This window comes from Dickeya oryzae (genome assembly GCF_009372235.1).
In the GTDB taxonomy this organism is placed as follows: Bacteria; Pseudomonadota; Gammaproteobacteria; order Enterobacterales; family Enterobacteriaceae; genus Dickeya; species Dickeya oryzae.
Map to the genome: position 1 here is coordinate 1 of NZ_ML762922.1, position 57671 is coordinate 57671.

Annotated in this window: 56 protein-coding genes, 2 tRNA genes, 1 pseudogene and 1 other annotated feature (1 of these 60 running past the window's edge); of the genes and pseudogenes, 24 read left to right on the forward strand and 35 right to left on the reverse strand. The window is 52.3% G+C overall.

Annotated elements, in window-relative coordinates:
- Positions 1-466: 466 nt before the first annotated feature.
- The 3 genes from clpB to rluD all read right to left on the reverse strand — a co-directional run bounded on the left by clpB (position 467) and on the right by rluD (position 4897).
- Positions 467-3040, reverse strand: a complete 2574-nt coding sequence (gene clpB, locus FAZ14_RS07355; RefSeq protein WP_016942112.1) for an ATP-dependent chaperone ClpB — start codon at positions 3038-3040, stop codon at positions 467-469.
- A 134-nt stretch (positions 3041-3174) separates the two neighbouring features.
- On the reverse strand, positions 3175-3900 hold the full coding sequence (gene yfiH / locus FAZ14_RS07360; RefSeq protein WP_038925628.1) for a purine nucleoside phosphorylase YfiH: 726 nt from the start codon (positions 3898-3900) through the stop codon (positions 3175-3177).
- A gap of 19 nt (positions 3901-3919) precedes the next feature.
- The gene (gene rluD / locus FAZ14_RS07365) at positions 3920-4897 is read right to left on the reverse strand and encodes a 23S rRNA pseudouridine(1911/1915/1917) synthase RluD (protein WP_016942114.1); all 978 of its coding nucleotides are present in this window, start codon (positions 4895-4897) and stop codon (positions 3920-3922) included.
- A gap of 133 nt (positions 4898-5030) precedes the next feature.
- Here rluD and bamD point away from each other — a divergent pair, with 133 nt between their 5' ends.
- The 3 genes from bamD (at position 5031) to pheA (ending at position 7904) form a co-directional block, all read left to right on the forward strand.
- Entirely contained in the window at positions 5031-5762 is a 732-nt protein-coding gene (gene bamD / locus FAZ14_RS07370) for an outer membrane protein assembly factor BamD (protein WP_012885807.1), read from the forward strand.
- A gap of 287 nt (positions 5763-6049) precedes the next feature.
- Complete coding sequence (raiA, locus tag FAZ14_RS07375; RefSeq protein WP_012885808.1) at positions 6050-6385, forward strand: ribosome-associated translation inhibitor RaiA; 336 nt, start codon at positions 6050-6052, stop codon at positions 6383-6385.
- A 212-nt stretch (positions 6386-6597) separates the two neighbouring features.
- Positions 6598-6724, forward strand: a sequence feature (Phe leader region).
- A 22-nt stretch (positions 6725-6746) separates the two neighbouring features.
- Positions 6747-7904, forward strand: coding sequence for a bifunctional chorismate mutase/prephenate dehydratase (gene pheA, locus FAZ14_RS07380; protein WP_029456424.1), 1158 nt, complete (start codon positions 6747-6749; stop codon positions 7902-7904).
- An 89-nt stretch (positions 7905-7993) separates the two neighbouring features.
- Here pheA and tyrA read toward each other — a convergent pair whose 3' ends face one another.
- The gene (gene tyrA, locus FAZ14_RS07385; RefSeq protein WP_016942116.1) at positions 7994-9115 is read right to left on the reverse strand and encodes a bifunctional chorismate mutase/prephenate dehydrogenase; all 1122 of its coding nucleotides are present in this window, start codon (positions 9113-9115) and stop codon (positions 7994-7996) included.
- Positions 9116-9128: 13 nt separating this feature from the next.
- Positions 9129-10193, reverse strand: coding sequence for a 3-deoxy-7-phosphoheptulonate synthase (locus tag FAZ14_RS07390; protein WP_016942117.1), 1065 nt, complete (start codon positions 10191-10193; stop codon positions 9129-9131).
- Between the two features lie 370 nt (positions 10194-10563).
- Here FAZ14_RS07390 and FAZ14_RS20275 point away from each other — a divergent pair, with 370 nt between their 5' ends.
- On the forward strand, positions 10564-11169 hold the full coding sequence (locus FAZ14_RS20275; RefSeq protein ID WP_235914494.1) for a DUF2799 domain-containing protein: 606 nt from the start codon (positions 10564-10566) through the stop codon (positions 11167-11169).
- 131 nt (positions 11170-11300) lie between these two features.
- On the opposite strand, the gene rplS is transcribed toward FAZ14_RS20275, so the two are convergent.
- From rplS to ffh, 5 genes are all read right to left on the reverse strand, one after another.
- Positions 11301-11648, reverse strand: a complete 348-nt coding sequence (gene rplS / locus FAZ14_RS07400; RefSeq protein ID WP_012768745.1) for a 50S ribosomal protein L19 — start codon at positions 11646-11648, stop codon at positions 11301-11303.
- Between the two features lie 70 nt (positions 11649-11718).
- Complete coding sequence (gene trmD, locus FAZ14_RS07405; protein WP_016942119.1) at positions 11719-12468, reverse strand: tRNA (guanosine(37)-N1)-methyltransferase TrmD; 750 nt, start codon at positions 12466-12468, stop codon at positions 11719-11721.
- A 38-nt stretch (positions 12469-12506) separates the two neighbouring features.
- On the reverse strand, positions 12507-13055 hold the full coding sequence (gene rimM, locus FAZ14_RS07410; RefSeq protein ID WP_016942120.1) for a ribosome maturation factor RimM: 549 nt from the start codon (positions 13053-13055) through the stop codon (positions 12507-12509).
- Between the two features lie 18 nt (positions 13056-13073).
- On the reverse strand, positions 13074-13322 hold the full coding sequence (rpsP, locus tag FAZ14_RS07415) for a 30S ribosomal protein S16 (RefSeq protein WP_012885817.1): 249 nt from the start codon (positions 13320-13322) through the stop codon (positions 13074-13076).
- Positions 13323-13480: 158 nt separating this feature from the next.
- Positions 13481-14842 (reverse strand): signal recognition particle protein, encoded by a 1362-nt coding sequence (gene ffh, locus FAZ14_RS07420; protein ID WP_038905329.1) that lies wholly within the window; start codon positions 14840-14842, stop codon positions 13481-13483.
- A gap of 172 nt (positions 14843-15014) precedes the next feature.
- Between ffh and FAZ14_RS07425 the strand changes: the two genes are divergently transcribed.
- Both FAZ14_RS07425 and FAZ14_RS07430 read left to right on the forward strand, forming a co-directional pair.
- Positions 15015-15809, forward strand: coding sequence for a cytochrome C assembly family protein (locus tag FAZ14_RS07425; protein ID WP_153508298.1), 795 nt, complete (start codon positions 15015-15017; stop codon positions 15807-15809).
- Positions 15810-16150: 341 nt separating this feature from the next.
- Positions 16151-16392 (forward strand): annotated as a pseudogene (locus tag FAZ14_RS07430) (transposase); the annotation flags it as partial.
- Positions 16393-16549: 157 nt separating this feature from the next.
- Here FAZ14_RS07430 and FAZ14_RS07435 read toward each other — a convergent pair.
- From FAZ14_RS07435 to syd, 4 genes are all read right to left on the reverse strand, one after another.
- On the reverse strand, positions 16550-17002 hold the full coding sequence (locus FAZ14_RS07435) for a flavodoxin (RefSeq protein WP_016942123.1): 453 nt from the start codon (positions 17000-17002) through the stop codon (positions 16550-16552).
- Between the two features lie 18 nt (positions 17003-17020).
- A complete protein-coding gene (truC, locus tag FAZ14_RS07440) occupies positions 17021-17806 on the reverse strand; it encodes a tRNA pseudouridine(65) synthase TruC (protein WP_016942124.1) in 786 nt (261 codons plus the stop codon).
- A 2-nt stretch (positions 17807-17808) separates the two neighbouring features.
- The gene (locus tag FAZ14_RS07445) at positions 17809-18129 is read right to left on the reverse strand and encodes a YqcC family protein (RefSeq protein WP_153508299.1); all 321 of its coding nucleotides are present in this window, start codon (positions 18127-18129) and stop codon (positions 17809-17811) included.
- A gap of 688 nt (positions 18130-18817) precedes the next feature.
- On the reverse strand, positions 18818-19366 hold the full coding sequence (gene syd, locus FAZ14_RS07450) for a SecY-interacting protein (RefSeq protein WP_016942127.1): 549 nt from the start codon (positions 19364-19366) through the stop codon (positions 18818-18820).
- A 400-nt stretch (positions 19367-19766) separates the two neighbouring features.
- On the opposite strand from syd, the gene ppnN reads away from it, so the two are divergent.
- Both ppnN and xni read left to right on the forward strand, forming a co-directional pair.
- Positions 19767-21131, forward strand: coding sequence for a nucleotide 5'-monophosphate nucleosidase PpnN (gene ppnN / locus FAZ14_RS07455; RefSeq protein WP_016942128.1), 1365 nt, complete (start codon positions 19767-19769; stop codon positions 21129-21131).
- A gap of 61 nt (positions 21132-21192) precedes the next feature.
- A complete protein-coding gene (gene xni, locus FAZ14_RS07460) occupies positions 21193-21954 on the forward strand; it encodes a flap endonuclease Xni (protein WP_153508300.1) in 762 nt (253 codons plus the stop codon).
- A 103-nt stretch (positions 21955-22057) separates the two neighbouring features.
- On the opposite strand, the gene rlmM is transcribed toward xni, so the two are convergent.
- From rlmM to FAZ14_RS07480, 4 genes are all read right to left on the reverse strand, one after another.
- Positions 22058-23158: a 23S rRNA (cytidine(2498)-2'-O)-methyltransferase RlmM gene (rlmM, locus tag FAZ14_RS07465; RefSeq protein WP_153508301.1), complete on the reverse strand. Its 1101-nt coding sequence runs from the start codon at positions 23156-23158 to the stop codon at positions 22058-22060.
- A gap of 1 nt (position 23159) precedes the next feature.
- The gene (locus FAZ14_RS07470) at positions 23160-23546 is read right to left on the reverse strand and encodes a DUF423 domain-containing protein (protein WP_016942131.1); all 387 of its coding nucleotides are present in this window, start codon (positions 23544-23546) and stop codon (positions 23160-23162) included.
- An 83-nt stretch (positions 23547-23629) separates the two neighbouring features.
- Positions 23630-24556 carry a transcriptional regulator GcvA gene (locus FAZ14_RS07475; protein ID WP_012883647.1) on the reverse strand — a complete coding sequence of 309 codons (927 nt, stop codon included), beginning with the start codon at positions 24554-24556 and terminating at the stop codon, positions 23630-23632.
- A gap of 351 nt (positions 24557-24907) precedes the next feature.
- Positions 24908-25129, reverse strand: coding sequence for a YgdI/YgdR family lipoprotein (locus tag FAZ14_RS07480; protein ID WP_038925466.1), 222 nt, complete (start codon positions 25127-25129; stop codon positions 24908-24910).
- A 171-nt stretch (positions 25130-25300) separates the two neighbouring features.
- Between FAZ14_RS07480 and csdA the strand changes: the two genes are divergently transcribed.
- Both csdA and csdE read left to right on the forward strand, forming a co-directional pair.
- Entirely contained in the window at positions 25301-26506 is a 1206-nt protein-coding gene (csdA, locus tag FAZ14_RS07485) for a cysteine desulfurase CsdA (RefSeq protein WP_016942133.1), read from the forward strand.
- A gap of 3 nt (positions 26507-26509) precedes the next feature.
- Positions 26510-26953: a cysteine desulfurase sulfur acceptor subunit CsdE gene (csdE, locus tag FAZ14_RS07490; RefSeq protein ID WP_016942134.1), complete on the forward strand. Its 444-nt coding sequence runs from the start codon at positions 26510-26512 to the stop codon at positions 26951-26953.
- On the opposite strand, the gene tcdA is transcribed toward csdE, so the two are convergent.
- Positions 26941-27768, reverse strand: coding sequence for a tRNA cyclic N6-threonylcarbamoyladenosine(37) synthase TcdA (gene tcdA, locus FAZ14_RS07495; protein WP_016942135.1), 828 nt, complete (start codon positions 27766-27768; stop codon positions 26941-26943). The two genes, csdE and tcdA, sit on opposite strands and share 13 nt — an antisense overlap.
- A 313-nt stretch (positions 27769-28081) precedes the next feature.
- On the opposite strand from tcdA, the gene FAZ14_RS07500 reads away from it, so the two are divergent.
- Genes FAZ14_RS07500 through FAZ14_RS07510 form a run of 3 tightly spaced genes read left to right on the forward strand, consistent with a single transcriptional unit; the run spans position 28082 to position 30040 of the window.
- Entirely contained in the window at positions 28082-28528 is a 447-nt protein-coding gene (locus FAZ14_RS07500; protein WP_023639080.1) for a GNAT family N-acetyltransferase, read from the forward strand.
- A gap of 19 nt (positions 28529-28547) precedes the next feature.
- The gene (locus FAZ14_RS07505; protein ID WP_038903582.1) at positions 28548-29561 is read left to right on the forward strand and encodes a D-2-hydroxyacid dehydrogenase family protein; all 1014 of its coding nucleotides are present in this window, start codon (positions 28548-28550) and stop codon (positions 29559-29561) included.
- The gene (locus FAZ14_RS07510) at positions 29561-30040 is read left to right on the forward strand and encodes a GNAT family N-acetyltransferase (RefSeq protein ID WP_153508302.1); all 480 of its coding nucleotides are present in this window, start codon (positions 29561-29563) and stop codon (positions 30038-30040) included. Before FAZ14_RS07505 ends, FAZ14_RS07510 begins: the two co-directional genes overlap by 1 nt.
- Positions 30041-30077: 37 nt before the next feature.
- On the opposite strand, the gene mltA is transcribed toward FAZ14_RS07510, so the two are convergent.
- Entirely contained in the window at positions 30078-31238 is a 1161-nt protein-coding gene (mltA, locus tag FAZ14_RS07515; RefSeq protein ID WP_153508303.1) for a murein transglycosylase A, read from the reverse strand.
- A 212-nt stretch (positions 31239-31450) separates the two neighbouring features.
- On the opposite strand from mltA, the gene FAZ14_RS07520 reads away from it, so the two are divergent.
- Positions 31451-31527: transfer RNA gene (locus FAZ14_RS07520), tRNA-Met, on the forward strand.
- Between the two features lie 39 nt (positions 31528-31566).
- Positions 31567-31643: transfer RNA gene (locus tag FAZ14_RS07525), tRNA-Met, on the forward strand.
- Between the two features lie 63 nt (positions 31644-31706).
- Here FAZ14_RS07525 and amiC read toward each other — a convergent pair.
- Positions 31707-32945, reverse strand: a complete 1239-nt coding sequence (gene amiC, locus FAZ14_RS07530) for an N-acetylmuramoyl-L-alanine amidase AmiC (protein ID WP_153508304.1) — start codon at positions 32943-32945, stop codon at positions 31707-31709.
- 223 nt (positions 32946-33168) lie between these two features.
- Here amiC and argA point away from each other — a divergent pair, with 223 nt between their 5' ends.
- Entirely contained in the window at positions 33169-34494 is a 1326-nt protein-coding gene (argA, locus tag FAZ14_RS07535; protein ID WP_019844334.1) for an amino-acid N-acetyltransferase, read from the forward strand.
- A 98-nt stretch (positions 34495-34592) separates the two neighbouring features.
- Here the strand turns inward: argA and ptrA are convergent, their stop codons facing one another.
- The 9 genes from ptrA to rppH form a co-directional block, all read right to left on the reverse strand.
- A complete protein-coding gene (gene ptrA, locus FAZ14_RS07540) occupies positions 34593-37490 on the reverse strand; it encodes a pitrilysin (RefSeq protein WP_153508305.1) in 2898 nt (965 codons plus the stop codon).
- 41 nt (positions 37491-37531) lie between these two features.
- Positions 37532-37918: a prepilin-type N-terminal cleavage/methylation domain-containing protein gene (locus FAZ14_RS07545; protein WP_153508306.1), complete on the reverse strand. Its 387-nt coding sequence runs from the start codon at positions 37916-37918 to the stop codon at positions 37532-37534.
- Entirely contained in the window at positions 37902-38306 is a 405-nt protein-coding gene (locus FAZ14_RS07550) for a YgdB family protein (RefSeq protein WP_016942144.1), read from the reverse strand. The genes FAZ14_RS07545 and FAZ14_RS07550 overlap by 17 nt, the downstream gene beginning before the upstream one ends.
- A 112-nt stretch (positions 38307-38418) precedes the next feature.
- A complete protein-coding gene (locus tag FAZ14_RS07555) occupies positions 38419-39012 on the reverse strand; it encodes a prepilin peptidase-dependent protein (RefSeq protein WP_153508307.1) in 594 nt (197 codons plus the stop codon).
- Positions 39006-39497, reverse strand: coding sequence for a prepilin peptidase-dependent protein (locus FAZ14_RS07560; protein ID WP_016942146.1), 492 nt, complete (start codon positions 39495-39497; stop codon positions 39006-39008). The genes FAZ14_RS07555 and FAZ14_RS07560 overlap by 7 nt, the downstream gene beginning before the upstream one ends.
- 268 nt (positions 39498-39765) lie before the next feature.
- Positions 39766-40560 (reverse strand): thymidylate synthase, encoded by a 795-nt coding sequence (gene thyA, locus FAZ14_RS07565; RefSeq protein WP_016942147.1) that lies wholly within the window; start codon positions 40558-40560, stop codon positions 39766-39768.
- A gap of 34 nt (positions 40561-40594) precedes the next feature.
- Positions 40595-41455, reverse strand: a complete 861-nt coding sequence (gene lgt / locus FAZ14_RS07570; RefSeq protein WP_038925475.1) for a prolipoprotein diacylglyceryl transferase — start codon at positions 41453-41455, stop codon at positions 40595-40597.
- A 223-nt stretch (positions 41456-41678) separates the two neighbouring features.
- Positions 41679-43925 carry a phosphoenolpyruvate--protein phosphotransferase gene (gene ptsP, locus FAZ14_RS07575; protein ID WP_038906250.1) on the reverse strand — a complete coding sequence of 749 codons (2247 nt, stop codon included), beginning with the start codon at positions 43923-43925 and terminating at the stop codon, positions 41679-41681.
- A 14-nt stretch (positions 43926-43939) separates the two neighbouring features.
- Positions 43940-44467: an RNA pyrophosphohydrolase gene (gene rppH, locus FAZ14_RS07580; RefSeq protein WP_012883628.1), complete on the reverse strand. Its 528-nt coding sequence runs from the start codon at positions 44465-44467 to the stop codon at positions 43940-43942.
- A gap of 772 nt (positions 44468-45239) precedes the next feature.
- Here rppH and mutH point away from each other — a divergent pair.
- The 4 genes from mutH to FAZ14_RS07600 all read left to right on the forward strand — a co-directional run bounded on the left by mutH (position 45240) and on the right by FAZ14_RS07600 (position 48421).
- Positions 45240-45926: a DNA mismatch repair endonuclease MutH gene (gene mutH / locus FAZ14_RS07585; protein WP_153508308.1), complete on the forward strand. Its 687-nt coding sequence runs from the start codon at positions 45240-45242 to the stop codon at positions 45924-45926.
- 165 nt (positions 45927-46091) lie between these two features.
- Complete coding sequence (locus FAZ14_RS07590) at positions 46092-46808, forward strand: TerC family protein (protein ID WP_016942152.1); 717 nt, start codon at positions 46092-46094, stop codon at positions 46806-46808.
- Between the two features lie 153 nt (positions 46809-46961).
- Positions 46962-47180, forward strand: coding sequence for a YgdI/YgdR family lipoprotein (locus tag FAZ14_RS07595; protein ID WP_016942153.1), 219 nt, complete (start codon positions 46962-46964; stop codon positions 47178-47180).
- A 200-nt stretch (positions 47181-47380) separates the two neighbouring features.
- Entirely contained in the window at positions 47381-48421 is a 1041-nt protein-coding gene (locus FAZ14_RS07600) for an NADP(H)-dependent aldo-keto reductase (protein ID WP_038925477.1), read from the forward strand.
- Positions 48422-48577: 156 nt separating this feature from the next.
- On the opposite strand, the gene FAZ14_RS07605 is transcribed toward FAZ14_RS07600, so the two are convergent.
- From FAZ14_RS07605 to trmB, 4 genes are all read right to left on the reverse strand, one after another.
- Positions 48578-48718, reverse strand: coding sequence for a hypothetical protein (locus FAZ14_RS07605; RefSeq protein ID WP_153508309.1), 141 nt, complete (start codon positions 48716-48718; stop codon positions 48578-48580).
- A gap of 646 nt (positions 48719-49364) precedes the next feature.
- The gene (locus tag FAZ14_RS07610; protein ID WP_153508310.1) at positions 49365-50081 is read right to left on the reverse strand and encodes a YggN family protein; all 717 of its coding nucleotides are present in this window, start codon (positions 50079-50081) and stop codon (positions 49365-49367) included.
- A gap of 123 nt (positions 50082-50204) precedes the next feature.
- Positions 50205-50549 carry a YggL family protein gene (locus FAZ14_RS07615; RefSeq protein ID WP_016942156.1) on the reverse strand — a complete coding sequence of 115 codons (345 nt, stop codon included), beginning with the start codon at positions 50547-50549 and terminating at the stop codon, positions 50205-50207.
- Positions 50549-51268 carry a tRNA (guanosine(46)-N7)-methyltransferase TrmB gene (trmB, locus tag FAZ14_RS07620; RefSeq protein WP_012883619.1) on the reverse strand — a complete coding sequence of 240 codons (720 nt, stop codon included), beginning with the start codon at positions 51266-51268 and terminating at the stop codon, positions 50549-50551. The genes FAZ14_RS07615 and trmB overlap by 1 nt, the downstream gene beginning before the upstream one ends.
- Before the next feature lie 158 nt (positions 51269-51426).
- On the opposite strand from trmB, the gene mutY reads away from it, so the two are divergent.
- The 4 genes from mutY (at position 51427) to ansP (ending at position 55832) form a co-directional block, all read left to right on the forward strand.
- Positions 51427-52512 carry an A/G-specific adenine glycosylase gene (gene mutY, locus FAZ14_RS07625; protein ID WP_038925630.1) on the forward strand — a complete coding sequence of 362 codons (1086 nt, stop codon included), beginning with the start codon at positions 51427-51429 and terminating at the stop codon, positions 52510-52512.
- A 2-nt stretch (positions 52513-52514) separates the two neighbouring features.
- On the forward strand, positions 52515-52787 hold the full coding sequence (locus tag FAZ14_RS07630; protein WP_016942159.1) for an oxidative damage protection protein: 273 nt from the start codon (positions 52515-52517) through the stop codon (positions 52785-52787).
- A 54-nt stretch (positions 52788-52841) separates the two neighbouring features.
- Positions 52842-53924, forward strand: a complete 1083-nt coding sequence (gene mltC, locus FAZ14_RS07635) for a membrane-bound lytic murein transglycosylase MltC (protein WP_012883616.1) — start codon at positions 52842-52844, stop codon at positions 53922-53924.
- Between the two features lie 450 nt (positions 53925-54374).
- Entirely contained in the window at positions 54375-55832 is a 1458-nt protein-coding gene (ansP, locus tag FAZ14_RS07640) for an L-asparagine permease (protein WP_153508311.1), read from the forward strand.
- A 74-nt stretch (positions 55833-55906) separates the two neighbouring features.
- Here the strand turns inward: ansP and FAZ14_RS07645 are convergent, their stop codons facing one another.
- Positions 55907-57671, reverse strand: the 3' portion of a protein-coding gene (locus FAZ14_RS07645; protein ID WP_153508312.1) for an ornithine decarboxylase. It continues 389 nt past the right edge of the window; 1765 of the gene's 2154 nt are visible here — the last part of the coding sequence; its start codon lies off the right edge, out of view — the gene reads right to left on this strand; the stop codon is at positions 55907-55909.

Genomic DNA, 57671 nt, shown 5'->3' on the forward strand with positions numbered 1-57671 from the left:
GAAAACGGTGCTCAAAGAATTTACTGTTTATTCGTAATGAATTAACTGTTGTCACTCTTCAAGACTTTCACTAAATATTTTAGTGAAGTGTCCTGCGAGTGCCCACACAGATTGTCTGATTGATTGTTAAAGAGCAGTGCGACCGGCCTGAGCCTGCTGTCGCGAGGTGGCGTATACTACGCTTTCCTCATGAAGTGTCAACGATTATTTTCGTTTCCGCTTCCTGACACCGCGCTGCGTTGCCGCTGTTGCCGTGTCAGTGGAGGCGCATTATAGGGAGTTATTCCGGCCTGACAAGCGTAATTTTCACAAAAAAAAACCGACAGCTCACTTTTTAACCCAAAACACCATTATCAGAATGTTTTTTGAACATACTGGTGATAAAAAACCCGAACCCCAGCAGTAAACCGGTGTTCGGGTTTAAAAGACACGACACTTCTATTCGTGATCAACGACTCGTGAATAACTACTGTCGGGCAACAATGGTGTCGTTTTCTACATCCAACGTCACTGCTTTCCCAGGTACTAAAGCCCCAGACAGTATTTGCTGTGCCAACGGATTTTCAATCATCTGCTGAATAGCCCTTTTCAGCGGACGAGCACCGTAGACAGGGTCAAACCCTGACTTGCCAAGTAATTCCAGCGCAGCATCAGAGATAGACACGGTATAACCTCGCTCTTCCATGCGTTTATAAAGACGCTGCAATTGGATCTGAGCAATAGACGTAATATGAGCTTGTCCCAATGGATGGAACACCACGACCTCATCAATACGGTTGATGAACTCAGGGCGGAAATGATGGCTGACAACGCCTAACACCATGTCACGCATCTGGCCATAATTCATTTCGCCGAATCGTTCCTGAATAAGGTCTGACCCGAGGTTAGACGTCATGATCACCACCGTATTACGGAAGTCCACCGTGCGACCTTGCCCATCAGTCAAGCGCCCATCATCCAGCACCTGAAGCAGAATGTTGAACACATCAGGATGCGCTTTTTCCACTTCATCCAGCAAGATAACGGAATAAGGCCGGCGACGTACCGCTTCAGTCAGATATCCACCCTCTTCATAACCAACGTATCCAGGAGGCGCACCGACCAGCCGAGAAACCGAATGCTTTTCCATAAACTCGGACATATCAATACGCACCATCGCGTCATCACTATCGAACAAGAATGACGCCAGTGTTTTGCATAACTCGGTTTTACCCACACCGGTCGGGCCGAGAAATAAAAATGAACCAATAGGACGATTGGGGTCCGACAACCCGGCACGGCTACGGCGAATCGAGTTAGCGACAGCCTCTACCGCTTCATTCTGCCCAATGACCCGCTGGTGTAGCTCTTGCTCCATACGCAGCAATTTTTCTCGTTCACTTTCCAGCATCCGTGAAACCGGAATCCCCGTCCAGCGGGCCAGAACCTCAGCAATCTCGGCATCAGTTACGCGATTGCGCAGCAGATGCATGGTTTTACCTTCAACCTGCGTGGCTGCCGCCAGCTGTTTTTCCAGTTCAGGGATTTTGCCGTACTGCAGTTCTGACATTCTCCCTAAATCCCCCTGGCGTCTTGCCTGCTCCAGGGAAATCTTGGCTTGTTCCAGTGCTGCTTTAATATTTTGCGTACCAGTCAGCGACGCTTTTTCCGCTTTCCACTCTTCTTCCAGTTTCGAGTATTCGCGCTCTTTCTGCTCCAGTTCGGTATTGAGGATCTCCAAACGTTTCAGACTGGCTTCATCCGACTCTTTCTTTAAGGCCTGTTGTTCCAGTTTTAACTGAATAATTCGGCGATCAAGACGATCCAACGGCTCTGGTTTCGAGTCAATCTGCATGCGGATACTGGAAGCGGCCTCATCAATCAGGTCGATAGCTTTATCAGGCAATTTTCTATCTGAGATATACCGATGCGACAGCATAGCCGCTGCAACAATCGCGGGGTCGGTGATTTGCACGTGATGGTGCAGCTCATACCGTTCTTTCAGACCACGCAGAATGGCGATCGTGTCTTCAACCGTCGGCTCAGCGACGAACACCTTCTGGAAACGACGTTCGAGTGCAGCATCTTTTTCAATAAACTGGCGGTACTCATCCAGTGTGGTAGCACCGACACAGTGCAGTTCGCCACGCGCTAATGCTGGCTTCAGCATGTTACCTGCATCCATCGCACCATCAGCCTTACCAGCACCGACCATGGTGTGCAGTTCGTCGATGAAGAGAATGACACTACCTTCCTGTTTAGACAGGTCATTCAGTACGCCTTTCAGGCGTTCTTCAAACTCACCACGGTATTTTGCCCCGGCAACCAGTGCCCCCATATCAAGTGACAGCACACGTTTATTTTTCAAACCTTCGGGGACTTCACCATTAACGATACGCTGCGCCAGTCCCTCGACAATCGCCGTTTTACCGACACCGGGTTCACCAATTAAAACCGGGTTGTTCTTGGTTCTGCGTTGTAGCACCTGAATGGTACGGCGAATTTCCTCATCACGGCCAATCACCGGATCCAACTTGCCTTGCTCAGCGCGTTCGGTAAGGTCGATCGTGAATTTTTTCAGCGCCTGACGTTGATCTTCAGCGCTCTGTTCGTTGACTTGCTGCCCACCACGAACCTGCTCGATTGCATGAGTCACGTTCTGTTGTGTCGCTCCGGCGTTCTTTAAGAGATCGCCAAGTGTCCCGCGCGATTCAAATACCGCCAACACAAATAATTCTGAAGAAATGAAAGTGTCGCCCTTTTTCTGCGCCAGCTTGTCGCAGATATTGAGCGTCCGTACCAGCTCACTGGACGGTTGAACATCGCCACCGGTGCCTTCCACCTGTGGTAAACGACTAATTGCCTGCTCTATTTCATTTTTAAGGCGATTAACGTTCGCACCGGCGGCCGTCAGCAACGGGCCGACAGTCCCCCCTTCCTGATTAAGAAGGGCGCTCATCAAATGCAATGGTTCAATGAATTGATGGTCTCGTCCGAGGGCGAGAGATTGGGCATCAGCGAGGGCAAGCTGGAATTTGTTGGTAAGACGATCCAGACGCATAACTCCTCCCATACATACTGGTCAAAATTGCTACTGGAGATTAAATGAGGTCATTCCTCAAAAATTCAAGATTATTTTGCCAGTAATAATAGAAGGAAAAACGTTAATCCTCCGGATCGTCTTAATTCAATAGGTTATATCAGCCAAATCAAAGTTGCCATACGTCCGGTCATACCATCGCGTCGATAGGAGAAAAATCTACCCGAATCGCTGACCGTACAGTACTCGCCACCAAACACCTGGGTGACACCCGCAGCCTCTAAACGCAAACGAGCCAGCTGATAAATATCGGCAAGGAATTTACCATTGCGGGGAACGAAAGCGCAATCGGCGATGGGATCAACTTGCAGAAAAGCCTCACGAACCTCCCCCCCGACTTCAAATTGCTGCGGACCAATAGCAGGCCCCATCCACGCCAGAATATCTGCCGGGCGAGCATGAAAATGGCGTAGCGTCTCTTCGAGTACACCAGCCTGTAAACCCCTCCAGCCTGCATGTGCAGCTGCAACTTCATCGCCATTAGCTGAACAAAACAGAACCGGTAGACAGTCTGCCGTCATTACTGCACATACCCGATCCTGACGGGTAGTATAAGCGGCATCCCCTGTCAGTGAATCAGATGACACCTGATCAAGATTAATCACTTGAGTGCCATGCACCTGCTGTAGCCAATGTGGCATGACAGGCAATCCGGCGGTGGCGAGCAGACGCTGTCGGTTGTCCTGAACGTGCAGCGGAGAATCTCCCACATGATTCCCCAGATTGAGTGAATCATAGGGTGCACTACTGACCCCACCTAACCGTGTGGTGCTGCAGGCCCGCACCCGAACCGGGGCAGGCCAGTCCGGTATTAACATCATGCTGTCAAACGACATGCCATCACCAGTCAAGTTGATCTTTGAACGCTTCGGTATCCACTTTCAATGCGGCGATCAGATCTACCATATCCTGCGGCAACGGCGCATGCCACTCCATCTGAATACCGCTGATAGGATGATAAAGCCGCAACATGGTGGCATGCAGCGCCTGACGATCAAAATTGCGCAGCGTCTCGATAAATTCATCGGACGCTCCTTTAGGCAGACGCGGACGACCGCCATACAACGGGTCTCCCACCAAGGGATGATTGATGTGTGCCATGTGGACACGGATCTGGTGGGTTCTTCCTGTCTCCAACCGCAACCGCAACCGCGTATGCGCACGGAAATGTTCCATAATGCGATAGTGAGTGACGGCGGGTTTCCCCATCGGATGCACCGCCATATGGGTACGCTTGGTCGAATGGCGTGCGATTGGCTCATCGACTGTACCGCCTGCTGTCATCGTACCGATGGCTACGGCTTCGTATTCACGGGTGATTTCACGCGCCTGCAGCGATTCAACCAATCTGGTCTGTGCTGGCACCGTCTTCGCTACCACCATCAGTCCAGTGGTATCTTTGTCTAAGCGGTGAACAATACCGGCACGTGGCACATCCGCAATCTGCGGATAATGATGTAACAACGCATTCAGCACCGTACCATCCGGGTTGCCAGCCCCCGGGTGTACGACCAGGTCACGCGGTTTGTTGATCACCAGGATATCGTCGTCTTCGTACACAATATCCAGCGAAATCGGCTGGGCTTCCCAGCGCGCGTCTTCCTCAATAAGGGCATCAATGGCAACGGACTCTCCACCAAGCACTTTCTCTTTTGGTCTATCGACCATATTGCCGTTAATCTGTACCCGCTGTTCCAAAATCCATGTTTTTATGCGAGAACGCGAATAATCAGGGAACAATTCGGCCAAAGCCTGATCTAAACGTTGTCCAAGTTGAGATTCGGCCACCGTCGCGGTGAGTTGTACTTGTTGGGACATAGTATGCTGCTTCTTATTAACGTTGGGTTTTAACGGCGATGCCGTTTAAAATAATGTACCATTGTAGCTGGTCTTAATCGGGAGCTTAACGGACAGTTTCCCGGAAAAACACTCTGAGGATAATCAAATCGTCATGACGCGTATGAAATACCTGGTGGCTGCTGCCACGTTGAGCCTGACGCTGGCTGGTTGCTCCAATTCCAAAGATGCGGTTCCCGACCGTCCACCTTCAGAACTGTATGCCACCGCCCAGGAAAAACTGCAGGACGGCAACTTTAAAGCAGCCATCACTCAGTTGGAAGCGTTGGATAACCGTTATCCATTCGGCCCTTACTCCCAGCAGGTCCAGCTAGACCTGATTTACGCCTATTACAAATCCGCCGAGTTGCCGTTGGCTCAGGCGTCGATTGATCGTTTCATTCGCCTTAACCCAACGCATCCAAACGTGGACTATGTCCTCTACATGCGTGGGCTGACCAACATGGCGCAGGATGACAGCGCGCTGCAGGGTTTCTTTGGTGTTGATCGTTCAGACCGTGATCCTCAGTATGCCCGTGCGGCATTTAAGGCGTTCAATCAGTTACTCCAGGGGTACCCGAACAGCCAGTACGCAACGGACACCAGTAAACGCCTGGCATTCCTGAAAGAACGGTTGGCCAAGTATGAACTCTCTGTCGCACAGTATTACACGAAACGCGGCGCCTATGTTGCGGTGGTTAACCGTGTAGAGCAAATGCTGAAGGACTATCCAGACACGCAGGCGACGCGCACTGCGCTACCGCTGATGGAAAATGCCTATCGGGAATTGCGACTGACTGCAGAAGCCGACAAGGTGGCCCGGATTATTGCCGCCAATCCTGCCTGAAGGAACACCTGAATCTGCATTATCACGGCAACTCAGGTTGCCGTTTTTTTACCGTCGTATCGATGAATTTCGCCAATTTACCTGCAAAAATCACTCAATACATCCAATAGATAATGGCACACGCCTGATGAAGCGACAAGCCCGCCGCACCGATTCCCCAAAGCCGCTCACAAATCAATTCATATGACGGAAAAGTGACCAAAAAAAGTGATCAAAATCACCCACTTTGTATCGTCTAGGGGTATGCTGAAATCACCAAGACGGAAAAGGCAGAGAGGTAAGTTTTTATGACTATCAACATTACCAGCAAACAGATGGATATTACCCCCGCAATACGTCAGCATGTCGAAGACCGTCTCACCAAACTGGATAAGTGGCAGGCCCAGTTGATCAATCCGCACATAATCCTGTCCAAAGAGCCTCAGGGTTTTGTGGCTGATGCGACCATTAGCACGCCAAATGGCCCACTGGTGGCCAGCGCCAAACATGAAGATATGTATGCTGCTATCAATGAATTGATCGCCAAACTGGAGCGGCAGCTAAACAAAGTCCAGCATAAAGGCGAAGCTCGCCGGGCAGACGCTGGCATCAAAGATGTAAACTTACAGGCTTCGGCGGAATAACAGGAACGGGTCGAGGAACTACCGTATCCTTGTGTTGAGTGACAGATTCTCTCCGTTGTCTGAAACGCGCCGTAAGGCGCGTTTTTTTATGCTGGCAACGTCGGTACTGCTGAACGGCTCGTGGCATTGTTCATCGCTCCTTGTGATTTTGTGTTGACAGGATGAAAAGGCAACAGTTACCTTAAACAGCATTCCCTATAAGGATATAGTCACATGACGCCAAAACTGTTTTTCTTCGTATTCTTCTTTACTCTCCCCAACGCGGGGGCCGATTTGTCGTGTGAGTAAGAATACGAAGACGAACAAAAAAAGCCTCCTCACCCAGGAGGCTTTTTTATTGGACAGCAAACAGGTACACACCATGACCGATAACCCATTACTGGCGCTGCGCGAACGTATTACCGCGCTGGATACACAACTACTCGACCTGTTAGCGCAACGGCGAGAACTCGCGCTCGATGTGGCGAGGGCCAAACAGCATTCTCATCGCCCCATTCGCGACAAAGAACGTGAGCGGGATTTACTGTCCCGGTTAGTTGATGAGGGGAAGAAACGGCAGCTCGACGGCCATTATATTACCCGTCTGTTCCAGTTGATTATCGAGGACTCCGTTCTGACGCAGCAGGCGCTGCTGCAGCAGCATCTGAACGCAGGCGAATCTCACTCTGCCCGCATCGCTTTTCTCGGCCCCAAAGGCTCCTATTCCCATTTAGCCGCGCGCCAGTATGCGGCACACCACTTTGACCAGATCGTGGAATGTGGCTGTCAACGTTTTCAGGACATCGTCAACCTGGTGGAAACCGGGCAGGCAGATTACGCCGTGCTGCCGATAGAGAACACCAGCTCCGGCTCAATCAACGATGTTTACGACCTGCTGCAACATACCGGGTTATCCATCGTCGGCGAACTGAGCACCCCCATTGACCATTGTGTGTTAGTAGCAGTAGATACGCAGTTGGATCAAATCCAGACTGTTTATAGCCACCCACAACCTTTCCAGCAGTGCAGTCATTTTATTAACCGGTTTCCACACTGGAAAATCGAGTATTGTGAAAGCACTGCGGCGGCCATGGCAAAAGTCGCTGAGCTCAATTCCCCACATGCCGCGGCGCTGGGCAGCGAGGCAGGTGGAATGCTTTATCAATTGCAGGTGTTAGAGCATAACCTGGCTAATCAGGCGCAAAACATCACCCGATTCATCGTTCTGGCTCGCAAGCCTATTGAAGTCACCGAGCAAGTTCCCGCCAAAACCACCCTGATCATGGCGACTGGCCAACAATCCGGTGCACTGGTGGAGGCACTGTTGGTGCTACGTGAACATGGTATTGTGATGACCAAACTCGAGTCACGCCCCATAAATGGCAACCCGTGGGAAGAGATGTTTTATATTGATGTGCAGGCGAATCTGCGTAACGACACAACCCGTAAGGCCCTACAGGGACTGGCGGCGATTACACGTTCACTCAAGGTTCTGGGCTGCTACCCCAGTGAAAATGTAGTGCCAGTAGAGCCGTCATAATCGGCATGATGCCCGGCATACACTGCGACTTTATCAGCAAAAAAACCACCATCTCAGGATGGTGGTTTTTTATGAAGGCCTATTACTGACTACTGGCGAATATCGTTCGCCTGGCGCAACAGAGTACGACTTTCCGCCATGAACCGCCGGGAATAATCGCCGAACCAGTGTTCAACCTTCTCAAAACTGCGGACAAACGCCTCTTTATCCCCCGCTTCCAGCAACGAAATCGCTTCACCAAAACGCTGGTAGTAGCGTTTGATCAACGCAAGATTATTGCCTGAAGACATGATGATGTCGGCGTAGAGTTGCGGGTCTTGTGCAAACAAGCGCCCCACCATCGCCAGTTCAAGGCGATATATCGGCGAAGAGAGCGCCAGCAATTGTTCCAGTTGCACATTTTCTTCTGCCAGATGAAGCCCATAGGCAAAGGTCGCGAAATGGCGCAACGCCTGAATGAACGCCATGTTCTGGTCATGCTCCACTGCACTGGTGCGATGCAACCGGGCTCCCCATACCTGGATTTGCTCCAGTAACCATTGATAGGCTTCAGGTTGACGCCCATCGCAATACACCACAACCTGTTTAGCCAGGCTACCTGTATCTGGACCAAACATGGGGTGCAATCCCAGAACCGGACCATGATGTGCCGCCAACATCGCCTGCAGAGGCCCATTTTTAACCGAAGCCAGATCAACCAGAATACAGTCATCGGGTAGTCGGGGAAGACGAGCAATAACCTGCTCAGTTACATGGATCGGAACGCTCACAATAACCATGCCAGCATCGGCCAGCAGGGCTTGTGCCTGTGGCCAATCCTCTTGTTCCAGAATACGAACCTGATAGCCAGACAGCGTCAGCATTCTGTCAAACAGACGCCCCATCTGCCCACGTCCCCCGACGATCACAATCGGTCGTAGCGACGGGGAAAGTGTTTTAAACCCTTTGTCATTCTCACTGGCATAGGACTCTCGCATCACCCGACGCAGAACATCCTCGATCAAATCAGGAGGAACACCTAACGCTTCGGCTTCCTTACGTCGTGAACTCAGCATTGCTGCTTCCCGATCAGGCGCATAAATTGGCAAACCATAACGACTTTTCACCTCGCCGACTTCCGCCACCAGGCGCAACCGGCGCGATAACAACGCCAATAATGCTTTATCTACCTCATCTATCTGATCACGCAATGCGGTCAGTTCAGCGACCATCTTGTTCTTCTCCTTACTGATTGGCGCTTATCGCACCCAGTTCCTTATGAACCGAGCGCAACAATGTTTCTGTGCTTTCCCAACTGATGCAGGCATCGGTCACCGACACACCATAGCGCATGTTCGCTCGCGGTTGCTCGGATGACTGACTACCTTCATGGATATGACTTTCCAGCATCAGTCCAATGATAGAACGATTGCCCGATTTGAGCTGTTCAATCACAGACTCGACTACCAACGGCTGCCGACGGTAGTCTTTGTTGGAGTTACCGTGGCTACAATCTATCATCAGCGCCGGATTCAGTCCTGCATCGCGCATCTGTTTTTCACATTCAGCGACGTCTTCTGCACTGTAATTCGGCGTTTTACCGCCACGCAGGATTACATGCCCATCAGGGTTCCCGTGTGTTTGCAGCAGACACACCTGCCCACTCTGGTTGATACCCACAAAACGGTGCGGCATTGAAGCGGCTTTCATCGCATTGATAGCCGTCCCCAGACTACCGTCTGTACCGTTCTTGAACCCTACAGGCATAGACAGCCCGGAAGCCATTTCGCGATGGGTCTGGGATTCGGTGGTTCTGGCACCAATCGCCGACCAGCTAAACAGATCACCCAGGTATTGCGGGCTATTGGGATCCAATGCCTCGGTCGCCAGCGGTAACCCCATGTTGACCAGTTTCAACAACAGGTCACGGGCGATATGTAACCCCGCTTCCATATCAAAGGAACCATCCATGTAAGGATCATTGATAAGCCCCTTCCAGCCAACGGTAGTACGAGGTTTTTCAAAATAGACACGCATAACGATATACAACCGATCGCTCAATTCGGCTGATAAAGACTGCAGACGACGGGCATACTCCAGTGCGGCATCCGTATCATGAATAGAACAGGGACCACACACCACCAGCAGACGCTTATCATTACCATGAATAATGTCAGCGATGGTTTTACGCGCTTGCGCTATCGCCAGCTGTTCCGGCTCGTTAAGCGGGAATTTGGCTTTCAATTCGTCAGGCGTGATGAGAATCTGTTCGGCGCTGATATGGATATTATTGAGCGTGTCTTTTTGCATGATGGTGATCCTGTTTATTCCTTTGGTATGAAGGGAGCGGTCGTCATTATCAGTAACAGGTTCACACCTTAGCACACCACCCGTAAACATCACAAGCCATAAGTGTAAAGCTAAAGTTACTGGTGGAAAATCGTACCTGCATCACAGATGCTGGCTGTGTGGATTAAAAGAATATGTTGCTACTACAGCAAAACAGGAAAGAAGTCACGTACCCGCCCCGCTATCTTTTTACAAATCCCCGCCAAAAATACAAAAAAACCAATAAATATTAATACATTAAAGGATGAGCATACTATTTTTCACCAATAACGATAAATGAATACAATCTGATTATTGGACATCTCGTCACCATTCCCCAGGTTGAAACCAGTTGGCATACACAAACCACAACCGTAAAGTATTTTATACACAACTCATTCTCTACGCTATCAACATCCCCTACTCGCTTTCAACATCACGGTTGAAGGGGGAGTTCAGGCGTTCAATCTGGCAGCAAAAAGCCATGAATAGCCGTTCTCTATCTGAAATCATTAAAGGAAAAACAGGGAATTGCGTAATATTAGGGGTATTCATCTATCCAGCAGCAAATGGTACAGGTTCAATCATGAGAAACGGTATGGTACTCGTGGGGTTATTGCTTCTTGTCGGCTGTCAGCCTCCACCATCAACGTCACCGACTAAAAACGGGCATAGCGCCTGGTATGAGGCTGGGTATAACGACGCCAGCAGTGGACTTATCGTCAAAGATGACGAAACACTGTCAGAATGGTTTGGTAACCCAGATGTTGATCGCCACGCTTATCTGGATGGATATCAGGCTGGTCAGCGCGCATGGTGCAATAGCAGTAACATTGAGACCTGGGGACGAGCGGGAAAACCCTTTCCGCCCAGTTGTGATGGAGCCAATGACGCTGAAACGTTAAAAAAAGTGTGGCAGCGTGCGGCAGATGCTCTCCCAAGCCATTCATCCCGCTAGCGCTTTTATCATACAGACCGGCTGGAAACGCACTGTACATACCATAAAGGTACACACACCATAAGGTATAAAAGAAAAAGGGGTGGCAGATGCCACCCCTTATCGCTTTCGGATGTTGCGAAAGCGGATGCTTAGTTAAGACGCTCTTTGATACGAGCAGACTTACCAGCACGCTCACGCAGGTAGTACAGTTTGGCTTTACGCACAGCACCACGACGTTTAACGGTAATGCTATCCACTACCGGAGAGTGCGTCTGGAATACGCGCTCTACACCTTCGCCGTTAGAAATCTTGCGAACAGTGAATGCAGAATGCAGACCGCGGTTACGAATTGCGATAACCACGCCCTCGAATGCCTGCAGACGTTTTTTAGAACCTTCAACGACCCATACCTTAACTTCCACGGTGTCACCCGGACGGAATGCAGGTACGTCTTGCTTCATCTGCTCTTGTTCAAGCTGCTTGATAATATTGCTCATAATATGTCTCTTACCCTAGGTAAACTGATATTTGGGTTCGCCCGGCACTGCCGCAACGTCCCCCTAATACTCATTGTTGTTCAGACTGATATTCCTGTTGAAACTCAGTCAACAACGTTGCTTGCTCGTCAGTCAGAGCTAGGCTTTTCAGAAGTTCAGGTCTTCTAAGCCAGGTTCGGCCCAGCGACTGCTTCAAACGCCAGCGGCGTATTTCAGCATGATTGCCCGACAGCAACACCGCCGGTACATCCATACCTTCCAACACTTCAGGACGGGTATAATGGGGACAATCCAGCAATCCATCAGCGAAAGAATCTTCTTGTGCTGATGCCTCATGACCCAGAACGCCGGGAATAAACCTGGCGACCGAATCAATCAGCGTCATTGCTGGCAGTTCGCCACCACTGAGAACGTAGTCACCGATTGACCATTCTTCGTCAATTTCGGTTTGAATGACTCGCTCATCAATGCCCTCGTACCTTCCACAAACCAGGATTATCTTCCGGTGTGCGGCGAGTTGACGTACGCCTTGCTGATCCAGTTTGCGACCCTGCGGTGACAGATAAATCACCCGGGCTCCTTCGCCTGCCGCTGCTTTCGCTGCATGAATGGCATCCCGCAAAGGTTGCACCATCATCAACATACCGGGGCCGCCGCCATAAGGGCGATCGTCCACAGTACGGTGTCGATCGTAAGTGAAGTCTCGAGGACTCCAGTACTGTACGCTCAGCAGGCCATTTTTAACTGCCCGGCCAGTGACTCCATAATCAGTAATGGCGCGGAACATCTCAGGAAACAGGCTAATCACCCCAATCCACATAGTACCGTTCCACTCATTGACTGCAGACTCTATAGAGTTCAAAAACCAGGATCCCAGTCTACTTCAATACGATGCGTAGACAGGTCAACATGCTTGATAACCTGTTCAGTCAGAAACGGAATCAACCGTTCCTTAACCCCGTAAGCATCTTTCAGGTTGGCTCTCACGACCAAAACGTCATTAGAACCGGTTTCCATCATATCGATGACTTTTCCCAGTTCGTAGCCACCTACGGTGACAACGTCGCAACCAATAAGATCCTTCCAGTAATAATCACCTTCATCCAGGTCAGGCAATTGAGCCGAATCCACGACAATTTCGCAATTGGTCAATAAATTCGCCGCTTCCCGATCGTCAATATCTTTAATCTTGATGACCAGGTCCTGATTATGGTGCCGCCAGCTCTCGATCTCGATCGGTTGCCACAGCCCTTTATTCCGGATAAACCAAGGTTGATAATCAAAAATGCTTTCGGCGTCTTCGGTGGATGAAAACACTCTGAGCCAACCTTTAATGCCGTACGTCGACCCCAATTTTCCCAACACAACCGGGTTGACCGGGGCTTTCGGGCTGAGTTGCTTGCTCATTACCACCACCGCAACAGATTATGCTGCTTTTTTCGCGTCTTTGATCAGCGCGGAAACGCGATCAGAAACGGTAGCGCCCTGGCCAACCCAGTGCTCGATACGGTCAAGGTCCAGACGCAGAGCTTCTGCTTTACCGGTAGCGATCGGGTTGAAGAAACCTACGCGCTCAATGAAACGACCGTCGCGCGCATTGCGGCTATCGGTCACAACGACTTGATAGAACGGGCGTTTTTTAGCGCCGCCACGTGCCAAACGAATTGTTACCATAACATCCTCTTTAGTTAATAAAACAACCGGGCCCCATCGAGGAACGGGGCCCAGTGTCATATAAAAAGCCCGAAGATTTTACTCATTTTGGTGCAAAAAGCAATCTAAAACCATGCGCTCACACCACCGACTTTTCTTTCGGGGTCATTCATTACGTCTTAGCGGCCCGGAAAACCTGGCGGCATCATTCCTTTCATGCCACGCATCATCTTGGCCAGACCGCCGTTCTTCATCTTTTTCATCATGCGTTGCATATCGTCAAACTGTTTCAGCAACCGGTTAACGTCCTGCACCTGCATACCAGACCCCATTGCAATGCGGCGCTTGCGCGACCCTTTGATGATTTCTGGTTTAGCGCGCTCCTGTAGCGTCATGGAGTTGATGATAGCCTCCATACGCACCAGCACTTTGTCATCCATCTGCGATTTAACGTTATCTGGAATCTGCCCCATGCCCGGCAACTTGCTCATCATGCTGGCCATGCCACCCATGTTGCGCATCTGCTTGAGTTGATCCAGAAAATCGGTCAGGTCAAAGCCATCGCCCTTTTTCAGTTTCTTGGCCAGCTTTTCTGCCTGAGAGCGATCAACCTTGCTTTCTAGCTCCTCGATCAACGAGAGTACGTCGCCCATCCCCAGAATACGGGAGGCGATACGATCGGGGTAAAAAGGCTCCAGTGCGTCGGTCTTCTCGCCCACACCTAAGAACTTGATAGGCTTGCCAGTGATATGACGGATGGAGAGCGCCGCACCGCCGCGAGCATCACCATCGATCTTGGTCAAAATCACCCCAGTCAACGGCAACGCTTCATTAAAGGCTTTCGCGGTATTCGCAGCATCCTGCCCCGTCATCGCGTCAACAACGAATAGCGTTTCTACCGGGTTGATCGACGCGTGCACCTGCTTGATTTCGTCCATCATCGCGTCATCGACATGCAGACGACCGGCGGTATCCACTAACAGCACATCATAGAACTTCAGTTTGGCATGCTGTAGGGCATGATTAACGATATCAACGGGTTTTTCATTCGCATCAGAAGGAAAGAAATCAACACCAACAGTCTGTGCCAATGTTTCCAACTGTTTGATAGCTGCCGGGCGATATACGTCCGCCGAGACAACCAGAACTTTCTTTTTCTGCTTTTCACGCAGGAATTTACCCAGTTTAGCAACACTGGTGGTTTTACCTGCCCCTTGCAGACCAGCCATTAACACGACAGCCGGTGGTTGGGCCGCCAAATTGAGCGCCTGGTTGACTTCGCCCATGGCCGCCACCAGCTCGTTTTGCACAATTTTGACGAACTCTTGACCCGGCGTCAGGCTCTTATTGACCTCATGGCCCACTGCTTGTTCTTTGACACGGTTAATGAAGTCACGCACCACTGGCAGCGCCACATCCGCTTCCAGCAAAGCCATACGGACTTCACGCAACGTATCCTTGATATTGTCTTCCGTCAGCCGCCCACGGCCGCTGATATTGCGCAGAGTGCGCGATAGTCGATCGGTTAAATTTTCAAACATATCTCATGCTCAATGTGAAACTGGCCGCTACCGCGACGCGAATGGCGATAAGTATAACACGAAAGCCAGACCAATCTGCGTGCAACGGCACGGATAACTGGTTGGTGGCGGTGCCGACTACGGCTATACTGACCTTTCATTTTACTTAGTTGATAGCGAATAACCCATTGCTATGTCTGTCTTCGCCATTGTAGCTTTAGCGACCTATTTCCTCAGTCTGGGATTGATTATTCCGAGCCTGGTGCGGAAAAACGGAGCCTACCGCCGTCTGGCCGTCATCTCCGCCACGATCGCCCTGATCTGCCATGCAGTGGCCTTGTATCAGCGTATTTTCAACGTACAGGTTGGGCAAAACCTGAGCCTGCTCAATATGGGCTCACTAATAAGCCTGATTATCTGCACCGTGATGACTATCGTAGCGTCACGTAATCGCGGCTGGTTTTTGTTACCCATCGTCTACACCTTTGCCTTCATCAATCTGGCCTTTGCCAGTTTCATGCCTGGTGAATTTATTACCCATCTCGAAGCACAACCAGGCCTGATGGTACATATCGGTCTGGCGCTGTTTGCGTATGCCACGCTGATGATTGCCGCATTGTATGCATTACAACTGGCACTGCTGGACTATATGCTGAAAACCAAGAGGCTGGGATTTACCACTGATATGCCACCGTTGCTGGGTATCGAGCGAAAAATGTTCCACATTACCCAGATCGGCGTCATTCTGTTGACGCTCACGTTGTGTACCGGGCTTATCTACATGAATGATCTGCTCAGCAATAAAGAGAACCTGCATAAAGCGCTGTTCTCCTTGCTGGCATGGTTTATCTATATTCTGCTGCTTTGGGGTCACTACCACGAAGGTTGGCGCGGACGCAGGGTTGTGTGGTTCAATCTTATTGGCGCATTACTCCTGACTCTTTCCTACTTTGGCAGCCGGGTCATCCAGAACTTTCTGGCACACTGACGCTCGTGACCTGCTGAAGGCGGTGGGCAGACGGGGGTAAAAAAGTAACCTGGCCTGATGCCGATTCAGTTAAGACAAAAACGATCGGTTAAGCGATTCGGCAGTTCTGTATGAATCCGTAATCTCTCAGGGATTACGGATTTTTTATGCTTCTCAGTCAAAATTGGGCACGTTCCATCAATTTACTAATCAGGAGTTCGCAGCCCTTCAGACCTTCTTTGATAAAAGTTTTTACTCCCCCATACTGCTACATACTTGGCTGTCGACAGGAACGGAAAGACACTGGTGGAATTACCGTTATCATATCCACAGGCGAAAAGAAAATGACAGCGCACACCGGATACCCTGACGGCCAAAGCTGGCATATACACTGGGAAAATATCAACACACTTTTGAGTTATTCGCCCGACATCCGTAGGGCTATCTACACGACGAATGTGATTGAATCGCTGAACAGTGTCATCCGCCAGGCAATAAATAAACGCAACATGTCCTCAACGAACCACTCAGTACAAAAGTGATCTATCTGGCGATGAGCTATTTTATTATCGAGTTCAGTGAACGCCTAAACGGTGACCTTTAATACAGTGGCAGCTGTGCAGAATATTTGCAGGGTCTAATACATCAGGAGCTTTAAAAAAAGCGGCCGCAATATTATCCGTTGCAGCCTCCGTTAAAAGCTTAACTAACAAGCATTAGGCCTGATAGCCCCGTTTTCACAACCTGAATACAGACAGCCATTACGCCGTCAACATCGCCGCCCAGGACTCTACCCATGGGCAGGAAACTACTTCCGGCTCCGGATGCTCAGCCGCGTCAATCTCCAGCAACTCGCCAACACGTTTTGCCCCCATCTCCTGTAACAGTGCCTCAAACTGATGCCCACCACCACAGAAGGTATCGTAGCTGCTATCGCCCAATGCGATCAGCCCATAATGCAGGTCTGGCTGATACCCCACTTTTTCGCGCAACGCCTCGTACAACGGCAGGATAGACTCAGGTAAGTCCCCTTGTCCGGTGGTAGAGGTCACAACCAGTACCGTTTGCTGACTGTAAGCCAGCCAGTCATCCACTGAAGCATCCTCGAAAATTTTCACCTCATGTCCATGAGCTTTGAGAATGCCTTCCGCTTCTTCCGCAACCAGCAACGCATTACCGTATACGGTACCAACAAAAATACCGACTTGCGCCATGACGCTGACTCCCCTTTTTTACGCTGACGTCAGGCTGCTATCCTGACCCGATGCCAACGGAAACTCAACCCTTTCAACATCAGGGAGATGGCCTTGCCAGCCAAACTGCGTCATTACACCTTGCCATGCCTCATCCCAGCGTGCAGTGATAACCAGCGGCGCGTTGGTAACCGGATGGATGAGCGATAACTGGCTGGCATGCAGCATCAAGCGGGCACAGCCAAAGTGCGATGCCATGCCACGATTCTGACGCAGGTCGCCGTGGGTCGTATCCCCAATGATGGGATGACGCAAATGCGCCATATGTCGCCTCAGTTGATGCTTACGACCGGTTTTAGGCGTTAACTCCAGCAGGCTGTAACGAGCCGTATCGTAACGACCGATAGCCACAGGCAATTCAGCATGAGCCAGCACCCGATAATGGCTAACGGCAGGCTGTGGCGCTTTATCCAGGTCGGCGAACTTATCAGCGATGCGGTCCAGCTCCTCCGTCAAAGCATAATCAATGACGCCATCTTCCATCACGTAGCCACGTACCACCGCGTGATACATTTTCTCCATCTGATGTTGCTCAAACTGCTGCGCCAGCAGGCGCGCTACATCCGACGATAACGCCATTAACAACACACCGGAGGTTGGGCGATCGAGGCGGTGTACGGTAAACACATGCTGACCAATCTGGTCGCGCACCGTTTGCATCACCACCACTTTTTCTTTGCGATCCAACCAGCTGCGATGCACCAGCCAACCTGATGGTTTATTTACCGCTATCAGATGCTCATCCTGATAAACAATCTCCAGCATCCTTATTCCTCAAACAAAGTGTCAAGCACACGCAGTTGCGTCAGCAATTCACCTACTTCCACCGAGTGGCCATCGAACGCCACCTCGAAATAAGGCAGAATCGCGAGCCGCGTTGGCAACAGTGCGTTACTATCGAGCAATGCGTGCATACGCGGTAAAAAAACCCACTGCAGCCACTGCTCCGCCGCCATCGTATCGATACAGAACGGCTCCTGGCTGGCAAATGCGGTTTCGTCAGGCGCAGAAGACTGCCATAGCGGGCTCGCTTTCAGCGCACGCTCAATAGCAAACAGCGATTGTCGAATCTGAATCTCTACACTCATGGGCCGGGGTCTCATCAGGCACAATAACAGGGCCGCAAAGCATAGCATCGTTACCGTATTCTGGCACTCCGATCCCCGACATCAGCGCAACCACGGCAAGCGAGATAATAAAAAGCGATAAACCCCACAACGAAAAGAGGGAACCGATTTCTCGGTTCCCTCTGGTTCGTTTGCAGCAATCCCGCTACCTTGTTGCTTCCCTGCTCGTCCTTGAAAACTTGTCCTTTATGGTCGTCCTAACCCACAATCCTTGCTGGCGATCCCTCTTTCATCCGTGACGTTCGCTCCTTCACAATCATCCGTGATCCCATTCCTTTAGGCTCCTGCCCCACCGGCATTCCCAGGCCGGCTCTCATTCTCCTTCCTGGAGGTGTCCCTTATTTCATCCTGAAAAAAGAGTCTGGCTGTAACAACGGTTACGCGTCCTGCCCTCCTGGCATAGTCGACATAACCTGTTACCGTGTTACGAAACTGAATAATAAGATGTATTAATTAAAGCGAATCAGCAAGCCACCCAAATGCCACAATAGCTATACAAAAAGTGCGGCTTGATGCCGAGCGCTATTAATTCATTAATTAATAATACAAAAATCGAATGGACATCTTAGTTTAATATTAAAGATAAGAGATAGCTTACACATAATGTAAGAGATCTCTTACACGCCGAAAAGCGAAACACGATTCAGTATTATGGAATCAGTGGCAACAGCTTATACAAAAAATCAGTCAGATTGGATGACAACACCCGACGCTGGCGTGTACCAAATTCTTCCAGCACCACTTCACCACTCAGGTTACATAAAGAGATTAGCGACATTTCAGCATCCGTTGTCCCCAAAAATAACGTAGGTGACAATTTTAGTCGTTTTTGTGTCAAAAGGTGACCAATCAGATTCTCCTGCAAACGAATGACATCATCCTCGCTCCAGGCCTGAAGCAGCGTGCAATCCAGCGCCTCAAAGCGTGCCGTCATGTCACCCGCGAATTGGCTGGTGTAAAATGCATGAATATCCGGGTGTAACTGAATCTCCAGTGCCTTCTCAACGCCATCCAATTGCACACGTGTGGCTGGCGTCTGTGGTAACCAGTGCACCTGGTTTTCCAATGTTGTGACAATACAGGGCGAAGCCACGCCGTACAGCTCATCGCTCGCTGGTGGGTGCCCGGTTTCTCGTTGCCATAGCTCGACATAATGCCGGGTGAACACGCTCAGCGCCTGTGATACCTGCTGCTCCATCTTGCCTCTCACTCTGTACCGGTTAACTGCTACTGACACGCATTTTATCCTGATTATGGTGTCCGACGTCGACAGAATACGCATCAAAGTGCGTAACGCTACGCAACTTTACTGTTGAAGCACGAGCACACCTTGGCAAAAGACTATGCGACACGTTAAGGTGAGGTATCAGAGAAACATACCACACAAACGCATTGAACCCGCGTTTGTATCCCGGTTATCTCGTATCGGCATCGTATTGTATCTGCACGATATTGCATCACCCCGATATTGAATCAACCCGGTATTGTCTCAATACATAAGCCTGATAACTGTATGGTTTATGAGTGTATGGATTTATCAATGAACGACAACAATGTCTTGAACAACTGTAGCCGCACACTGCGTTTCAGGGAGTAGTATGATCACACACATCAGCCCGTTAGGGTCCATGGATTTATTGTCGCAGTTGGAAGTCGACATGCTGAAAAGCACCGCCAGCAGCGATCTTTACCGGTTATTCCGCAACTGTTCCCTCGCTGTACTGAATTCTGGCAGTCAAACGGACAACAGCAAGGAGTTGCTCTCCCGCTACGAAGATTTCGACATCAACGTGCTGCGCCGTGAGCGTGGTGTCAAACTGGAGCTGGTCAATCCCCCCGAAGAGGCGTTTGTTGACGGGCAAATTATCCGCTCGTTGCAAGCCAACCTGTTTGCGGTGTTGCGCGACATCCTGTTTGTGAACGGCCAGATAGCGAATGCGGGTCGTTATCAGAATCTGGATCTTGAAGATTCCACCCACATTACCAATCTGGTGTTTTCTATTCTACGTAACGCCAGAGCCCTGCACGTCGGCGAAGAGCCGAACCTGGTTGTATGCTGGGGCGGTCACTCCATCAATGAAAATGAATACCTGTATGCCCGTAAAGTCGGCAGTCAGTTGGGTTTACGCGAACTGAACATTTGCACCGGTTGTGGTCCGGGCGCGATGGAAGCGCCAATGAAAGGTGCCGCCGTAGGCCATGCCCAGCAGCGCTACCGGGATGGGCGTTTTATCGGGATGACCGAACCTTCCATCATCGCGGCTGAGCCCCCTAACCCGCTGGTGAACGAACTGATTATCATGCCGGATATTGAAAAGCGCCTGGAAGCCTTTGTGCGCATCGGTCATGGCATCGTGATTTTCCCCGGAGGGGTGGGTACGGCGGAAGAGTTCCTGTATTTGCTGGGGATCATGATGGACCCGTGCAATAGCGAACAGGTGCTGCCGATTATTCTTACCGGTCCGCGGGAAAGCGCAGACTACTTCCGGGTGCTTGATGAATTCATTGTCAGTACCTTGGGGCGTCAGGCTCGCCGCTATTACTCCATCATCATTAACGATGCGGCCGAAGTCGCCCGACAAATGAAGAAAACCATGCCGCAGGTGAAAGAGCACCGACGCCACACCGGCGATGCTTACAGCTTCAACTGGTCGCTGCGTATCGCGCCAGACCTGCAACTGCCATTTGAGCCGACGCATGAGAACATGGCGAACCTCAACCTGCATCCCGACCAGCCCGCCGAACAGCTGGCTGCAACGTTGCGCCGGGCTTTTTCCGGTATCGTGGCCGGTAACGTCAAAGACGCAGGTATCCGCCTGATCGAAGAATTCGGCCCTTACAAATTGCACGGTAACGCCGACATCATGAAAAACATGGACCGGCTGTTGCAGGACTTTGTCTCCCAGCAGCGCATGAAGCTGCCCGGCAGCGCCTATGTGCCATGCTATGAAATCTGTTCCTGACCATCAGTCAGCCTCAGCCACCGGCATTAGCCGGTGGCGACCACTCACATGATCACCACTTATGGCCGTACACCTATTAATTGTCGACGCGCTCAACCTGATAAGACGCATTCATGCGGTACAGGGCTCGCCTTGTCTGACTGCTTGTCAGCATGCGTTGAATCAGTTGCTCCAGCACAGTCGACCCACCCACGCCGTTGCCGTTTTTGACGACGAACATCGCGACCAGAGCTGGCGCCACCAGTTGCTACCGGAGTACAAGGCCGGTCGCGCACCTATGCCAGAAAATTTGTCGAATGAATTGCCGCAGATAAGAGAATCCTTTCTGGCGCTCGGGGTCGCGAGCTGGCACTCGCCAGGCAATGAAGCGGACGATCTGGCCGCTACGCTTGCCAGCAAAGTCACCGCCCAAGGGCACCAGGCCACCATCGTGTCAACCGACAAAGGCTACTGCCAGTTACTGGCCCCCACCCTGCGCATTCGGGATTACTTTCAAAAGCGTTGGTTGGATGTCCCGTTCATCCAACAGGAGTTTGACGTGCAACCAGAGCAGCTACCGGATTACTGGGGGCTGGCAGGTATCAGCAGCAGCAAAATACCCGGTGTCAGCGGTGTTGGGCCAAAAACAGCCGCACAGTTGCTGCAACAAGCTGGCTCGCTGGAAGCGTTGTACCAGCAGTTAGAACAGATACCGGAGAAATGGCGTCGCAAGCTCGAATCACAACAAGAGATGGCTTACCGTTGCCGTCAGGTTGCGACACTCAGAACCGATCTGGTACTGAACGGCAACCTGCAACAATTGCGTCTGCCCGTATCGGGTTAGGCGCGGGGTTGGGCATGTGGGGTTAGAGACATAAAGTCAGGCTGTCGTTGGCGCGTTGGCGCAATGACATGCGTCTTGCGGCCAACGGCAGCCCTGTCACAACTTAGCGCTCGTCGCGACGACCGGGAATCGCACCCCAAATACGTCGTGCGTGGACAGTCACCTCTTCACGATCATGGTAGAGGTGCTTGGCGTGAATCTCGAAGTTAATGCCGTTCTCTTCCAGCCGCTGCGCCAGCAGGGCCAGATTCTGGGTCACTTCCTCATAACGCTTTTTCATCGGCAACTTGAGGTTGAAGATCACTTCACGACACCAGCCATTAACCAGCCAGTCCGCCATACGGCTGGTGACTTTGGCCGGTTTTTCTACCATATCGCACACCAGCCAGTAGATATTGTTGCGTGGTGGCTCAAAACGAAAACCGTCAGCCTGATGATGGATAACCTGCCCAGTATCCATCAGGCTCGGCGCCATCATACCGTTATCGACAGCATGCACCATCATACTGCGTTTAACCAGCTGATAGGTCCAGCCCCCTGGACAGGCACCTAAATCCACCGCGAACATACCACTGGCGAGGCGTTCATCCCACTCGTCAGTCGGTACAAAAACATGAAAGGCCTCTTCCAGCTTCAGCGTCGAACGGCTGGGGGCGTCCGCAGGGAATTTCAGCCGGGGGATGCCCATATAGAACGGCGAATTGTTATTACTGTAGGAATAGCCGACATAGCAGCAACCGGGGGCGATAAACAACACATGAATCACCGGGCGGCTGGCTTTCTCCTGCGCCAGCAGAATGCGGTTTTCCCGTAGTGCGGCGCGCAGCGGCACCGTGAACTTACGGCAGAACTTCATCAATTCCTTGCTTTCGTTCGTATCCGGTACTTCAACCCGAAGCTCACCGGCACGCTCCAGTGCCCCAGTCAGCATGCCCACTATCGGCGTGATGCGATCTTCCGGTGGTAAGTCACGTAATAACTCGCCACAGACTATCATCTGACGAGCAAACACCAATTCCTGGAACGGTAATTCTTTAATCAGTCGATCGGCATCTTCATGCTGATAGCACTCAAACACCACATAACCGCTGTTGTCTTTTACCCGTACAAAGCCATAAACATTATGACGCGCTGCTTTGTCGGTAATTTCCGCCGCACATTCTTTCTCAAACCCAGGGCGGCAATACAAAATCACTTTATTCATGCTACTCAGCCTTTTTCTTTAAGCGTAAGGCTCCAATTAACAGTAACAGCCAGCCCGTCAGGAAGCAGAAGCCCCCTACCGGGGTGACAAATACCCATAGTTTGAGCTGCGACAAGGCCAGGCAATACAGACTGCCGCTAAACAGCAGCGTACCTAACGCCAGAAACGCCGCGCTCCAGTAAAACCAGACATTCGCCCGTTGATGCATCATCACCGACAACACCAGAATCGCCAGCGTATGAAACGCCTGATACTGGAGCCCGGTATGTAACCAGGACATTTCAGCTTCACCCAGCGACTTGCTCAGTACATGTGCGCCAAATGCGCCCAATGCCACGTAGACAAACCCACTGACGGCAGCAAATATCAACATAAAACGGCTGTTCATCGTTCGAGTGTATCCATTATCAAAAAATAGGGACTGAACCCGGAGGGGTCAGTGTAAACGGAATGTGCGACGAAAACGGTCGATCAACGCGCCGTGTTATCGTAGCGGAAACGGAATTTTTCCTGTTCGCTGGCCGCCCGCGCCAGGATCCACTGACGAAAGGCGGCTATTTTACCCAGTTCCGCCTGACTGTCATGACAAACCAGATAAAACGCATTCTTACTGACCAGCACGTCGTTAAACGGGCACACCAATCTGCCAGCCTCAATTTCCGTCTGTGCCATCACATTGTTAGCCAGCGCTACCCCTTGTCCGTGGATCGCCGCCTGCAACACCATCGCACTATGACTAAAAATCGGCCCCTGCTGCACATTAATTTGTGCGATGCCTAGCTGGCGGGTGTAAGCCAACCAGTCACGCCGTGAGGCATCATGCAATAGCGTATGCCATGCCAAATCCGCTGGCGTTTTCAGCGGATGCTCTCCTGCCAGTAACTGCGGCGCACAAACCGGTAGCAGATACTCAGCGTAGAGCTTTTCCACCCGCAGCCCCGGCCAGTTACCCCGACCGTAAAAAATCGCCACATCCACATCGTCAGACAACCGCTCTTCTTCACGGTCAACAGCCTGAATTCGCACATCAATACCGGGGTATTCGGTATTAAAACTCGATAAACGGGGAACCAGCCAATGGATGGCAAAGCTGGGCAGCAGGCTGACGGTGAGCGCACCTTTAGCACTGCGTGCCTGCAATTTACGGGTTGCCTCATTGAGCGCGGAAAAGATTTCCTTGATATCCAGAAAATAGCTCTGCCCTTCCTCCGTCAACAACAAGGAACGGTTACGACGGCGAAACAATTTCAGGCCGAGAAAATCCTCCAGCGATTTGATCTGATGGCTGACGGCAGCCTGGGTAACAAATAACTCTTCGGCCGCACGGGTAAAGCTCAGGTGGCGGGCAGCAGCATCAAAGACACGTAGGGCATTGAGAGGCGGCAATCGTTTCGACATAAACCGGATTCTTCATAAGCGGCAAATCCCGGTAGCCGTACCGCGATGTGCCATTAGTTTTTGTAATCCGATGCATTATAAATTGTCCGTTGAGGATGTACCAGCAAATACCTATAGTAGCGCCACTTCCCTGAGCCGGAACGAAAAGCGCACCAGCTAGCTGATGTGTTTTTGGCTTGTGGTTGTGATGTTGTGTTTGCTATTTATTTACTGTCTGCATTTCAGACGTGGTAGCGATGCTACCTTATCATTTCCTGTACATTTACCCTGTCTGTCTAAGTGATTTTTGCATAGCACCGCATTTTTGCGGTGCTTTTTTTTCGTCTGAATTGTCTACTCTGAGGTTATCCGTCACTTCGCTTCCGTCATTGATTTCAGATCATTACGGTTAATTTGTTGATGATGACCGTAGGCGTCGGTGTAACTAATCAGGCCCGTTTCATCGTCCACTTTGGGTTTACCATTAGCAACGATAGTCCGCCCATCAGAGGTTTCCAACACATAGTTGCTGGAACAGGCTGACAACGACAACACCACACCCAGCGCGACAAGAACAACAATCTTATTCTTCATAATTAACTCCTGATGATTTTTAATGCCTAAATAACGGCACTTCTCGTTATTAAACGCTAAAAACAGCAAGGTTAAGGGTAGCAAGATGCGCACAGTTTTCGTTCAGGATCGTCCTAAACTTGTTTCAGCCACAAAAATGGGACAGGATCTGTCGTTCAACAGAGGATCGACATGAAACCGTTCAACGCCCCATCTTTTCGCCAGCACTTTCCTGCGCTTCGTCAGCCAGGCGTCTATCTCGATAGTGCCGCCACAGCGCTGAAACCTGACGTCGTCATCACTGCGATTGAGCAGTGTTACGCCAGTGAAACAGGTAATGTGCACCGCAGCCAGCACCGTGCTGCCCGCCAGTTATCGGCATCGTTTGAACTGGCTCGCGAAAAAGTCGCCAGCTTCATTGGCGCGCAGCAGGCACGCAGCATTGTCTGGACGAAAGGGACAACGGAAGCCATCAACCTGGTGGCCCAATGTTATGCCCGCCCCCGCTTGCAGCCCGGTGATGAAATCCTGGTCTGTGAATCCGAACACCATGCGAACCTGATCCCGTGGCTGATGGTGGCGCAACAAACAGGGGCGCGTGTGGTAAAACTGCCGATTGGGGCTGACCATCAACCCAACCTCCATCTGCTCCCCTCGCTGCTCACGACCCGAACTCGCCTGCTGGCGATTAGCCAGATGTCGAATGTGACAGGCGGAATGCCGGACCTGCGACTCGCTATTACACTGGCACATCAGGCCGGTGCCGTGGTGATGGTCGATGGCGCGCAAGGTATTGTGCATGGGCAAACGGATATCTCAGCGTTAGATGCTGACTTTTATGCCTTCTCTGGTCACAAACTGTATGGCCCGACCGGTATCGGCGTGCTGTACGGCAAACCCGACCTGCTGGAAAGCATGCCCCCCTGGCACGGAGGGGGAAAAATGATGACGACGGTATCGTTTGACGGTTTTACGCCTCAATCGATACCGCAACGGTTTGAAGCGGGTACACCACATATTGCTGGAGTTATCGGTCTGGCGGCAGCGATTGACTGGTGGCAGCAACAGGATCGTATCGCCGCAGACAAACACAGTATCACGCTAGCGAGCAACGCAGAGCAACAACTGAGCGTATTGCCCGGCTTTCGTAGTTTCCGGGATCCCAACTCCAGCCTGCTGTCCTTCACTATAGAAGGTGTACATCACCATGATCTGGTGACATTGCTGGCGGAAGACGGCATCGCGCTGCGAGCCGGTCACCACTGTGCCCAACCGCTGATGGCAGCACTCGGGGTCGCGGGCACGTTGCGCGCTTCATTTGCGCCCTACAACCAGCAACAGGATGTGGACAAACTGGTCCACTCGACCCAAAAAGCACTTGAATTACTGATGGATTGATTGATGACTACCGACTCCACACATCACCCGTTTGGTACCGATATCGATGAAGCGGCATTGATAGCGCGGTTTAGCGCCTGCCGCTCCTGGGAAGAGCGGTACCGCCAGTTGATTCTGCTCAGTAAAACCTTGCCATCCCTGCCGGAAGCCTATCGTCAGGAACCGATTGAGCTGTCTGGCTGTGAAAACCGCGTCTGGCTGGGATATCAACGCCAGGCGGACGGCACACTGCATTTCTATGGCGACAGCGACGGCCGCATTGTACGTGGACTGCTGGCTATTATATTGACAGCGGTGGAAGGCAAAAAGGCACAGACGTTACGACAGAACGACCCGCTGGCGCTGTTCGATACGTTGGGTCTGCGTACCGAACTGAGCGCCTCGCGTGCAGGCGGGCTGGCCGCACTGGCCAACCGCATTCAGGAGATCGCCAGTCACGAATCCTGATTGGATGCCGTAGCCTGACGGGCATCACGCGCCATCATTTTTTTCAACGCATGGGATACTGCCACAAAGCCAAACGTGGCAGTTACCATCGTCGCAGCACCAAAACCGGATGCACAATCCATGCGTTTCACACCGTCAGCAGTGCTGCGTGAGGCGCAAACCGAACCATCCGGCTGCGGGTAGACCAGAGGCTCACTGGAGAACACACAGTCGATGCCTAGCTTACCTTTGCTGTTCTTAACGACATTGAAATCGTGCTTTAGCCGCTCGCGCAGCTTGGCCGCCAGCGGATCCTGAATGGTTTTCGCCAGATCAGCAACCTCAATACGGGTGGGGTCAATCTGCCCACCAGCCCCGCCGGTCGTCACCACCGGAATCTTGTTACGGCGGCACCAGGCCAGCAACGCCGCTTTAGGGCGCACGCTATCAATCGCGTCAATCACATAGCTAAAGCGCTTATCCAGCAGTTCCGCCACGTTATCCGCGCTGATGAAATCATCAACACAAGTCACCTTGCATTCCGGGTTGATCGCCAGAATGCGCTGTGCCATCACCTCGGTTTTCAACTGCCCGGTGTGCTGGCGCAATGCGTGAATCTGCCGGTTGGTGTTGCTGACGCACACATCATCCATATCAATCAGCGTAATCGCGCCGATACCGGTGCGAGCCAGCGCTTCAGCTGCCCACGAGCCAACCCCGCCGATACCGATAACACAGACATGTGCTCCGGCAAACAGCGACAACGCCCGCTGGCCGTACAATCGCGCTGTTCCGCCAAAACGCTGCAAATAACTTTCGGATAACTGCGTACTCATCGCCCACCTTCTTTCCATCACAAACGGCAGCGATGATACCCCAGTCAAACGGTTTACGCAGCGTATACCGATCCAGAAACCTTACCGGTGGGTCACCCTGTTGTCTAACCGTCTGCCCTTGCCTTGTCTGGTTACTACAAACTGGCTTACACAAGCCAGGCCAACACGCCTATTTATCGCTCTGGCAGGTGACGAACGCTGACGAGCTGTGGCACTTTAACGTTAGCTACTGAAACGTTAGTTACTGAAACGTTAGTTACTGAAACGTTAGCAACTGATGCATCATGAAACCCAGCGCTGCCGGAGAAAAGCCATGCATGTTGACCTGATCCCCGCTACCGAATCCGATATCGATTTCCTGCTACAACTACGCTGGCTCACTATGGGGAAATACCTGACGGATATTGGTGCCGCGACAGACGCCGAGAGCCTGATGCGTCGTGTGCGTTATGGATTCGAACACGCACATATCGTAGAGGTCGACGGACAACCTGCCGGGCTGTTCAAGTATTGTTTCATGCCACAAGAGCAACATTGGTATCTGATGCAGATTCAAATCCACCCGGACTTTCAAAACCGTGGGCTTGGCAAACAACTGATTGAAAAGCTGCTCGCTCAGGCATCCACGCAACACCAGCCGGTGGTGCTGAGCGTGCTGAAAAATAACCCGGCGCGCCATCTGTATCACCGACTGGGGTTTCGGGTCACCGACCAAAACGAGCGTGAGTTCATCATGACTTGCCTCCCCAACACACCATAAAACGCGGTTAAGGATTAGCATGAACATCGCCATTCTGGATGACTATCAGGACGTCGTCAGACAACTGAATTGCTTTTCGCTGTTGCAAGGCCATCAGGTCCGGATTCTGAATAAAACGTATACCGACACGGCCCAGTTGGCAGCCCAGTTACAGGATGTTGACGCGTTGGTGCTGATTCGCGAACGCACCCGTATTAACGACGCGCTATTGAACCTGCTCCCTTCGCTAAAACTGGTCAGCCAGACCGGTAAAGTGAGCCAGCACCTCGACGTTGGCGCGTGTACCCGGCATGGTGTCGCGGTGGCTGAAGGCACCGGCTCACCGATTGCGCCCGCAGAATTATGCTGGAGCCTTATTATGGCAGCATCGCGCCATCTGCCTGACTATCATGCGCAGTTGACTCAGGGCAATTGGCAGCAAAACGGCCCACTGGGGCTTGGTCGAACCCTACACGGTCTGACGCTCGGTATCTGGGGATACGGTAAAATCGGGCAGCGTATCGCCCGCTACGCTGCCGCCTTTGGGATGACCGTGTTGGTGTGGGGCAGTGATACATCGCGGGAGCTGGCGCGCCAGCACGGTTTTACCGCTGCCGACAGCAAGGCATCCTTTTTCGCCAGCGCGGATATTCTGTCGTTACATCTGCGTTTGAACACAGCCACGCGCCACTGCGTCACTCAGGAAGACCTCGCACTGATGAAGCCGGACTCGCTGTTCGTTAACATCAGCCGTGCCGAACTGGTGGTACCGGGCGCGCTCTGGCATGAACTCCGTGCTCATCCAGGCAAACAGGCGGCTCTGGACGTGTTCGACAATGAACCAGCCACGTCAGAAAACGAGCCGCTGCTAACGCTGCCAAATGTCCTGGCTACACCGCATATCGGTTATGTCGAACGAGGTAGCTACGAACTGTACTTTAAAACCGCCTTCGAAAATGTGGTGGCGTTTGCTGCCGGTCACCCAACCAATCTGGTAAACCACGCCGCACTGGCCGACACGCATTCTCATGATACCGCTGCAGGAACCGAGTAATGCAAACACCGACTATCACGCTGCGTAAGGCGCGCCGGGCCGATGCACCGGCTGTATTTGAACTGCGTAATCGCGCCATCCTGCACGGTTGCCGACACGATTACACGCCAGAACAGCTACAACTGTGGACCAGCGGTGAATTCAGCGAGAAATTTGAGAACACCGTCACCCACCATTTTCATCTGGCAGAGATAGCCGCTCGGGTTGTCGGGACAGGGATGATCAATCTTCATACCGGAATGATAGATGCGGTGTTCGTTGAGCCAGACGTGATGGGGCAAGGCGTCGGTAAACGGATGATGCGGCATCTGGAAACACTGGCGCGCGCGGCGGGTCTGGCGGAAATCAGGCTCGATGCCAGCCTTAACGCCGCGCCGTTTTACCGCGCTCAGGGGTTCGAAGGCGATGAGGTCAGTCTTTATCAGTCACCACGCGGTTTTTCATTGCCGTGCATCCCGATGGTCAAAACTCTCAGTTGATATACCCGCCACCGCATAGCGCTGGCGGGGTCACCGGTTAATTTGGATTGCTGCTCATCAACCCGCCAACATGAATGGCGGCGTTGTTACCTGCACTGAGCAACGGCATGGCAGAGGAAGATTGCGCGTTTTTCAGCACCCACACCCGGCCATAATGGTTGTAAAACCCGGCGGCATGACCCGCTTCCGGGCCGATCCCCTGATAGATGTCGAAGTGCTGTCCTTTAATCGCGCCTCCCACATCCAGCGCTACCATCAGGCGCATCTCATACTTACCGGTAAACTTGCCTTGTGCGTCCAGCAACGGGACTTCCGCCAGCAATGTGGTACCCGCCGGTATTAATGAACGGTCAGACGCGACCGAAGCTCGCGCTACCAGCGGTACCGCGCTCGCCCCTTTCACGGGCATTGATGCCATAGATTTAAAGAACACAAAAGAAGGATTCTGCACCAGCAGGTCTCGTACTTCCGCCTCGGAGTGCCGATCGGCCCACTGCCGAATTGCCTGCATCGACATTTCTTCTCGGGGGACTTCGCCTCGGTCAATCAATATCTTGCCGATACTACGGTAAGCATGGCCGTTTTTGCCGGCGTAACCAAAAAAGGTCAAAGGACCACCATCACCAAAATCAACATAGCCGCTGCCCTGCACTTCCATCATGAAGTTGTCCATCAGCGAATTGGTCCAGGCGATAGCCAGTTCGTTGCTCAATACGCCGGAATAAATGGCGGCACGGTCCGGTAAACGGCCGTTTTTACGCACACGCGGCATGGCATACAGCGGGAATCGGAACTCACCCTGACGGTAGCGACGCGCCTGCACCACCGGGGTGTAATACCCGGTAAATTGCACGTTACCGAAACTGTCGACACCTTCCATCTGCCAGGCATTGAGACCGAACTGCGCTAGTTGGCGCGTGTCACCACCAGACTGGAGCCAGTTTTGGACAGACTGAAAAATATCACTGTTACGGGAATAGAGGCCGGGAGAGGAGGCCTGGATCTGGCTAACCTGCTGAGAAAAATCGCCTGCATTCACCGGTTTGCCATGGGTATTCGGCGTATTTACCCACTCCAGCGGTTGATCAAGACGCCCATCTTTATACTGTTGACCGCGATCGCTGGGCCGGGTCTGGCAGCCAGCCAGAATCGCGATGACCACACCGGTCAACACGTATTTCCCCCACCATCCTTTCATTTTCCGTGCTCTCTTGTTTTCTTGAATGTGAAACCACGCAAAACGATAGCAAACAGACGGAGGTAATAAAACGCATCATGACAAAACGTGCCACATCAGCCTAAAAAAGAAACACCATGACGAGATTTTCACCACCTGTCTGTGAAAACGTAAACTATTTGAAAAAAGAGGTTGCATCGAATCGAACGCGGAGTATAGTGCGCATCCACGGACGCGGGGTGGAGCAGCCTGGTAGCTCGTCGGGCTCATAACCCGAAGGTCGTCGGTTCAAATCCGGCCCCCGCAACCAATTGATGTACCAGCATCATATCAAAAGAAAGAAGACGGACGCGGGGTGGAGCAGCCTGGTAGCTCGTCGGGCTCATAACCCGAAGGTCGTCGGTTCAAATCCGGCCCCCGCAACCAATAAACAGACACCCTGATGGGTGTTTTTTTATGTCTGTCGTTCAGCGTATTTTCGTCACACGCTTAACGCGCCTGCGCTGCAAAATAAGCCTTTATCCCATCCATAATTGATTGTGCTATTTGCTGCTGAAAACGGCTGGTCCGCAGCTTACGCTCCTCCTCCAGATTACTGATGAATGCTGTTTCCACCAATACGGATGGAATATCCGGCGCTTTCAGCACCGCAAAACCGGCCTGATCGACGCTGTTCTTATGCAGATGATTAAAGGTCCCCAGCCGGTGCAAAATCTCCTTACCAAACTTCAGGCTGTCGTTAATGGTCGCGGTTTGCACCATATCAAACATCGTACTATCTAAATAGTGATCACCACTGAGACTCACGCCCCCTATCAAATCCGATTCATTCTGCGTTTGTGCCAGATAGCGCGCCGCTGAACTGGTCGCACCTTTTTTAGACAACGCAAACACGGAAGAACCGCGAGCTGAGCGATTAGTAAAGGCATCGGCATGAATAGAGACAAACAAATCGGCACGCTGTTTACGTGCTTTGGCAACCCGGACCTTAAGCGGAATGAACACGTCCTCATTGCGGGTCATATAGACTTTCATGTTGCGTTCGCGCTCAATCAGCGCCTTCAGGCGCCTGGCAATTTGCAGCACCACATCTTTTTCACGGGTTCGGTTTTTACCGATAGCGCCGGGGTCTTCGCCGCCGTGTCCTGGATCCAGCATAATAACCAGCGGCCTTTCACGCCCGCCCTTACCATCGTTAGGCCTTTCTGGTGGCAGCGTCCGCTCCAGATCACCTTTATTGTAATCCTCCAGCAAGGCCAGTAGCGGATCCTCCGCATTATCATAACGCCCAGCTGCGGGATACAAATCCATGACCAGACGATGCCGAAAGCCCGCGACCGGGGCCAGCGTAAACAGCTTGGGGTTAACCTTCTGGCGCAACTCCAGCACCAGACGCACGGTATTTTTATCGAATTGCCCGGCCCGTGCTGTCTTGATGAAGGGATCTGGCCGCTCGAATTGTCGACCCGCATTTTTCAGCACACTGTTTAGCGAAGCATTTTCAATATCGACGACCAGCCGGTCAGGGTGTTCCAGCATAAATTGCCGGTACTTGAGCGGCTGGCTGGATTCCAGCGTCACCCGGCTATACGCTGAAGAAGGCCACACTCGCACAGCAATCACCTGCGAGGTAGCGGCAAGCCCCACGCCACTGATACTCAATAACCAGGTGGCGGCGGCGCCCTGCAATAAATGACGACGGGTCAGATGGTGCTTCGGATCAGACATGCGGCTCCGCTAATGACTATAAAAATCAGACAGATTGAGAAAAACGTCAAAAACTTTAACCAATACCTCTCACGCTGTCATGCAAAAATCATTTTCATGTTTTTTACTGTGTCAGATTGGCTTCGTTAAACTATGAGGTCAGACCGAAAAGTTATCGCTTGCCTTTTAGTTTACAAGGAATAAAAATACGAAAATATCGAATAAAAATTCAAGAGGGCTCGCAGTGAAGGAACGTAGTACAGAACTGGTTCAAGGCTTCCGCCACTCAGTTCCTTACATCAACGCACATCGTGGTAAAACGTTTGTCATCATGCTCGGCGGCGAGGCCATCGAACACGAAAACTTTACCAAAATTGTTAATGATATCGGCCTGTTACACAGTCTGGGTATCAAGCTGGTGGTGGTTTATGGCGCACGCCCCCAGATAGATGCGAATCTGATGGCCCATCACTATGAACCTCGCTACCACAAGCACACCCGTGTAACGGATAGCACTACGCTGGAACTGGTGAAACAGGCAGCCGGTATGCTGCAACTGGATATCACCGCACGGCTGTCGATGAGTCTGCTGAACACGCCGTTGCAGGGTGCACACATCAATGTGGTCAGTGGTAACTTTATCATCGCCCAGCCTCTTGGGGTGGATGATGGCGTAGATTACTGCCACAGCGGACGCATCCGCCGCATTGACGAAGAAGCGTTACATCGTCAGTTGGACAGCGGTGCCATCGTGTTGCTGGGACCGGTAGCGGTTTCCGTCACTGGCGAAAGTTTCAATCTGACCTCAGAAGAAGTCGCCACCCAGTTGGCTATCAAGCTCAAAGCCGAGAAGATGATTGGCTTTTGTGCCTCTCAGGGGGTCACGAATGTCGAAGGCAACATCGTATCGGAGTTGCTGCCCGACGAAGCCCAACTGCGCATTCAGTCACTGGAAGACGCGGGCGACTACAACTCCGAAGTCGTGCGCTTCCTGCGCGGAGCGGTGAAAGCCTGCCGCAGCGGAGTGCGCCGCAGCCATTTGATAAGCTATCAGGAAGATGGCGCGTTGCTGCAGGAACTGTTCTCCCGTGACGGCATCGGTACCCAAATCGTGATGGAAAGCGCCGAGCAAATCCGCCGGGCAACCATCAACGATATCGGTGGGATTCTGGAGCTAATTCGCCCACTGGAACAACAGGGTATTCTGGTGCGCCGCTCTCGCGAGCAATTGGAAATGGAGATCGACAAATTCACCGTTGTGGTCCGCGACAATCTGACCATTGCCTGTGCCGCACTCTATCCGTTTCCAGAGGAGAGTATCGGTGAAATGGCCTGCGTGGCGGTCCACCCGGAATACCGCAATTCATCGCGTGGCGATCAGTTGCTGCATCACATCTCCGTGCAAGCACGCCAGCAAGGGTTAAAACGCTTGTTTGTATTGACCACCCACAGCATTCACTGGTTCCAGGAACGGGGTTTCCAGCCAGCGGAAGTGGAGGTGTTGCCAAAACGCAAGCAGGAGCTTTACAACTACCAGCGCCGCTCCAAGATCCTGGTCATCGACCTGTAAGCAGATCAGTTAAAGCAATACTCATCACGTCATTGCTCACAAACTCATAACGCGTGGCCCATCACCACGCGTTACCTCTCAATGCGCCCTTACGGGTTCTACTGCGTTTCCGTCTGTTTTTGCTCAGTGGGCTTTAGTGGTAACGTCTGTTGTAACGCGGACGTTGAGGCATAGAACTGCCACTCCGATGGCCGGGCATAGTCAACATGCCCACTCGCACTCCCGGAAATCTGGGACAGAATGGCCAACCCTTGCGGATGCAGCGCCTGTCGGAAAAAGTCCGTTAATTGTGCCAATGAGATGGACGCCAGCTGTCCGATCAACTGCTGGCGAGTATCGAAGGCAAAGTTCTCCCGGTCGAGATCGCCACGCAAGCGGGCGGCTTCTTCATCCAACGTCTGAGGCGGCTGGCTGAGCACATTGATAAGCCCCTGCTTATTCTGGGTAAAAGTCTCGGCGTTCATTGCGTTCAACCGCTGCTCAGCCTTGCCAAAAAAGTCCTGATAACGCTGGTAAAGGTAAGCCGGTTGCTTGTTATTGCTTTGCAACAGGAACGCAATCCCCCACTGCCGGTCAATCGAAACCGGTGTGGCAAACACGGCATATCCCAATTGCTCATCAGTCCGCAATTGATTAAAGAACCAGGGGTGAATAATCTGCCCAAGCAGCTTGCTGTATGCCGCACTTTGAACCTCGCCATACCCCGCCGGAATATAGACCGCCGCCAGCGCTGAATCGGTGCTGCTGCCAGCACGTTGCAACATGGCCTTTTGTGACTGACTAATGCTGACAGCTTGCCCACGCCACCACTGCGTCCCCACGCATCCCAGGCGCTCATGCAGGCTATACGACAGGCTGACCACGTGATCCTGAGCCAGATTACCCACCACCAGCATTTCTGGTGTCGCCTGCTGCAGCAACGCCTTACGGTATTCCATCAGCTCCTGCAACGTGATGTCCTTGAGCAAATTGCGTCGTTCACTTCGCTCGCTATACGGTACGCTCGATAACCCCTGAATGGGGAACATCGCCTGTTCATAAGCTTTAGCCTTCTCGCTGGCGTCGAGCTGCTCGGCGTACCAGGATTTCGCCTGTTCCAGTTGCTCTTGCGTCGCGTTGAAACTGGCATACTGCTCAACCAGTGTGAGCAATAATTCTGGCAGGTGTTGAGTATAGCCGCTGGCTGTCATCACCAACCCGTCATTACTGCTGGTCGAAAAGCTGATACCGCCAACTGAAGCCTGATAACTGAGCGCATCCAGCGCGATACCTGCCAGATAATCGTTCAAGGCGAACAGCACTTGGTGGCGGGCAGAATCATTCGCCATGCGGTTGCGCAACATCACGGTAATATCGGCTTTGGGTTCGCTGGCGAAATGGCGACTTGGCATGTAAAACACGCGTAACCCCGGCTGATCGACCACTTTTCTGGGGTGCGTAATCGCCGCATCAGCCGTGATCAGTGAAAAATCATCCGGGATATAGGGATTAGGCGTCGGTAAGCTAAGCACCAACGACTGGGCCATTTTCTGCCACTTCGTCATTCTGGCGTCACCGATTTTATCCACCTGATAAGGTGCGCCGACAAAATAGGCTTCTTTGTCATGGGGTTGTTTCGGGCTTATCACCCAAATGCGGGCATTCGGTGGCGTCATGCCCGACAACCGACTCTTGATAGCATCAGGATCAAAGCGATCAGCCAGATAAGGCCCTTCAAGGGTGTACTCCACCGGCAGACGCAACATGGTATCGACCAGCCATTCCACATACCCCATATCACGGTTCAAGGAGGGGTAGCGAAAGTCAATGTTGAGCACCCGCGAGATCTCATCGAAGTAACGCGACTGAATGCCTTCGTTGCGCAGTTTATCCAGATAGCTGAATACGGCGGCGATCACATCATCCTGCTGTTCCAGTCCCTTGTCAGTCAAATCGACACTGATATTGAATACACCGCTGTTACGCTCGGACATTGGATCAGCGCTGGCACGAATGGACTCAGCCAATCCCTGCTTCTGCAACCAGTCAGAAAGCGTATTTTGACTACGATTACCGATCAGATAACTGATGTAGGTATCCGTTTTACTGCGAAACGCCGGGCTGTTGTTATCAACCCGAAACTCAATTTTTAACTGCTTGCGGGGTTGCGCCGGAACATAGTGAATAAACAGCCCGCGTTGCTCATCCGTGACTACTGGTGTGGTAATCGGCGGCACACTCGCCTGATGATTCGCAATCCGCCCAAATGTCGAGGTCGCCATAGTCGCCAGCGCTGGCAACGGCTGCTTGCCATAAATCACACCTTTCATCAGATTGGCGGAGTAATAACGCTGGTAGAACGCGACCAGTTCATCATGCAGCTTACTACCGGGCTTATCACTCAGGGTTTCCAGATTGCCGCCTGCGAAGCGGGAGCCTGGATGTGCCGGGTTGATGGTTTCCGCCCCTACCTGCGCCATACGCAACCCGTCGCGAGCACGCGCCATGGTTAATTCCGCATTAACCGCATGACGTTCACGATCGGCGTTGATGGGGTCGAGTAGCGGTTCTGCTATCGCATCCGCCAATCGGTCAACCGCAGGTTGTAACGCGTCATTCTCCACCTCAAGGTAAAACGCCGTACGGTAAGAGGCTGTGCTGGCATTGTGACTGCCGCCATGCATTTTCAAAAACTCGGCCAATCCATCGGTCTGCGGATAGCGTTTCGACCCCATCAGCAACATATGTTCCAGATAATGAGCCAAACCGGGTTGCTGTGAGGGGTTATCCAGCGAACCGACCGGTAACGCTAACGCCGCCAGTGAGCGGGTAGCCTGAGCATCAGAAACCAGCAGTACCGTCATCCCGTTGTCGAGCCGTATCGCCTGATACTGCCTTACATCATTCTCACTTTTTCGTATCGTCTGCGGCAGTGGCAGCCAACCGTCCGAGGCCTGAGAGAGCGGTAACCAGAAAAACAACAGCAGTACGCTAAACCACACACAAAATGTCCGCATTACACTCTCCAGAGGTGTTATATATAGGCTCTTATCTCAAGCTACGGGTTGCCACGTTGTTCAACAGCGTTGGAGGTATCACAAAACCAGCGACTGAGCGCCGCTCTATAGCGATAAGGCGTGACCACCGTTACCGTTACGCAGCGGCAAAACGCTGGATAGGCTTGTTCGGTTCGGCTCACACCCCATCCGGCGGGAACGAGTGGCGACGATAAAACCGGCCCGACGTTTTCACCCTCCAGTTTCTGGTGAGCCAACCGCCACGCCTGACGCTGTTGCATCTGATGCAATAATGATTGCTGAAGTACCTGATAATATTGCAAGAGTCCTGCCAGCGAAACCGCGAATAACAGCATTGCCACCAGTGTTTCCGGCAAACTGAAGCCAGCACTGACGTAGCCGCCACGCTTTTTATTGTGTCGGAACACAGGCCTGCTCCATCGTATCCGGACAAAAATCTGACCAGCCCCCCATAATGGGCCGGATATGACCCTCTGCCGCGGTGACATCCATCATAACCCGGTGATAAAACGCCAACGGTTGCCGTTCGCCATGAACTCGCCCCTCACCTCGCAGCAACCCGGAGCGGTCATCGTGATTGATACGCAGACACGCCCGCAGTTGTGCCAGCGGCAAGGTCTGACATTGCCATTCATCAGTCACTGACCAGCGTAACGACAGGCCCCAGCTCAGTGACGACAGCCCTTGATTGAACGCCTGCCAGAAACGCTGCTCCTCAATACCTTGCTGCAACTGGAGATCCAACTGACGTTGCAACCCACTCAACATCAACATGCCTATCATCATAACCAGCATAACGACCACCAGTATGCTGCCCCGTTGCTGTCTATAGGGGTGCCCAAATGACCTGTATGGGCTGCGAGGTCGATGTAACCGGTGTGGTGTCCATTGCCGAACCCTACATTGCCTAACCCGCATGATTTCTCCCGGCCACCAGACTCTCAACCTGCTGGCGCAGCCTGGGACGTGTCGTCCAGTAGCCCGCCAGTAATAACCGGTAGCGCGGCTGCACACCGGACGTTTCGCGGGTGACGTCAAAACGGGTGATCGTCACCTCACCAGGGTCCAGTAACCTCTCCCAGCGGTTTCCCTGACAGCGAGGGCCGCCCGTTTGAACCTCCAGCGCGCCAGCGCGCAAACGGTAACTGAAAAACTCAGGCTCAGATTGCTCTGCCGTTTCAAAGCGGCCATTGCGATTCACGTCGTAAGCAACCGACAGACAACTCACCTGCTTCGAGGCGTCAGCTTCCAGTGTCAATGCCGTTCCCTGACAGCGACCAGCACAAAAACCGGCACGGCGAATATCTTTTTCGATGCCGAACAACGTCTGCCTCAACACCAGCTCCAGACGGAGCAGGCTGGCGCTGTCTTGCGTCTGGGCCCGTAGCAACGGCAACAGTTGTGCCACCGCCAGCATAGTCACACTGCTCACCGCCATCGCCAGCATCACCTCCGGCAGGGTAAAGCCACGTACACATCGTCTGGTCGATACGCTCAGCATAGTGGTATCCCCTGCACTGGCTGTAATTCGCTACAAAGGCGCAAGCGCCCACGTACTGAAATCACCACGCGCACGCGTCCTGCCGGGTTACCCACGGTAAGGTGTCCGGCTTGTGCCGCATTACGCAGCCCGTAGAACATCAGCCGATCACTGGTTGTCTCAACCAGTGCGACATCCTGCGAAGCGCGGGTAAAAATGAGAGGGTCGTCCGGTGGGCAGACGGCAGGTTCAGTACCACGCCCTATGCACCAGTTGCCGGGTGCTGATTTGACCCACAGACTGTCGGTCTGATTACGCCAGTAAGCATTCGCCTGTATACGGCCTATGAACGCCAGCATGTGGCGGGCATGCTGTTCCAGCATCAACGCCTGACGGTAAGACAGCCAACTGTGCCACCCGCCGCCTGCCAGCAACGCCACAATGGTTATCACCACGATTAATTCCAGCAGGGAAAAACCCTGCTGCCTACGGTTGGTTTTGTCCATAGCGGCGATTTTAAAGTGCGGTATCAGTATGAATAGCGTTGAAGCATGAAGTTACAGGACGTATCGCAAACAGTATCGAGGGTAACAGCAACAGACAGGGAAAATGCGCGGCCACTCGCAAACTGGCCCCCCATCGCCACCGACAGATAAAAAAACCGCCCATCGGCAAGGTACCGGACTCAACAACAAGGAAAAGCACGAGCAAGAGCGCTTTTGTATTGTCGGCCGTACCCGCCTCTGGGCGGTGAGATTCGTGCGGGCTTAAGATTTAGACCGCGACCGGTGCCTTGATGGCAGGGTGCGGGTCATATCCCTCGATGTCGAAATCTTCAAAACGATAATCAAACAACGACTCCGGGCGGCGCTTGATAACCAGCTTCGGCAAGGGACGCGGCTCGCGGCTAAGCTGCAGGCGAGTCTGCTCCAGGTGGTTGTTATAGAGATGGGTATCGCCGCCAGTCCAGACGAAATCACCGACCTCCAGATCGCACTGCTGCGCCATCATGTGCACCAGCAACGCATAACTGGCGATGTTGAACGGCAGGCCAAGGAAGATGTCGCAGGAGCGCTGATACAACTGGCAGGAGAGTTTACCGTTAGCCACGTAGAACTGGAAAAAAGCATGGCACGGTGCCAGCGCCATTTTATCCAGCTCACCCACATTCCAGGCGGAAACGATGATGCGGCGAGAATCCGGATCCTGCTTCAGTTGATTCAGCACAGTCTGGAGTTGGTCTATCTGACGGCCATCTGCTGCCCCCCAGGCGCGCCACTGCTTACCGTAAACCGGCCCCAGTGAGCCATTTTCATCCGCCCATTCATCCCAAATGGTGACGTTATTGTCATTCAGGTAACCGATATTGGTATCGCCATTGAGAAACCACAACAGTTCGTGGATGATCGAGCGCAGGTGGCAACGCTTAGTGGTCACCAGTGGGAACCCCTCCTGCAGGTTGAAACGCATCTGATGACCGAAAATCGATAACGTCCCCGTGCCGGTGCGGTCATCCTTGGGAGTCCCTTCTTCGAGCACTTTTTTCATCAGTTCCAGATACTGTTTCATACCACCTCTATCTCAATAATTTTATCAACAATTACTACCGGGCTGACTGGCGACGGTACGCCCATACCATCATCAGAATACCCGCTAACACCATCGGTACTGACAGAATCTGCCCCATACTGATGCCGCTAAACAGTCCTAACTGCGCATCCGGCTGGCGGAAGAATTCCACAATAATACGGAAACAGCCGTAGCCAATAAGAAACAGCCCTGATACGCTGCCCATCGGGCGCGGTTTACGAATAAACACATTCAGAATGATGAACAGCACCACCCCTTCCAGCGCCAGTTCATACAACTGCGACGGATGACGCGGCAACACACCGTATTGGTTAAAAATGGCCTGCCACTGCGGGTTACCCGCCGCCAGCGCCATGTCTTCACCGCGAGAGCCAGGAAACAGCATCGCCCACGGCGTGTCAGTCGTGACTCGGCCCCACAGCTCACCGTTGATGAAGTTACCCAGGCGACCCGCGCCCAGACCAAACGGAATCAACGGCGCGATGAAATCAGAAACCTGGAAGAAATGACGTTTGGTACGGTGCGCAAACCACAGCATAACCGTGATAACACCCAATAATCCGCCGTGGAAAGACATACCACCGTCCCACACCCGGAACAGATAGAGCGGATCATCCAGAAATAAAGGGAGGGCATAAAACAAGACATAACCCAGACGGCCGCCGACAAACACGCCAAGGAAACCGAAATAGAGCAGGTTTTCTACTTCGTCTTTGTGCCATCCGCTACCCGGTTTGTTCGCACGGCGCACCGCCAGCCACATGGCGAAGACAAACCCGACCAAATACATCAATCCATACCAGTGCAGGGAAACCGGTCCTAATGAAAAAATTACCGGATCAAACTTGGGAAATTCCAGATAGCTCGTCGTCATCGATCACCACATTCTTGTTGCTTTGTCCCTGATTTCGGGGCTATTAAGGGGTCGAGAGAAGGCTGCACAGCCATCGCCCGTCTGCGGTTGCGCATAATAGCATAGCCAGTAGAAACAGTTGGCAACGAGGGAATAAAAGAACTGTAAACATTTCCGGGTACTGCCATCCGGATGAGGGAATCAGGATCGAGAAATCAGGGCAGAGAAATTAAACGGCCTGCGTTTAACGCCCACCACGAATCAAACCACCCAATCCTCGCTCTTCAATGAAAATCGACGCCCACTGACGGACTTCACTGGCTGTTTGTGCGTTAAGCACTTTATTGACCAATTGGCGCGTTTCATCCTCGCCAATGCGGCGCAGCAGATACTTGATGCGGGCAACGCTGCGCCCGTTCATGCTCAGCGTACGGAACCCAAGACCAATCAGCAACAAAGCACCCATCGGCTCACCGGCCATCTCGCCACACACCGACACGGGCAGCCGATAATGATGGCACTGGGTGATTATCATGTTCAGCGCCTGCAACATTGAGGGATGCAAGCTGTCGTATAGCGAACCAACATGTGGGTTATTGCGATCTACCGCCAGTAAGTACTGGGTCAGATCATTGGTGCCGACGGAAACAAAATCGATACGGGATGCCAGATGCGGCAACAGGAATAACACTGACGGCACTTCAATCATAATGCCGATACGCGGGCGCGGCGACGGGAAGCCAAGCAGTTCCGACACCTCTGCTGCCGCCCGGTCGATCAACCGTTTTGCCTCATCGATCTCATCCAGACTGTTGATCATCGGCAGTAAAATACTCAAATTGCCAATGTGGGCGTTGGCACGCAGCATAGCGCGAACCTGAATCATGAAGATTTCCGGCTGATCCAGCGTGACACGAATACCGCGCCAGCCCAGACACGGGTTTTCCTCACTGATGGGCAGATAAGGCAACTGCTTGTCGGCACCGATATCCAGCGTACGCAACATCACCGGTCGGGTCGGATACAGCCGCAGCATGCCTTCATACTGCGTCATCTGCTCCTCTTCCGAAGGGAAGCCGTTTTGCAGCATGAACGGAATTTCGGTGCGATACAGACCGACGCCATCAACCTGATTGATAAAGCGTTTCTCATGCTCGGCGCTCAGACCGGCATTGAGCATCACATCCACCCGTTCACCGCTTTTCAGCACCGCCGGGCGTTCCATATCGTCTTCCGCCAGCCGGGTGAGCTCGTTCTCCTCGCTCAGCAGGCGTTGATACTCCTGCACCAGCACCGGCTCCGGGTCCACCAGCAACTCACCGCGATACCCATCCAGCACCAGCAGGCGCTGATGCAGTAGATCAGGCTGAATATCCGCGCCCATCAACGTGGGGATACCCATCGCCCGCACCAGAATGGCAGCATGGGAATTGGCAGCACCGTCATAGGCCACTACCCCCGCCAGACGATCCTGCGGTACTTCGGCCAGCAACGTAGCAGTCAGCTCATCGGCCACTAAAATAAAGCGCGGTGGCCACTGCCCATTGCTTTGGGCATTGTCGTCAAGGTGAAACAGCAGACGCTGACCTAACGCCCGCAGGTCACTGGAGCGATCACGCAGGTAAGGGTCCTGCAAACTGGCAAACTGTGCCGCGAACCGCTCGACAACGACTTTAACAGCCCACTCAGCCACGCTGCCGGTATCCACTTCCTGAAACAAATCACGTTTCAGACGGGCATCGTTAAGCAAGTGCGAATAGAAATCGAAGATGGCCGCACTCTCTTTTTGCGAGCTGGCGCTAAAACGTTTGCTGAAACGGCGAAACTCCGCACCTGCCTCTTCCATCGCCACCAACAAGCGGGAACGTTCACGATCACTGTCGAGACTGGAGGCCGGAAACACCAGTTCCAACGACGGCTGGCTACGGTCCTGCCAGCCCGGTGCAATCGCGACGCCGGAAGAGGCAGCCATTGCTTTAATGCGTGTCTGGCGGTATTGCCCGAACAACGCCTTCATTTGGGATAGGGAAAGGATGGCCGCCATCTGGGTGGCCAGCGTCACCATGAATGATTCTTCGTTTTTGTCGAACTGCCGGTGCTCGCGCTGCTGCACGACCAACACGCCCAACAGCTGACGCCGGTGGATAACCGGTACACCCAGAAAGGATCGAAAGTGCTGCTCACGGACAGCAGGAATAAATTTGAAGCTGGGGTGACTTTGCGCATCCGCCAGATTGATAGGCTCCGCCCGCTCGCCCACCAGGCCGACAATCCCCTGACCAAACGCCAGCGTAATGGTACGACCGCGCGGCTTTTTCAACCCGCGCGTCGCCATCAGGTAATAACATTGACGATCGTGATCAGCCAGATAGATAGAACAGACTTCCGTATCCATCGCCAGACAGGTTTCATTAACCAGAATGTCCAACGCATCACTCAGCCGGGCCGCGGCCGCAACCTTTTCAATAATTTCTCGCAGTCGCGTGAGCATCATGATGTGTCGGATTATCCTCGTTTTCGTCTGGTGCCTGATGATATTCGGGTAGCCGAATTCTCCTGTAGCTGCATCACGGCGATGACAAACTCCTTCATCACCTTACGGTAAACATCCCGTTTGAACGACACCACCTGGCGTACCGGATACCAGTAGCTCACCCAACGCCAGCCGTCGAATTCCGGGGTGCCGCTGCTTTGCATATTGATGTCGGATTCATTACACATTAACTGTAGCAGAAACCATTTTTGCTTTTGGCCGATACACACCGGTTTTGTATCCCAACGCACCAAACGTTTTGGCAATTTATAGCGTAACCAGCTTCGGGTGGAAGCCAGAATACGAACGTCCTTTTTCCGCAGCCCCACCTCCTCGAACAGTTCGCGGTACATCGCTTGTTCCGCGCTTTCTCCGGGGTTGATCCCCCCTTGAGGAAACTGCCAGGAGTGCTGGCCGTAGCGGCGAGCCCACAATACCTGACCCTGCCGATTACAAATTACAATACCAACATTCGGGCGGTAGCCATCATCGTCGATCACCGGACTACCTCGATAAACTAGAATGCAAAGATGACTCGATTGTTTCACACTCCTGACAGACGGTAAACTCCCGCCTTACATCCCTTTTATTGATGTGTTTACGGCAATCGCGACAGATGTCGGTAGCTCGGGTCGCAGCCTTGCCATTAACACGAGATTTTAGATAACACATCGGTAACCCACAGATAGGATCGAAGTTATAAACATTCACATGGCAATTTCGTCGGTTTATTCACTTTTTCTGTGGACATCTTTGTGAAGAACATCATGAAAAAGTGCGCAAAACTCATAGCAGCTTTTATGTGAGCGTGATCCAGCACGCTAAATTGCCATTCCCTTTCAAAGAATTAAGCGGCTTTTCCCCGTTCCATCCACTTCTCATCACCAGCCAATACGAATCCAGTTTTCAGAATGGCGAAAGATCGCACTACGATGCTTTTATCCACAGGTAACGAGGTAAAACCAGCCAAAAAATCAGCAAAACCAGCAAAACCACCGTCCGTCAAGGCTGTAAATCAAAACAGTAATCCTGAGTTATCCCGGTTATCCCATAAATCTGTGGATAACATAGTGTAAAATCCTGTTCATTGCCGGTGTCTTGTCATGAACAAAAACCGGCAGTATGTTTTTCACTGTGGGGAGCAGAAGAAAAATCATAAAAGAATCATGCTATTATTATTTTTCTTCTGAATAGCTGAATGCCTGACGTTATCCCCCGTTATAGCTGTATTTTTTTTAATCAACCCTGTTATCAGTAACGGATACTCGATCCATGCAGACACCCACGCCTCATCAGGTACCGCCGGACAGCGAACACACTCTGTTGCTACGGGCTCAAGCGTTGGCCGGTTATTCGCTGGCAGAGCTGGCCCGAATAGCCCAATTAACGCTGCCCGCCGACCTGAAACGCGACAAAGGCTGGATAGGCGTCTTGTTGGAACGTTTTCTGGGTGCCAGCGCTGGTAGCAAACCCGAGCAGGATTTCCCTGATATCGGGATTGAATTAAAAACCATCCCGGTGGATGAACAAGGGCGTCCGCTGGAAACCACCTTTGTCTGCGTAGCGCCACTCACAGGCAACAGCGGTGTCACCTGGGAAAGCAGCCATGTGCGCCATAAATTAGCCAGAGTGCTGTGGATTCCGGTGGAAGGTTCACGCCCTATTCCGCTGGGGGAGCGGCGTATCGGTGCGCCGCTGTTGTGGAGCCCCAGCCCTGAAGAAGAACAACAATTACGTCGGGATTGGGAAGAACTGATGGATTTGATCGTGCTGGGCAAGGTGGAAAGTATTACCGCCCGTCACGGTGAGGTGTTGCAATTGCGCCCCAAAGCCGCCAATAGCCGGGCGCTGACGGAAGCCATTGGTGAACATGGGCAACCGATTATGACGCTACCACGCGGTTTTTATCTGAAGAAAACCTTTACCACACCGCTCCTGGCCCGCCATTTTCTGTTGTAATACCCAGAGCGGCGGTATACCAGATGGGCGCATATCTCTATCACCTGATTCCCGGTGCGCCGAGACCTCAGCCTGAAAAGAGGGCAACGATAAATCCGCTTGCCTGCGTGGTATCGGGCCGGAGATAATAGTCATTTACATTTCGTTTAAGGATGTACTGAGATAATGCTAGATTGGATCTCCGACCCTAATGCCTGGCTGGCACTAGGAACCCTCACCATATTGGAAATCATCCTTGGCATCGACAACATCATCTTTTTGTCGCTGGTCGTCGCCAAACTCCCTAAACATCAGCAGAATAAAGCCCGACGTATCGGTTTGCTTTGCGCTATGCTGATGCGGCTCTGCCTGCTGGCGTCAATCGCCTGGGTTATCAGGCTGACCAATCCACTGTTTAGCGTATTAGGACAAGCTGTTTCTGCCCGCGACCTGATCTTGTTCTTCGGCGGTCTATTCCTTATCTGGAAATCCAGCAAGGAAATTCACGAAACGATTGAAGGCGGTGCGGAAGATCATACATCACAGGTACATTCGTTCCTCGGTGCCATCGTGCAGATTATGCTGCTGGATATCATCTTCAGCCTGGATTCCGTGATCACCGCCGTCGGCCTGTCTGACCACTTGTTCATCATGATGGCCGCCGTGGTGATTGCCGTCGGTGTCATGATGTTTTCCGCTCGTCCTATCGGTGAATTCGTCGACCGTCACCCCTCGGTGAAAATGCTGGCCTTGTCGTTCCTGATTCTGGTGGGCTTTACACTGATTCTGGAAAGCGTGGCGATTCATGTGCCGAAAGGCTACATCTATTTCGCTATGTTCTTCTCTATGTCGGTGGAAGCGCTGAACCTGATGCGCGGTAAGAAATCCGTCAAAAATCAGTAATTCTCTGGCGGGAAACGGTGTATTCACCGTTTCCCCGCTTATTCTTGCGTATCTTTTTAATTTTTTTACCATAAATCCTAACCTCAGCCGAACGACGCTTTGCTAGACTGAAAAAATATTCAATTTTTTTGCTAAACAATAGGTAAATTCAGCATGCGATCCCGGATAACAACCGCCATTGTCCTGACTTTTGTGGTCCTACTCTCTGGCTGTGCCAGCCACTATGTTATCGCCACGAAAGACGGTCAGATGCTGTTGACCAAAGGAAAACCCGTGCTGGATCCTGCAACCGGACTGCTCAGTTATACTGATGAAGATGGCGTACAACACCAGGTCAACAACGACGGTGTTTCTCAGGTAATGGAACGCTAATGGTTGATTCAGGGCGGTTTGAAAGTAAGGCCCAAGCCGCCTTCGTTGCAGTCTCCCGGTCAGGGGGACGTCGTTTTTGCCCTGATCAATGCGTAGTCTGACCGCACAAAGGGTCTTCCCCCCTCGTCACAGCTTAGTTATAGTCAAAATTGCGGTGCCGTCGCACCCGCGTTACTCAGAAGAATAAAAAGGAAACCGCAATGCTCTATCACCGTATTCCCCACAGCAGTTTGGAAGTCAGTACACTCGGTTTGGGTACCATGACCTTCGGCGAGCAAAATAGCGAAGCAGACGCCCATGCCCAGTTGGATTTTGCGGTTGCCGCCGGCGTTAATCTGATTGATACCGCAGAAATCTATCCGGTTCCGCCACGGCCAGAAACGCAGGGACTCACGGAGAGCTACATCGGCTCCTGGCTGAAAAGCCGCGGCGGGCGTGAAAAGCTTGTCATCGCCAGCAAAGTCGCCGGGCCAGTGCGTCTCAATGACAGTAGCTTGCGCCCGCAGCAGGCGCTGGATCGCAAAAATATCCGCGCTGCACTGGACGACAGTCTCAAACGTCTGAACACCGATTATATCGACTTATATCAGCTACACTGGCCGCAGCGTCAGACCAACAGCTTCGGCAAGCTCAATTACCAGTACACCCAGGAAAAACCGGCCGTCACATTGTTGGAAACCCTGGAAGCGCTAAACGAACAGGTGCGGGCGGGGAAAATCCGCTATATCGGTGTATCGAACGAAACCCCATGGGGGGTGATGCGCTATTTGCAACTGGCGGAAAAGCATGAGTTGCCGCGTATCGTCTCTATTCAAAACCCCTATAGTCTGCTGAACCGCAGCTTCGAGGTCGGTCTGGCTGAAGTCAGCCAGCATGAAGGCGTGGAACTGCTGGCCTACTCGCCGCTGGCATTCGGCACCTTGACGGGTAAATACCTCAACGGCGCTAAACCGGCAGGCGCACGTAATACGTTGTTTAGTCGTTTTGTCCGCTACTCGGCACCGCATACCCAGCAAGCCATCGCCGAATATGTGGCGCTGGCGGACAAGCACGGTCTGGACCCGGCGCAGATGGCGTTGGCGTTTGTGCGCCAGCAACCGTTTGTCGCCAGTACCCTGCTTGGCGCAACAACGCTGGAACAGTTAAAAACCAACCTGGATAGCCTGAACCTGACGCTCGGTGAAGAGATCCTGACGGAACTGGAAGCGATCCACCGCCGCTTTACCATTCCCGCACCGTGATGGTGTACTGCTCTATGATGGTGTACTGCTCTATGATGGTGTAATGCTCCATGATGGTATAGTGCACCTTGATAATATACTGCGCCTTCCCAGGAAGGCGCTGCTCCTACAATACCGTTCCGTCAGAACGCCATGCTAAATAACGCCTGAGCGCTGTCATCTTTCATGCGGGCGGGCGCGATAGCCTCGATACCCCAGTGACAAATGCATATTACGGGAAAAATCCACCGCCACGCCTGCCCGTATCAGGCGCGTGTTATCCGCCAGCAGCAACCCCCAACGCCCCTTGTTCGCCAACCGGGGTACCCATTGCCAAGCAACACGCCGTAACCATTAGGGATGAGAAGCCGTCACTAAAAGAGAACATTGATGAATCTCGTTGAACAAAAAAGTACTCAATCGTCATCATCATAGTGGTGAAAATACCGCCTGTTGGAGCACACCTTGCCATCATCAACCGTCATCCTTATTCGGTAATATATTCCATTTAATACATTCCATTGCTTCAGAAGCAGCACTATGTTTGTCATAGCCCGTCATACTTCGTGTATCACACCTCAGGTTTCAAAAACGGGTTTCAAAGACGGGTTTCAAATACGTTGGGTATCAACTCCCAACCATTAACACATCGACCTGCAACCCGGTGACCATGAGCCTGTTTTTACAGAATGACATCATGACATAACAAAAATCTGCACTTCTTAATAATATTCTTACACAAGAAAAATGAACAAAACAAGCCATTTCATTTTCAATTTCGTGAAAGAAAATGAAATAGAAACAAAATTAAAATGAATAGAAAGATCAAGAAACAATGACGTGAATAAGGAAATGATGAATTTTTAATAAATGTAAATCACGGCAGTGAATGTGAAGGGGGGCATATACGATAAAAAGAAAAAGGCGAACACAGAATAATACATTCGCCCTTATAAAAAAAAGGTTATTTAATTGACTTCAATAACGCCTGGCGTTGATTTTCCAGTGCCGTCACCCGATTGCAAACATCGTGACCAAAACGCTGAAAATCTGATTCCTGCGTTTTCCACTCAGTTTGAATGGCTTGTTGCAGACCACCCAGATTACCCATCATCGCCTGCAACGGATTACCGCCGCTGCTGCCCAGTTGTTTGACGCCCATTTCATTGAGGCTATCTTGCAAGACCCCACCCATTGCCCGTTCGACAATCTGCTGTCCGTCCTGCTCAACCTGCTTAATTGCCTGATGATGAAAGGCCAGGCCATCACTGCGATGCTCAATAATCCGGTTCATCTGCTGTTTTAGCTGCTCATCCAATGACCCCAGTCGATTGCGCACATTACTGTCACTACCTAGCTGCTGCACAATCACCTTGTCTAATGCCTGACGCGCTTTCTCCAGGTGTTGGCGTGCCCCTTCGTCAATCCACGGCAGTTGCTGGCGCAATTCAGCCTGATACGACTGAGCCTGCTGACGCTGCGCACTATTGAGGTTCAGCGCGCTGCCGTTGCTCAATACATCCCCTCGCGGTGAAATTTGCAGATTACCGCTGGCACCGACCACGCTCACACTCTGTGGGCTGATAATGATGTCGTCTTGTGGTTGAACATGGCATTGATAGGCTGCCTGCGCTTGCCAGGCCAGCAACATCAATGCTCCCAAGGTCATTTTACGCAACATAAAAACTCCTGAAAAAACGGCGTCAAACACCAGCCGCAACACCCGGCGGCAAAGGCTTTCACCACAGTCATCACCGGCGTACTTCACCGATGATGACAGCAGTGGTGACAAAAAACGCGCGATTTAACCGAGGTGAGCGGGCAGATCCCACCAAATGTCGAACAAATCGCTGACCGTTACTTCCGTCAACTGATGTGACTCCAGCCAGTTACGCACCAGTTCACGCTGTTCATCGGTACAGTTACCCAGCTTTTGCAGGCACACCAGACCTTCCCATTGCAGATAGCCGCTGCCTTCAAACGCCAGGCCGTTTGGCTCGATCACCTCATCAACAAACAGATCCAGCGTGCGATCAATCTCTTCCACACTGGTTCCTTGCGCAAAACGCCAGCTAACCGAAAAACCAAACTCCTGAAACTCATCGATATGCAGTTTCTTGCGTAAACGACGACTCCGATTCTTAGCCATTATTGATTCCTCTCAAACATCAGATCCCAGACGCCATGCCCCAGCCGTTGGCCGCGGGCCTCAAATTTCGTCAACGGCCGTGAAGCCGGACGCGGTACATAATCATTATGGTCAGACAGATTGCGGTAACCTGCGACCGTACTCATCACTTCGAGCATATGTTGCGCATAAGGTTCCCAGTCGGTCGCCATATGGAACACCCCGCCAACCGCCAGTTTACGCAGCACCAGCTCAGCGAACGGTGCTTGTACAATGCGACGTTTGTTATGGCGCGCCTTGTGCCACGGGTCAGGGAAAAACAGTTGCACCATGGCAAGCGAACCATCGGGAATCATTCGCTCCAGCACTTCTACCGCGTCGTGGCACATCACCCGTAGGTTGTCGACGCCCGCTTCCTGAGCGGCCCCCAGACAAGCGCCCACACCGGGAACATGTACTTCGATACCGATAAAATTCTGTTCCGGGTGCTGCTGCGCCATCGTCACCAGCGATGCACCCATCCCAAAACCAATCTCCAACACCACAGGTGCCTCACGCCCAAATAACTGGGTGAAATCCAGCGGCTCATTCTGATATTCCACGCCCATCACCGGCCAAAAATCATCCAGCGCCTGTTGCTGTCCTTTGGTCAGGCGGCCCTGGCGGCGCACAAAACTGCGGATTCTGCGCAGTGGACGCCCGTTTTCATCGAATTCTGGAGAGATGACGTTATTGATCATAATGCGTTCTGTAAGTCTGATTGGGTTGGGAAAACGCGCATTATCCAAGGATATGGTTGTTTAGCAAGTAGGCGGAGGCGGAAAGTTCCGGTTTACAGTACATTCACTCTGTGCTGCAATCGCTGTCAAATTTTTACCTGCCGGATAACGACGCCTCTATGATGCAAGCGCAACAGTTCGCGCAACAGGTGCTGGAGTGGTACGAGCGCTACGGACGTAAAACCTTACCCTGGCAGCTCGAGAAAACCCCGTATAAAGTCTGGCTGTCAGAAGTGATGCTACAGCAGACCCAGGTCACCACCGTCATTCCCTATTTCGAACGGTTTATGGCGCGCTTTCCTACGGTGCGGGAACTGGCTGCGGCACCATTAGATGATGTACTGCACCTGTGGACCGGGCTTGGCTACTATGCCCGCGCCCGCAACCTGCATAAAGCGGCGCAAACGATCGTCGAACGCCACGGCGGCGACTTCCCTACCCAATTCGATGACATCGTCGACCTGCCCGGCGTGGGCCGCTCCACCGCAGGTGCTATTCTCTCGCTGTCGCTCGGTCAGCACTATCCGATTCTGGATGGCAATGTCAAACGGGTATTAGCGCGTTGCTACGCCGTCGCTGGCTGGCCGGGGAAAAAAGAGGTCGAGAAGCAGCTGTGGACGTTGAGTGAAACCGTCACTCCGTCGCTCGGTGTCGAAAAATTTAATCAGGCGATGATGGATTTGGGAGCGATGGTCTGCACCCGCAGCCGCCCCAAATGCGAACTCTGCCCGCTCAGTAACGGTTGTGTCGCTTACGCTAACCATAACTGGGCAGAATACCCTGGCAAAAAACCCAAGCAGACATTACCGGAAAGGACCGCCTGGTTCTTGCTTATGCAACAAGCACAGACTGTTTGGCTGGAGCAACGTCCGCCGGTCGGCCTGTGGGGCGGCCTGTACTGTTTCCCGCAATTCACCACGAAAGATGAATTGGTGCAATGGCTCAGTCAGCGCGGCATCCCCCAACAAGGGCTGCGTCAGGGCATTGCCTTTCGTCATACCTTCAGCCATTTCCACCTGGATGTTGTACCGATGTGGCTGGAGGTCTCCGACACAGGTTCCTGCATGGATGAAGGTGCCGGTCTTTGGTATAACTTAGCGCACCCGCCATCCGTAGGGCTCGCCGCCCCGGTAGAACGGTTGTTACGCCAGTTGGCTCAGCCGCAATCGGTCTTCGCTGACGCCTGTGCACATGATGAGGAATAAGCATGAGCAGAACCATTTTTTGTACTTTTTTACAACGTGACGCCGAAGGGCTCGACTTCCAGCTTTACCCCGGTGAGTTGGGTAAACGCATTTATAACAACATTTCGAAAGAAGCCTGGGCACAGTGGCAAACCAAGCAGACCATGCTTATCAACGAGAAAAAACTCAACATGATGAATGTGGAGCACCGCAAGCTGCTGGAACAAGAGATGGTGCAGTTCCTGTTTGAAGGCAAGGACGTGCATATCGACGGTTACACCCCGCCGCAACACTAAATGACAAGGGCCGACAGGCCCTGATGCATTCCTGATCCCGTACGGCTAGATACAATGAAGAAACTGCTTGCTTTGCTGCTTGTCGCCCCGTTGTTGATCTCCTGCTCCAGCAAAAAAGGAGGTGAGAACAACGAGGCGTTTATTAAAGACACCAACGCCTTCGACATTTTGATGGGGCAATTCGCCAATAACATCGAAAACATCTGGGGATTGAACGAGGTTCTGATCGCCGGCCCCAAAGACTACGTCAAATACTCTGATCAATATATGACGCGTAGTCACGTCAACTTCGACGCCGGTACCATCACCATCGAAACCATTTCTTCAACTAACTATCTGGCCAGTCTGCGTCAGGCGATTATCACCACCCTGTTGATGGGGGATAACGCCAGCAATACCGACCTTTATTCCGATGCCAACGATATCCAGATAAGCCGTGAACCCCTGCTGTACGGTCAGGTGCTGGACAACACCGGCCAGCCGATTCGCTGGGAAGGCCGCGCAGGTAATTTTGCCGATTATCTGCTGCAGAACAAGTTGCAACGCCGTACATCCGGTATGAAGGTCATCTGGTCGGTCACCATTCAACTGGTGCCGAACCACCTGGATAAACGTGCGCACAAATACCTGCCGATGGTGCGTCAGGCTTCCGAACGCTATGGCATCGACGCCTCGCTGATTCTCGCCATCATGCAAACCGAATCCAGTTTCAACCCGTATGCGGTTAGCCGTTCTGACGCGCTGGGGCTGATGCAGGTGGTACAACACAGCGCCGGACGCGATGTATTCAAAATGAGAGGTAAATGGGGCCAGCCAAGCCGCAGCTACCTGTTTGACCCGGAGAATAACATCGATACCGGTACGGCCTATCTGGCGATGCTGAAAAACGTCTATCTGTCTGGCATTCAGGATCCGACGTCACAACGCTACGCCATGATCACCGCCTATAACGGCGGCGCGGGTAGCGTATTACGGGTCTTCTCCAGTGATAAAGACACGGCGTTTGGCATTATCAATACCATGTCGCCCAGCCAGGTCTACCAGACCCTGACGACACGCCATCCGTCTGCTGAATCACGCCATTATCTGTACAAGGTGAATACGGCGCAGAAAAACTATCGCGGTTATAGCCGCTGATATTTCGCCGCAACAAGCGGTGTCCGTTCAGGGCACCGCTTGCCTCCAAACCCTCTCTATTTTTTGTCGCCTCCAGCGCCATTTCTGCATCACCTCATTAGCAATGATTAACAAATGACCATTGCAAACGATTGGTTACAGTCATAAGCAAACACTATCTAAAAAGCCAATTAATAGACTTAACGACTAAGAAAACAACATTTAACCAATTAATCACTTACTAAAGGCGGAAAATGAAGCATACAAACAAAACAAAGTGAAGGAATCGACGCAGAGAGTTTTTGCCTCTCCGGTCAGGAAACGGTAGCATCGCTGGTGTTTTTAGCTCCCCTGCACAGCAGAAGCAAAAACGCTATTCGTATGATGAAAAGCAAGCCACACGATGAACCAGGCTGTGACACAACAGCTAACTTCATGCTCCTGAATGACAGACAAGGAATCAAACGGGCAATGAATCAACATAAAAATGAGGCCGAGCACCACGCCAAACGGCGTTGGCTCGAATCACACGAAGCGGGTTACCACAAAAGCATGGGTAACCGTCAGGTGCAGATGATCGCTATCGGTGGTTCGATTGGTACCGGCTTATTTCTCGGCGCAGGCGCGCGATTGCAGATGGCTGGCCCGGCACTGGCGTTGGTGTATCTGACGTGCGGTATTTTCTCGTTTTTCATTCTGCGAGCACTGGGCGAATTGATCGTTCACCGTCCTTCCAGCGGAAGTTTTGTCTCCTATGCCCGCGAGTTCTTGGGCGAAAAAGCCTCTTATGTTGCAGGCTGGATGTACTTCCTCAACTGGGCGATGACTGGCATCGTCGATATCACCGCCGTCGCGCTTTACATGCACTATTGGGGAACTTTTGCCGATATTCCCCAATGGATGTTCGCGCTCGGGGCACTGGCTATCGTCACCACCATGAACATGATTGGTGTGAAGTGGTTCGCCGAGATGGAATTTTGGTTCGCGTTGATCAAAGTGGCCGCCATTTCCCTGTTCCTGATCGTGGGCACGATTTTTCTCGGCACGGGCAAAACGCTGGACGGCAACATACCGGGGTTGCACCTGATAACCGATAACGGCGGTCTGTTTCCGCATGGTCTGCTACCCGCATTAGTGCTGATACAAGGGGTTATCTTCGCGTTTGCCGGGGTAGAGCTTATCGGTACCGCCGCAGGTGAGTGTAAAGACCCGGAAAAGACACTGCCCAAAGCGGTCAACAGTGTTATCTGGCGTATTGGCCTGTTTTACGTCGGTTCCGTCATCCTGCTGGTCTGCCTGTTGCCGTGGAACGCCTATCAGGCCGGACAAAGCCCGTTCGTTACCTTCTTTAGTAAATTGGGCGTCCCCTACATCGGCACTATCATGAATATCGTGGTGCTCTCGGCAGCACTCTCCAGCCTTAACTCCGGGCTGTATTCTACCGGCCGCATCCTGCGTTCGTTGTCTCAGGGCGGTTCAGCACCGAGATTCCTTGGCAACATGAACGCGCAGTCAGTGCCTTATGCCGGGATCCTGGTTACCGTCTGTATCCATGTGATCGGGGTATTTCTGAACTATATTGTGCCGTCGCAGGTATTTGAAATCGTACTGAATGTGGCTTCGCTCGGTATTATCAGTTCCTGGGCATTCATCATTATTTGCCAGATGAAGCTGCGTCAGGCCATTCATCAGGGCAAAGCCAAACCCGTCTTTTTCCGTATGCCGCTGGCACCGTTTTCCTCCTGGCTGACGCTGGCCTTCTTGCTCAGCGTGCTGGTGCTGATGGCGCTGGATTACCCTAACGGCACCTGGACTATCGCTACGATTCCGGTGTTGGCTGTCCTGCTTATCGCGGGCTGGTACGGGCTTCGCAAACAAAAAGAAGACGCCAACCGCCTGAAAGCGGAACATGAGAAAACAGCCGTCTGATGACCAATTAGCGATAAAAAAACCGGGGGCGTCTTTCCCCCGGTTTTCTCTTTTGTGAATACAGTTCCAGCCAGTTAGCGGGCAATCACATTCGCGCACAGACGTTTGCTACCGTCTTCCTGCGCCACACTGTAAACGCCTTGTAGTTCCGGCGCAAAACCCGGCATCAGGTTAATACCGGCTTCGAGAGCCTGGAAATAATGCAGCACCGCACCACCCCACACTTCCCCCGGCACCACGCACAACACGCCCGGTGGGTAAGGCAACGCGCCTTCAGCGGCGATTCGCCCCTCGGCCTCAGCCAACGGCACCAGATCCACCTCGCCACGGATATACGCGGTATGCGCGTCCTGCGGTAATACCACCGCCTGCGGGAAAGAGGCTTTGCGGAACATCTCTTTTTGCAGCCGTTTCACGTCATGGCTGGCGTAAAAATCATGCATTTCCTGACACAACTGCCGCAACGTATAACCGGTATAACGCTGTTCATGCTTGCGATAAAGACTCGGCAAGACTTCGCTTAACGGCGCGTCCTGCTCGATCAGTTGCTCAAACTGTACCAACGCCGCCACCAGACGCTCCATCTTCGCACGGTCTTCTGCTGGCGTAAGCAAGAACAAAATCGAGTTCAGATCGCATTTCTCTGGAATGATGCCGTGCTCACGCAGGTAGTTGGCGAGAATCGTCGCCGGAATACCAAATGGGGTATAAGCCCCCGTAGCCGCGTCAATCCCCGGCGTAGTCAGTAACAGCTTACACGGGTCAACAAAATACTGTTGCTGCGCGTAGCCTTCAAAAGCATGCCAGTTGTCGCCCGGCTCGAAGTTAAAGAAACGCACGTCTTGTGCCATCACATCAGTATCGTGATCCTGCCAGCGTTTCCCACCCACCATCGGCGGCACAAACGGTTTGATAAGCGTACAGTGCTCCAGCAGTTGCTTACGCGCTTCAATCCCCAGCCTGACGCACTCCATCCACAGCCGACGACCGCTCGGCCCTTCGTGCATTTTGGCGTTCACATCCAGCGCCGCGAACAGCGGGTAAAACGGGCTGGTGGAGGCATGCAGCATGAAGGCGTTATTCAGGCGCTTATGCGGACAAAAGCGTTTTTGCCCACGAATATGGTTATCTTTCTTGTGGATTTGCGACGTTTGTGAGAAACCAGCCTGCTGTTTATGCACCGACTGGGTGACAAAAATCCCCGGGTCGTTCTCGTTTAAATCCAGCAACAGTGGCGAGCACTGCTCCATCATCGGGATGAACTGCTCATATCCCACCCAGGCAGAGTCAAACAAAATGTAGTCACACAGGTGACCGATGCTATCCACCACCTGGCGGGCGTTATAGATAGTGCCGTCGTAGGTGCCCAATTGAATGACGGCCAGCCGGAACGGCCTGGCTTCATCAGCACGGTCTGGAGCGGCTTCGCGAATAAGCTCGCGCAGATAGCCTTCATCAAAACAATGCGCGTCCACCCCACCGATAAAACCAAATGGGTTACGGGCTGTTTCCAGATAAATTGGCGTCGCCCCCGCCTGAATCAGCGCACCATGGTGGTTGGATTTGTGGTTATTACGATCAAACAACACCAGATCGCCGCGTGTCAGCAAGGCGTTAGTCACCACTTTGTTCGCCGCCGACGTCCCGTTCAGCACAAAGTAGGTTTTATCAGCATTGAACACGGTTGCAGCAAATTTCTGCGCTTTTTTAGCGGCACCTTCATGGATCAACAAGTCGCCCAGTTTCACATCTGCGTTGCAGATGTCGGAGCGGAACATGTTTTCGCCATAAAACTCGAAAAACTGACGGCCTGCCGGATGCTTGCGGAAAAATGACCCG

Excerpts from the sequence above, each read along its gene's own strand:
- ptrA (WP_153508305.1), bottom strand. The coding sequence starts at position 37,490 with ATGCGGACATTTTGTGTGTGGTTTAGCGTACTGCTGTTGTTTTTCTGG.
- bamD (WP_012885807.1), top strand. The coding sequence starts at position 5,031 with ATGACGCGTATGAAATACCTGGTGGCTGCTGCCACGTTGAGCCTGACG.
- FAZ14_RS07470 (WP_016942131.1), bottom strand. The coding sequence starts at position 23,546 with ATGAACAGCCGTTTTATGTTGATATTTGCTGCCGTCAGTGGGTTTGTC.
- FAZ14_RS07435 (WP_016942123.1), bottom strand. The coding sequence starts at position 17,002 with ATGGCGCAAGTCGGTATTTTTGTTGGTACCGTATACGGTAATGCGTTG.
- FAZ14_RS07600 (WP_038925477.1), top strand. The coding sequence starts at position 47,381 with ATGCTCTATCACCGTATTCCCCACAGCAGTTTGGAAGTCAGTACACTC.
- mltA (WP_153508303.1), bottom strand. The coding sequence starts at position 31,238 with ATGAAAGGATGGTGGGGGAAATACGTGTTGACCGGTGTGGTCATCGCG.
- clpB (WP_016942112.1), bottom strand. The coding sequence starts at position 3,040 with ATGCGTCTGGATCGTCTTACCAACAAATTCCAGCTTGCCCTCGCTGAT.
- tyrA (WP_016942116.1), bottom strand. The coding sequence starts at position 9,115 with ATGGTCGCTGAACTGACCGCATTGCGTGATCAGATAGATGAGGTAGAT.
- FAZ14_RS07590 (WP_016942152.1), top strand. The coding sequence starts at position 46,092 with ATGCTAGATTGGATCTCCGACCCTAATGCCTGGCTGGCACTAGGAACC.
- trmD (WP_016942119.1), bottom strand. The coding sequence starts at position 12,468 with ATGTGGATTGGGGTGATTAGCCTGTTTCCTGAGATGTTCCGCGCCATT.
- syd (WP_016942127.1), bottom strand. The coding sequence starts at position 19,366 with ATGGAGCAGCAGGTATCACAGGCGCTGAGCGTGTTCACCCGGCATTAT.
- ppnN (WP_016942128.1), top strand. The coding sequence starts at position 19,767 with ATGATCACACACATCAGCCCGTTAGGGTCCATGGATTTATTGTCGCAG.
- rpsP (WP_012885817.1), bottom strand. The coding sequence starts at position 13,322 with ATGGTAACAATTCGTTTGGCACGTGGCGGCGCTAAAAAACGCCCGTTC.
- ptsP (WP_038906250.1), bottom strand. The coding sequence starts at position 43,925 with ATGCTCACGCGACTGCGAGAAATTATTGAAAAGGTTGCGGCCGCGGCC.
- yfiH (WP_038925628.1), bottom strand. The coding sequence starts at position 3,900 with ATGATGTTAATACCGGACTGGCCTGCCCCGGTTCGGGTGCGGGCCTGC.
- lgt (WP_038925475.1), bottom strand. The coding sequence starts at position 41,455 with ATGACGACGAGCTATCTGGAATTTCCCAAGTTTGATCCGGTAATTTTT.
- FAZ14_RS07425 (WP_153508298.1), top strand. The coding sequence starts at position 15,015 with ATGTCTGTCTTCGCCATTGTAGCTTTAGCGACCTATTTCCTCAGTCTG.
- xni (WP_153508300.1), top strand. The coding sequence starts at position 21,193 with ATGGCCGTACACCTATTAATTGTCGACGCGCTCAACCTGATAAGACGC.
- trmB (WP_012883619.1), bottom strand. The coding sequence starts at position 51,268 with ATGATCAATAACGTCATCTCTCCAGAATTCGATGAAAACGGGCGTCCA.
- FAZ14_RS07615 (WP_016942156.1), bottom strand. The coding sequence starts at position 50,549 with ATGGCTAAGAATCGGAGTCGTCGTTTACGCAAGAAACTGCATATCGAT.
- FAZ14_RS07595 (WP_016942153.1), top strand. The coding sequence starts at position 46,962 with ATGCGATCCCGGATAACAACCGCCATTGTCCTGACTTTTGTGGTCCTA.
- FAZ14_RS07630 (WP_016942159.1), top strand. The coding sequence starts at position 52,515 with ATGAGCAGAACCATTTTTTGTACTTTTTTACAACGTGACGCCGAAGGG.
- rimM (WP_016942120.1), bottom strand. The coding sequence starts at position 13,055 with ATGAGCAAGCAACTCAGCCCGAAAGCCCCGGTCAACCCGGTTGTGTTG.
- truC (WP_016942124.1), bottom strand. The coding sequence starts at position 17,806 with ATGCTGGAGATTGTTTATCAGGATGAGCATCTGATAGCGGTAAATAAA.
- FAZ14_RS07550 (WP_016942144.1), bottom strand. The coding sequence starts at position 38,306 with ATGCTGGTTATGATGATAGGCATGTTGATGTTGAGTGGGTTGCAACGT.
- FAZ14_RS07505 (WP_038903582.1), top strand. The coding sequence starts at position 28,548 with ATGAACATCGCCATTCTGGATGACTATCAGGACGTCGTCAGACAACTG.
- rplS (WP_012768745.1), bottom strand. The coding sequence starts at position 11,648 with ATGAGCAATATTATCAAGCAGCTTGAACAAGAGCAGATGAAGCAAGAC.
- mutH (WP_153508308.1), top strand. The coding sequence starts at position 45,240 with ATGCAGACACCCACGCCTCATCAGGTACCGCCGGACAGCGAACACACT.
- raiA (WP_012885808.1), top strand. The coding sequence starts at position 6,050 with ATGACTATCAACATTACCAGCAAACAGATGGATATTACCCCCGCAATA.
- mutY (WP_038925630.1), top strand. The coding sequence starts at position 51,427 with ATGATGCAAGCGCAACAGTTCGCGCAACAGGTGCTGGAGTGGTACGAG.
- ffh (WP_038905329.1), bottom strand. The coding sequence starts at position 14,842 with ATGTTTGAAAATTTAACCGATCGACTATCGCGCACTCTGCGCAATATC.
- FAZ14_RS07480 (WP_038925466.1), bottom strand. The coding sequence starts at position 25,129 with ATGAAGAATAAGATTGTTGTTCTTGTCGCGCTGGGTGTGGTGTTGTCG.
- FAZ14_RS07500 (WP_023639080.1), top strand. The coding sequence starts at position 28,082 with ATGCATGTTGACCTGATCCCCGCTACCGAATCCGATATCGATTTCCTG.
- rlmM (WP_153508301.1), bottom strand. The coding sequence starts at position 23,158 with ATGAATAAAGTGATTTTGTATTGCCGCCCTGGGTTTGAGAAAGAATGT.
- pheA (WP_029456424.1), top strand. The coding sequence starts at position 6,747 with ATGACCGATAACCCATTACTGGCGCTGCGCGAACGTATTACCGCGCTG.
- amiC (WP_153508304.1), bottom strand. The coding sequence starts at position 32,945 with ATGTCTGATCCGAAGCACCATCTGACCCGTCGTCATTTATTGCAGGGC.
- FAZ14_RS07390 (WP_016942117.1), bottom strand. The coding sequence starts at position 10,193 with ATGCAAAAAGACACGCTCAATAATATCCATATCAGCGCCGAACAGATT.
- ansP (WP_153508311.1), top strand. The coding sequence starts at position 54,375 with ATGAATCAACATAAAAATGAGGCCGAGCACCACGCCAAACGGCGTTGG.
- FAZ14_RS07560 (WP_016942146.1), bottom strand. The coding sequence starts at position 39,497 with ATGGACAAAACCAACCGTAGGCAGCAGGGTTTTTCCCTGCTGGAATTA.
- FAZ14_RS07445 (WP_153508299.1), bottom strand. The coding sequence starts at position 18,129 with ATGAGTGTAGAGATTCAGATTCGACAATCGCTGTTTGCTATTGAGCGT.
- csdA (WP_016942133.1), top strand. The coding sequence starts at position 25,301 with ATGAAACCGTTCAACGCCCCATCTTTTCGCCAGCACTTTCCTGCGCTT.
- csdE (WP_016942134.1), top strand. The coding sequence starts at position 26,510 with ATGACTACCGACTCCACACATCACCCGTTTGGTACCGATATCGATGAA.
- thyA (WP_016942147.1), bottom strand. The coding sequence starts at position 40,560 with ATGAAACAGTATCTGGAACTGATGAAAAAAGTGCTCGAAGAAGGGACT.
- mltC (WP_012883616.1), top strand. The coding sequence starts at position 52,842 with ATGAAGAAACTGCTTGCTTTGCTGCTTGTCGCCCCGTTGTTGATCTCC.
- tcdA (WP_016942135.1), bottom strand. The coding sequence starts at position 27,768 with ATGAGTACGCAGTTATCCGAAAGTTATTTGCAGCGTTTTGGCGGAACA.
- FAZ14_RS07475 (WP_012883647.1), bottom strand. The coding sequence starts at position 24,556 with ATGTCGAAACGATTGCCGCCTCTCAATGCCCTACGTGTCTTTGATGCT.
- FAZ14_RS07610 (WP_153508310.1), bottom strand. The coding sequence starts at position 50,081 with ATGTTGCGTAAAATGACCTTGGGAGCATTGATGTTGCTGGCCTGGCAA.
- rluD (WP_016942114.1), bottom strand. The coding sequence starts at position 4,897 with ATGTCCCAACAAGTACAACTCACCGCGACGGTGGCCGAATCTCAACTT.
- FAZ14_RS07555 (WP_153508307.1), bottom strand. The coding sequence starts at position 39,012 with ATGCTGAGCGTATCGACCAGACGATGTGTACGTGGCTTTACCCTGCCG.
- FAZ14_RS07510 (WP_153508302.1), top strand. The coding sequence starts at position 29,561 with ATGCAAACACCGACTATCACGCTGCGTAAGGCGCGCCGGGCCGATGCA.